We start from the raw sequence: 57,671 nt of genomic DNA on the forward strand, positions 1-57,671 counted from the left end.
ACTTGAGACGGTAAAATTAAATGTGCCGAGCTCGAAATCGGCAAAAACTCGGTTAGGCCCTGAATAAGCGCTAACACAAAAGCTTCAAAGTGACTCATGAGATTCCTCAAAAACAACATCGACAGGCCATAATGCCTGCTCAGTTCCAAATTCATTCCACAACTGTGCCACGGTGCGATCCTCCCCTGGTATGATCAACTCAGGGGCAATCTCAGCCATTGGCCATAGAACAAAAGCAAATTTATAGATATCTGCACGGGGCAGCATCGGTGACGTATTTTGCTGCACATCGCCATAGAGCAAAATATCTAAATCTAACGTTCGGCTCTGATTCTTTTTCGCATCAGGTGCACGACCATAGTCCAGCTCAAGCTGCTTTAGTGTTTGCTGCAATACCGACAACGATAACGAAGTCTCTAACGCCACCACACAATTATAAAAATTTGGCCCACTAAACCCAACTGGTTCAGCTTCAAAAATACGGGACACTTCAAAGTGTACGCCTAACTTTTTCAGCTCAGTCATCGCCACCTGAATATGGTATTCACGCTCGATATTGGAACCTAGGCTGATAAAGGTGCGTATCACTTTTCGCCTCGCTCAATTTGTACACCCACGCCGCCAGCATTGGCTACCGCAGTTGGTTTGGTCACACGAACACGTAACCAAGGTACACCAAATTGTGTCATCAGCAGCGTAGCTACTTCTTCAGCCACACGCTCTACTAACAGAAAACGACCGTTCTGAATGTGGCTGGTAACGGCTTCGCTGACTGCCGCATAATTTAAGGCATAGGCGACATCATCACTATTGGCGGCAGGACGGTTATCGTGAGCCATCTCCAAATCCAACACCAATTTTTGTTTAATTTCCTGCTCCCAGTCATACACTCCAATAGTGGCGATAACTTCGAGTTGTTCGATAAATACTGAGTCCATGTTCAATCGCTAATTTTGTTAGAGGTCGGATACCTAATTTGAGCAAAAGCGCGTATTATCAGGTCGTAATCGTCAATTATTATGACTTTCACTCTCCACTTCGCGCATAGCAGGCAAAGTAAGCACTTGCCCAATACTTGCAATGGCGTGAGAGGTGAGGAACTATATCACAGGAATGAGTCACAAAAATGAAACTGAGTGATCATTATCATTCAACCGAAATGACAATCAACATGTTGTTGGCTAGCAGGATGTAACCATGACGCCATTGATACTTTTGATCATTATCGGAGCCTATTTATTAGGTTCAATTTCTAGTGCGGTATTAATTTGTCGACTCTTTGGCTTGCCCGATCCTCGCGAGTCAGGCTCTGGAAATCCAGGAGCCACCAATGTTTACCGTCTTGGTGGCCGTAAAGCTGCGGCGCTGGTACTGGTGTGCGACATTCTAAAAGGCATGATCCCGGTTTGGCTCAGCTACTTCCTCCACGTCAATCCTTTCTTATTGGGTGTAATCGGTATCGCAGCCTGCCTCGGCCATATTTATCCAATCTTCTTCCACTTCCGTGGGGGGAAAGGGGTTGCGACAGCCCTTGGTGGACTCGCCCCTATTGGCTGGGATCTCAGTGGCATGCTGATCAGTTGTTGGTTACTGGCTGTATTTGTAACGGGATATTCATCACTGGCATCACTCTTTACCGCATTGGCTGCACCACTGTTTACATGGTGGGTAAAACCTGAATACACCATGCCTGTTGCTATGCTGTCGTGCTTAATTGTTCTTCGCCACCACGATAACGTGAAGCGTTTGATTGATGGTAACGAGACCAAGATTTGGCAAAAAATTCGCCAAGGCAATAAAGCGAAAGCCGAACAAAAAAGTAAAGTGTTGGATGATTAAATCACATATAGAATGGCAATAAAAAAACGGGCTGATGAGCCCGTTTTTTGTATCTGTCATCGCTCTCTGTTGCGATTATTCAGCATCTGAACCAATCGGTTTTAACTGATCAATCGGCCAGCGCGGATACGCTTTTACCGCCAAATCCATGGTCTCTTGATTCTTCAAACGCTGCATACCCGCGTAAGCAATCATTGCACCATTATCAGTACAAAATTCGGTACGAGGATAGAAAACTTCACCTTTAAGGTTAGTCATCAGTACTTCAAGCTGCTCACGCAGATATTTATTCGCACTCACCCCACCCGCGATCACTAAGCGTTTATAGCCAGTTTGCTTCAGGGCACGCTTACATTTGATGGCCAGTGTATCAACAACCGCCTCTTGGAAAGCGAATGCAATATCAGCTCGCGTTTGATCATCGTCATCATTCGCTCGAACCGTATTGGCCGTGAACGTTTTTAGACCTGAAAAGCTGAAATCTAATCCTGGGCGATCTGTCATTGGGCGAGGGAATTTAAAGCGCCCTTGGGTGCCATTCTCCGCCAATTTAGCCAAACGTGGGCCACCTGGGTAATCAAGCCCCATCAGCTTCGCGGTTTTATCAAAGGCTTCACCAGCAGCATCATCTACCGATTCGCCCAAAATTTGATAATCACCAATGCCTTTCACGTCCACCATCATGGTATGGCCGCCCGACACCAGTAACGCCACAAACGGGAATGCTGGCGGCGTATCTTCTAGCATAGGAGCCAGTAAGTGGCCTTCCATATGATGCACCGCTACCGCTGGGATGTCCCAAGCGTAAGCCAGACTGCGACCAATCGTAGCACCAACAAGCAGCGCCCCTACAAGACCTGGGCCTGCGGTGTAAGCGATACCATCAAGATCATCAGGTGTCAGACCAGCACTGGCAAGGGTTGCCTTGATCAGCGGAATGGTTTTTTTAACATGATCGCGTGACGCTAATTCCGGTACAACACCGCCGTAATCTGCGTGTAATTTCACTTGGCTATACAGCTCGTGAGCCAGTAAGCCTTTTTCATCATCGAAAATTGCAATGCCTGTTTCATCACAGGAGGTTTCGATGCCCAGTATACGCATAACAACCTCTATACTAGTTAGTAACTGGTGGTAATTGAGGGCATGTTACCGCTGTTGACAAAAATTAACCAGTTCATGGTTGCAGAATGCTTTACAAATGCCCCTAGATCAGATTAGAATTTCGCACCATTTTTAATCAGCTGACTCTTTACGATTGTCAGCGTTAAACCGAATCACTCTGAGGTGAGTATTACATGCCAGTAATCAAAGTACGTGAAAACGAACCGTTCGACGTAGCACTACGTCGTTTTAAGCGCTCTTGCGAAAAAGCAGGCATCCTTTCTGAAGTACGTCGTCGTGAGCACTTCGAAAAGCCAACTACAGTACGTAAGCGCGCTAAAGCAGCGGCAGTTAAGCGTCACCTGAAGAAATTGGCTCGCGAAAACGCGCGTCGCGTTCGTCTGTACTAATCTAACGATTATCAGAAGGAACGTGCTATGACTCTGATTGATCGTCTTAAGGACGAACAAAAAGCGGCAATGAAGGCGAAAAATAAACCTCGCCTTGGTGCCATCCGCCTTGTAATGGCAGCAATCAAACAACGTGAAGTTGACGAAAAGATCACTCTTTCCGAAGACGACGTGATTACTGTTCTTACTAAGATGGTGAAGCAGCGCCGTGACTCTGTTGCTCAATATGAAGCAGCGGGCCGTCAAGACCTTGCTGATGTTGAACATGCTGAAATTGCTGTACTTGAGGAGTTTATGCCTCAGCCACTAAGCGACGACGAAGTTGCCGCTCTGCTGGATGAAGCTATCGCTGCTACAGGTGCTGCAGGCATGCAAGACATGGGTAAAGTTATGGGCGTATTAAAGCCGCAAATTCAGGGTCGTGCCGATATGGGAAAAGTTAGCCAATTAGTGAAAACTAAACTAGGTTAAAACTACCCCAGCTCTGCAACAAGCCGTGCTATCCTTTTTGGAATGCGCGGCTTGTTTGTATTCTAGCCTTGTAGAATTTAAGTAGAAAACACACACTCAATCACCATTTTCTGGTGGTATTTAACCCCGAGAAGTAGGTTTAACACGTTGTATGGCAGGAAAAATCCCTCGTTCGTTTATTGATGATCTCATCGCACGTCATGACATTGTCGACGTGATTGACGCACGAGTGAAACTTAAGAAAAAAGGCAAAAACTTTGGTGCCTGCTGCCCCTTTCACAACGAGAAAACCCCCTCTTTTTCCGTTAGCCAAGAAAAACAGTTTTATCACTGCTTCGGCTGTGGTGTACACGGGAACGTGCTCGACTTTGTCATGGAGTTTGATCGCCTTGATTTTGTCGATGCCATTGAAGAGCTTGCCTCTCAGCTAGGGTTAGAAGTACCACGAGAAAATGGTGGCACCCCATCAGGGCCTCGCACCGCTGAAAAACGTAACCTGTACGATTTAATGGGACAGATTTCCCAGTTCTATCAATCGCAGTTACGCACAGGTGATGGCAAAGTCGCGATCGATTATTTAAAAGATCGAGGCCTGTCTGGTGATGTGGTCAAAAAATACGGCATTGGCTTTATCCCCGATCAATGGGATATGGTTCGTAGCCGCTTTGGTCGCGACAACCATTCGCAAGAAGCCTTGGTGACCACCGGCATGCTGATCGAAAACGATAATGGCCGTCGCTATGACCGTTTCCGTGGCCGTGTCATGTTCCCGATCCACGACCGCCGTGGCCGTGTGATTGGCTTTGGTGGCCGTGTATTAGGCGATGGGACGCCGAAGTACCTCAACTCACCTGAAACCCCAATCTTCCATAAAGGTAGAGAGCTGTATGGCTTATACGAAGTCATGCAAGCCTACCGCGAGCCTGAGCGCCTGTTGGTTGTCGAAGGCTATATGGATGTAGTGGCACTGGCTCAATTTGGGGTCGACTATGCGGTGGCCTCGCTAGGCACAGCCACCACAGGCGAACACATGCAAACCTTGTTTCGTCAAACGGGTACGGTTGTCTGTTGTTACGATGGTGACCGTGCAGGTCGCGATGCAGCATGGCGCGCAATGGAACAAGCGCTGCCATTTCTGACCGATGGCCGCCAATTGAAGTTTATGTTTTTACCCGACGGTGAAGATCCAGACTCCTATATTCGCCAATACGGTAAAGAAGCGTTTGAGCAAAACGTGACCGATGCGATGACGCTATCGGACTTTATGTTCAACTCGCTGATCCAACAAGTCGACACCAGTACCCGAGAAGGTAAGGCTAAACTAAGAACCTTAGCAGCCCCTTTGATTGAAAAAGTCGCAGGCGAAACGTTACGTGAATACCTGATCAATACGCTAGGCTACAATTTAGGGTTACCACCCGATCAAATTCGTATTGAATTAAAACAAAGCGCGGCCGATAAACCGAGAAAGCCACAGCAAGACATCAAACGCACACCCATGCGAGAAGTCATAGCTTTGCTGGTACAAAATCCGCATTTTGTTAACACCCTCGCATTTGATACCACAACATTTGAAGGTATTGATGTAGCGGGACTAAATTTATTGTTGTCAATAGTTGATAAGTGCCGAGCGCGCCCCAATATAACAACAGGCCAGTTACTCGAAAGCTGGCGAGGCAGTAAAAGTGAACCTATGATGGCTCGATTAGCCGCATGGGAACTGCCGTTGTTGGATAATGAAGACAACACACACGATGTATTTTTAGACGCATTGGATAAAGTATTTGACCAGTGCGTTCGACAGCAAATAGAAAAGTTGCAGGCTAAATCAAATACTATCGGCTTATCAGTCGAAGAGAAGCGGGAATTGCAGTTGTTGTTGCTCAATCGTCCCGGCTAATATTTAGCCAACAGTTTAGAAGTTTGTTATAATTAACGGTTTGCATTTCTGCATTCTAATTCTCACTCAGACCCGAAGTTGGATATCGTCTATGGAGCAAAATCCGCAGTCTCAGCTAAAGTTACTTGTCGCGAAAGGCAAAGAACAAGGCTATCTGACCTACGCCGAAGTAAATGACCACCTACCGGAAGACATCGTAGATTCCGATCAGGTTGAAGACATTATTCAGATGATCAATGACATGGGTATTAAGGTAGTTGAAACTGCCCCTGATGCCGATGAATTAATGATGACTGAAGATAATGCAGATGAAGACGCCATCGAAGCTGCGGCGCAAGCATTATCTAGCGTAGAAAGCGAGATCGGCCGTACTACCGACCCAGTACGTATGTACATGCGTGAAATGGGTACAGTAGAGCTACTGACTCGTGAAGGTGAAATTGATATCGCCAAACGCATTGAAGATGGTATTAACCAAGTTCAGTGTTCTGTTGCCGAATACCCTTCTGCGATTGCTCACCTACTCGAGCAATTCGACAAAGTTGAAGCCGATGAGCTTCGTCTTACTGACATCATTTCTGGTTTTGTTGACCCGAACGATGACGGTACTACAGCACCAACTGCAACCCACATTGGTTCAGAGCTAAGCGAAACTGAGTTAGAAGACGAAGATAAAGATCTTGATAACTCTGACGAAGAAGACGAAGAAGAAGAAGAAGACACAGGTATTGACCCTGAGCTTGCTCGTGAAAAATTCATGGAGCTACGCACTTCTTACGAAAAAATGGCAACTGCAATTACGACTAACGGTCGTCACCACGCAGAAACTGAAACTGCCGTTGAAGAATTGTCTGAGGTTTTCAAACAATTCCGTCTGATTCCAAAACAGTTTGATAAGCTGGTTAGCTCGCTACGTGAATCTATGGATAAGGTACGCACGAATGAGCGTCTTATCATGCGTATGTGTGTTGATAACTCTAAAATGCCAAAGAAAACTTTCGTTAACCTCTTCGCGGGTAACGAATCTTCAGCAGAGTGGATTGATGAAGCACTTAACGCAGGTAAACCTTATTCTGAGCGTCTAAAAACGTACGAAGAAGACCTACGTCGTTCTGTTTCTAAACTCAACGCGCTTGAGCAAGAAACAGGCCTAACCATTGAGCGTATTAAAGACATCAGCCGTCGCATGTCTATCGGTGAAGCGAAAGCACGCCGTGCGAAGAAAGAGATGGTTGAAGCGAACTTACGTCTGGTTATTTCTATCGCGAAGAAATACACCAACCGTGGTCTACAGTTCTTGGATCTTATCCAAGAAGGTAACATCGGTCTGATGAAAGCGGTTGATAAGTTTGAATACCGCCGTGGTTACAAGTTCTCGACTTACGCAACGTGGTGGATCCGTCAGGCAATCACTCGTTCAATCGCTGACCAAGCGCGTACCATCCGTATTCCGGTTCACATGATCGAAACGATCAACAAACTGAACCGTATTTCACGTCAGATGCTACAAGAAATGGGCCGTGAACCGTTGCCGGAAGAATTGGCTGAACGCATGCAAATGCCGGAAGACAAAATCCGTAAAGTACTGAAGATTGCTAAAGAGCCAATCTCAATGGAAACCCCGATCGGTGATGATGAAGATTCACACCTAGGTGATTTCATTGAAGATACAACGCTTCAGCTACCTATGGATGCCGCAACAGCGACGAACCTGCGTGGCGCAACCAACGAAGTACTCGCGGGCCTAACGCCTCGTGAAGCAAAAGTTCTGCGTATGCGTTTTGGTATCGACATGAACACTGACCACACACTTGAAGAAGTCGGTAAGCAGTTTGATGTAACGCGTGAGCGTATTCGTCAGATCGAAGCGAAAGCACTGCGTAAACTACGTCACCCAAGTCGTTCAGATGTTCTACGTAGCTTCCTAGACGAATAAGAAACAACTTATTCAGTACCAGTAAGCGATTCAAAAAAGCGAGCCTCTCAGCTCGCTTTTTTATTGCCTTCAATAACCTACCTATTACCGCCTCTCATCTTAATTGTTGAAAAAGCACACAATTTAGCCAAGAAAAGCTATAGACAAGCGATCCTGCATCCCATATAATTTCCCGCACACTGGCCCCTTAGCTCAGTGGTTAGAGCAGGCGACTCATAATCGCTTGGTCCCCAGTTCAAGTCTGGGAGGGGCCACCAGATATAGAAAGGCCGAAGCAGTGAATAACCGCTTCGGCCTTTTGCATTTCTAGAATCTATAAACCGCTCACACTATTAACGTTCAGCGCCTTAAGTTATCAGGGACAACTGTTAGCGCTGATGCTATTGGTCTTAGATCTCTTTCATCGCTGAAACAACCGATGGGTCGTTAATTAAATTAAATAACAGACTCTTCGCTGATGAGCGTTGTGCGTCAGACAGTGCTTTGTTAGGGTTTTCGCGCGACTGGGTAAGAATGTTTTTTACAAATTTGCTGTTCGTCCCCGAAAGCTCATAGACAAATCTAAGCGTGTCTAACAGCTCCCCTTGCGGCAAGCTATATACCGCCATCTCACAGCTAAGGTTATCCATCGAAAGTAAGTTGTTCACTACCACCTTACGCTCAGCATTAAATTTCTCTTTCGCGATATAGGCATCAATCAACGTCTGTACACGCTCGGCAATGGCGACAGGTACTTCCATTGTTTTCGTTTCATGAGTCATTACTTATTCTCCTCCTCTTGCTGGGATTTCGTCATTGAGTCATACCAATACTGGTTGAAATGAGTGATCGACAGCCTTGGCAGTTTCAGGATAGTTATTCCTGACAACTTTAGATAATCACCTTCCACTTCTCAACCCCTTTCACTGACCTAAGTGCAGTTATTCACAGAACACAAAGCCCAAATACACATAATGCCAATCTGGATAAATCAGTCCTCAGATGATTATGCAGGGAAAAGTACTTCACATTGGATAACTTTGACAAAATCGCGTGCCGACTCCGTCACAAAGTTGTGCCGTAATAAACAAGCGCGTTTAAGGCTCAATGAAGATATGTTTGAAAAAAAGCACCACAATTGATAAATGACAAAACTTTTTTGTTGGGATTGGGCATAATCAGCCACCTTCTTGTGAAATGTTGATTAACGTCACAAGGTGTTAATAGAATGAAACCCTGCTATAATCCATCTCTTGTTTGAATGCAGGTTTTATGATTGGACTGACTGAAAGTTAACCGATTTTTAACGTGTTGCCACATGATGTGTTTCGTTACACAAGCAAGCCAAGTGCTTGTGTAACGCAATATTTTTGTAACAGTTTTGCATTACTACAGTTTTTGACGCGAGTAAGTTCTGTTTTTTTGAAGTCACTCTCGTTTTGTAGTCATTTTTCAACATATTTGATCACTGACTTTCATGTATAACACTGTGGTTTTTTTAAATTTCCCTTGGGTTTAAGTTTTTCCGGAGAGTATCCTCAATGAAAAAGACCAAAATCGTATGTACGATTGGACCAAAAACAGAATCAGTTGAAATGCTTACTAAACTAGCTAACGCTGGTATGAACGTAATGCGTCTTAACTTCTCACACGGTAATTTCGATGAGCACGGTCAGCGCATCCAAAACCTACGTGACGTTATGGCTGAGTCTGGCAAGCCGCTAGCGATTCTGCTTGATACTAAAGGTCCTGAGATTCGTACTATCAAACTAGAGAACGGTGAAGACTTCCCTCTAGTTGCTGGTCAAGAATTCACATTCACAACTGATACTTCAGTTGTGGGCAACCAAGATCGCGTTGCTGTGACTTACCCTGGTTTTGCGAAAGACCTTCAAAAAGGTAACACTATCTTGGTTGACGATGGTCTAATCGAGATGGAAGTACTTGCAACGACTGAAACTGAAGTTAAGTGTAAAGTACTTAACAACGGTGACTTAGGTGAGAACAAAGGTGTTAACCTACCTGGCGTTTCTGTAAACCTTCCAGCACTATCTGAAAAAGATAAAGCTGACCTTAAGTTTGGTTGTGAGCAAGGCGTTGATTTCGTTGCTGCATCTTTCATTCGTAAAGCGTCTGATGTAATCGAAATTCGTGAGCTTCTAACAGCTAACGGCGGCGAAAACATTCAAATTATCTCGAAAATCGAGAACCAAGAAGGTGTTGATAACTTTGACGCTATTCTTGAAGCTTCTGACGGCATCATGGTTGCTCGTGGCGACCTAGGTGTTGAAATCCCAGTTGAAGAAGTTATCTTCGCGCAGAAGATGATGATCGAGAAGTGTAACCGTGCACGTAAAGTGGTTATCACTGCAACTCAAATGCTTGATTCAATGATCAAGAACCCACGTCCAACACGCGCAGAAGCGGGTGACGTTGCTAACGCAATCATGGATGGTACAGATGCAGTAATGCTTTCTGGTGAATCAGCGAAGGGTAAATACCCTATCGAAGCTGTAACTATCATGGCGCAAATCTGTGCACGTACAGATTCAGCACTTAAAGCAGAACTAGGCTCACGCCTAGACAGCGCTCGTCTACGTATCACTGAAGCGGTATGTAAAGGTGCTGTTGATACTTCTGAGAAGCTAAACGCACCACTAATCGTTGTTGCAACTGAAGCGGGTAAATCTGCACGTTCAGTACGTAAGTACTTCCCAACGGCAAACATCCTAGCAGTAACAACAAACACTAAGACAGCGGCACAACTTGCACTGACTAAAGGTGTTACGCCAGTTGTTGTTGATTCAATCGACAGCACAGATGCGTTCTACGGCCGCGGTAAAGAGCTTGCGCTTGAAACTGGTCTAGGTGCTAAAGGCGATATCGTTGTTATGGTTTCTGGTGCGCTAGTACCATCAGGCACAACAAACACGGCATCTGTACACGTACTATAAGCCTAGCTTTTCGTACAATCAGATATAAATGGGAGCCTTATGGCTCCCGTTTTTTTATCTAACATCCTACGTATTACCATTGCTAATCCCTCGCTCTTCCTCACATTTCAAATGTTTGCTTATCGCTATGATTTCATATAAAACATATACTCTCGACCGCAAGAAAAATGCCTAAAAAACATAACTTGCTCAGAAACAGCCTCTTTTGCTGTACAGTGCGTATTTATAACAATATCCCTTCGCTTGCTAACTGCATGACATAGAGGGAATATAATAAAATCTAAGGGGAATTTTGTGTCTAGCCCAACTTTGACCAATCAAGTCATAGAGGTGATTCGACAAGATATCTTGCTCGGCGAACTTGCGCCAGGGCAAAAACTTGTTGTTGCCGATTTAAAGCAGCGCTACAACGTGGGCGCATCTCCGATCCGTGAAGCCTTAGTTCAACTGTCTTGGAAAAAATTTGTCCACTTTGCCCCTCAGAAAGGGTGCTGGGTTTCACCGATTTCTTTGGCTGAACTCGAAGATTTATTTGAAACCAACTTGGTGCTTTCTCGGGTGCTGATTGAGCGGGCGATTCAAAATGGTGATGAAGCGTGGGAGCTCAATATTTTAACGAGCTACCATAAGCTAAGCAGAGTTAATCCTGCAGAATCAGAAGTTGACTTTGTTGAGTGGGAGCAACGCCATAGCCAATTCCACTTAGCGCTATTAGCCGGTAGTAACTCCCCTGTCATGCTCAATTTATACCGTGAAGTCTACGATCAAATTGAGCGTTATCGCCATATTTGGGTATGTCGTTCTCGTGACTACCAAGAGCGTTACCACGATAACGGCGAGCATGAAGCGCTGATGAAAGCCGTGCTCGGCAAAGACACAGAACAAGCATTAACCTTACTCGATAATCACTCTCAACGAGCTATCGAGATGATCAAGGCCTACCTCTAGATCTTACACCCAGTGCTTGATGAAGCTCGATTATTCGATCGAGCTTTCACCAACGATTACCAGCCAAAAATATCTCTGTGATGGGTATTCAGTAGTAACACCACCAGCAGAAAATACATCGCACTGACATTAAAGCCTAGTAATAAAGCGGTTAGCGCCGTTAAGCGCACTAAAAACTTGTTGATCATAGTTACTACTCCGCCAACGAGCTTCCCTTCACTTTGATCATGCTGCATCCTAAAAATGAACCTATCTGCGTACTGCTATCTGTTAGCCCTACGACTTTAGTCGACAGCTTTAGTCGACAGCTTTAGTCGATAACAACACTGCCTCACTGCGTGAGATATTACCGATAGAAAAAGAAGCGCTAGTCTACGCTCTTTTTAGTGTTGTGCAAATTTCAACCTACCTACAACTTTAGTCTAATACAGCTTCACGAGAAGATTTTCCATTTCGGAGCGATCAAAAAAGCCACCATCAAAAGACAGTGGCTTAATAACTATTTGGGTAGCACGTTATATCGAAGGAGCTTAAGCTTTGAGTGCGCGCTCACCTCGTGCGACACCAACAACACCACTGCGGGCTACTTCAATAATTTCAGTTGCTTCACCCACAGCTGAAATAAAAGCATCGAGTTTATCGCTGGTACCTGCAAGCTGAATGGTATATATCTGCGAAGTTACATCCACAATCTGACCACGGAAAATATCAGCAGTACGTTTCACTTCGGCACGGGCAAATCCACTGGCTTTGACTTTCACCAACATCAGCTCTCGTTCCACATGCTCACCTTCAGTCACATTGCTGACTTTCAGAATGTCGATCAACTTATGGAGCTGTTTCTCTATTTGCTCCAGTGCTGCATCATCTTCCACATGGGTGGTGATATTTAAGCGTGATAAGGTTTTATCATCCGTCGGCGCTACCGTAAGCGATTCAATGTTATAGCCTCGCTGAGAGAAAAGGCCAACAACACGCGATAATGAACCTGATTCATTTTCTAATAAGACTGATACTATCCTGCGCATTATGTTCTCTCCGTTTTACTTAGCCACATTTCGCTCATTGAACCACCACGGATCAGCATAGGGTAAACATGCTCCGTCTCATCCACGCTGATATCAATAAATACCAGTTTATCTTTTAGTGCTAGGGCTTTTTCTAACTCCCCTTCCAGCGCTTTCGGGTCAGAAATCCTAACCCCAACATGGCCATAGGCTTCAGCAATCGCCGCAAAGTCAGGTACTGAATCCATATAAGAATGCGAATGACGACCTTGATAAATCATGTCCTGCCACTGTTTCACCATGCCTAAGAAACGGTTATTCAGGTTGATGATCTTCACTGGTATATCGTATTGCAGTGCCGTTGATAGCTCCTGAATATTCATTTGAATACTGCCATCTCCCGTCACACATACGACTTCAGCATAAGGCAAAGCAAACTTCACCCCCATCGCTGCAGGTAAACCAAACCCCATGGTGCCTAGTCCCCCAGAGTTGATCCAACGGCGAGGCTTATCAAATGGGTAATACAAGGCGGCAAACATCTGATGCTGCCCCACATCAGAAGCAACATACGCATCGCCATTGGTCAGGCGATAAAGCACATCAATCACTTGCTGCGGCTTAATACGCTCACCAGAGGCATCATAGTTTAGGCATTTTCGGTGGCGCCAGGTGTCGATATCAGCCCACCAGCTAGCCGCTGCGTCTTGATCGTGTTTCGCGCCTTGATCCGCCAACAGTTTCAACATGCAATTTAAGATAGTGTCTGCCGAGCCTACAATCGGAATATCAACCGCAATGGTTTTTGATATTGATGATGGATCAATATCAATATGCATGATGGTCGCATTCGGGCAGTACTTTTCAACATTGTTGGTCGTGCGATCATCAAAACGTACCCCAACCCCGAAAATCAGATCGGCATTATGCATCGCCATATTGGCTTCATAGGTGCCATGCATTCCTAACATGCCTAAGCAGTTTTTATGGGTACCTGGGAATGCGCCTAAACCCATTAAGGTATTCACAACAGGAATATTTAATGATTCCGCTAAGCTCAGTAGTTGCTCGCTACACCCCGACATAATGGCGCCACCACCGACATACAACACCGGCTTTTTCGCGGCAAGTAACGCTTTAATGCCGCGCTTAATTTGCCCTTTGTGACCTTGGGTGGTTGGGTTATAAGAACGTAGCGAAATATCTTCAGGGTACTGGTACGGATAAGTTTCCGCTGGGTTTAACATATCTTTGGGAATATCAATCACCACAGGGCCAGGACGACCGCTGGCGGCGATATAAAAGGCTTTTTTGATGATAGCGGGAATATCTTCGGGGTTCTTCACTAAAAAGCTGTGTTTTACGACAGGACGAGAAATACCCACCATGTCACACTCTTGGAAGGCATCGTTACCAATCAGGTTACTCATCACCTGACCAGAAAAGACTACCATGGGAATGGAATCCATATACGCCGTTGCAATACCAGTAATGGCATTCGTCGCACCTGGGCCGGATGTCACCAGGACAACACCGACGTCTCCTGTTGCACGCGCATAACCATCAGCCATGTGCACTGCGGCTTGCTCATGACGCACGAGGACATGCTCAATATCGCTCTTTTCATGCAGAGCATCGTAGATATCGAGTACCGAGCCACCAGGGTATCCAAAGATGTGTTTTACGCCTTGATCGATCATCGATCGAACAATCATATCGGCGCCGGACAACATTTCCATATTTTTTGCCTCCAGGTCAGTGTGACCAGCCTATATAGCTAATTCTTCCAACAAAGCCGCGGTTGTCACCACTGTGAGGTATCACAGTGGTGATCGCGATAGCTTGCTGTGGATTATCCTGCTATCGATTGCCAAATCCATTCATTGCAATACAAATAACGGGTGCCAAATAAACAATTAGCTATATGGGCTGATACAACATAGTTAGGGCTTACTTTTAGCCTAAAGTGAATTTTTCTCGCTATGTTTCCGCTTAATCTGATAACAGATAACGGACAACCGCAATAACTGTAACGTTTTATTAGCATTTAAGTCTATGGACAAAAGGCACTATGCGTTATTGCTCTACCATTAGTTAAAATCCACAGAATTCATGTGGAAGCAGTCGTTTCGATTGGTATTTATCGCTGACATGCAATCAATATACAGAGCATCGTAATGGCGCATTCCTCGGATAGTGGCCGCATCATGGCAGATTAAATAGACAGAATCGCTAGATAGGAAGGGGGGAGCGTAGAAAGAGGGAGCGCGCTTATTTGAGCGCCCGACAAGAGGCAATAAAAAAGGAGCCAGAGGCTCCTTTCATATCAAACATTAGATTTATTTTGCTTTCTTATGGCTTTCTTCGTACATACGTTCAATCTCTTGATGGTAACGATCATGAATGACTTTACGACGCAGTTTCTGCGTAGGTGTTAACTCACCTTTATCCATTGAAAATGCTTTAGGCAGCAAAGTAAACTTTTTCACTTGCTCAAAACGCGCTAAGTCTTTTTGTAACTCGGCAATACGCTGATCAAGTAACTCTTTAATTTCTGTTTTCTTCAACAGGTCGATACGGTCTTTGTACTTAATATTCAGTTCGTGTGCGTGCTCTTCCAGCGATTCAAAACAAGGAACAATCAACGCCGAAACAAACTTACGGGTATCAGCGATAACAGCAATTTGTTCAATAAAGTGATCTTTACCAATTTTGCCTTCAATCACTTGTGGTGCGATGTACTTACCGCCCGAGGTTTTCATCAACTCTTTAATACGGTCGGTAATGAACAAGTTGCCATCTGCATCAAATTCACCCGCATCACCGGTTTTTAAGAAGCCGTCTTCAGTAAAGTTGTTCGCCGTTTCTTCTGGCATTTTGTAATAGCCACGCATTACCATAGGACCACGAACTAGAATTTCGTTGTCAGCCCCGATTTTCACTTCCGCGCCAGGCATGGTCATGCCGATGGAGTCAGGGTTAAAGCAGCGGTCATCCCAGCAAGATACGGTTGCTGTGGTTTCTGTCATGCCATAGCCCAACTTAACGTTAATACCAATAGCATGGAAGAAACGACCTATGGTTGGATCTAACTTCGCGCCACCACACGGCATAAACTTAATTTGACCACCCAGCACATCACGTAACTTCGACAACACCATTTTATCGGCAAGTTTATGCGCACGCTTTAATGCCATTGATGGTTGACGGCATTCCTGGTGACACGCAGCCATACGCGCGCCCATGTTCACTGCCCAAGTGAAGATCAGCTTACGGTGGAAAGGCGCTTTAGCGACTTTTTCATAAACCGACGAGTAAATTTTTTCATATACGCGTGGTACTGCCGCCATTACATTGGGTTTTACCTCAGTCAGTGCTTCACGCACTTTATTAGTGTCGCTGAGGTAACAGTTTACACCGCCACGGTGAAGCACATAGAAAGTCCACGCACGTTCAAAGACGTGAGAGAGAGGAAGGAAGCATAGCGAGCTATCGCCTTCTTCTAGCGCTAAGTTGGTATCATGGCTCTCTAATTGCGAGGCAATATTGGTGTAATCCAGCATGACGCCTTTCGGTGTACCTGTCGTACCCGAGGTGTAGATCAGTGTCAGTAGATCGTCCATCGCAATGTTATCAAGACGCTCAGTTAACACTTGCTCTGCTTCAGAAGAAGATGCAGTAGCAAAGTCACTCAACCGACAGACTAATGGATGATCGGCTAAGACAACCTCATCACACATCACCACAATATGTTCAAGTTCAGGGCACTGTTCTGCAATTTGCACGGCTGCATCATGCTGCGCTTGCTCACCAACAAATAGAATGCGTACATCAGCATTATTAAGGATGTAAGCGGCCTGATCAGGCGTACTTGTTGGGTAAATCGGCACGGTTACTGCGCGACAGTACAAGGTTGCCATATCAGCAACTGTCCAGCTCGGCATATTATTAGAGAAAATACCGACCTTATCTTGCACATTCAGGCCTTTGGCCAACATTGAAATAGCAAGTTCTTGGATCTGAGCACCAAACTCAGACCACGTGATATCTTGCCATTCATCGGCAACCTGATGACGTAAAGCAGCACGGTCACCCAGACGAGCAATCTGCGTGCGGATACGATTTACTAAATGAAAGTCACGTTTAGCCATAACAACCCTGATCTTTTAGCTTACACATGTAAGCTTAACTGAGGTGCGAAGTTTACCTTTGATGGCAAAAAAGGCAACCACTCCCCTCGAAAATTTACTGGATTTGTTGCGTCTATCTCACTCCAAGCCCCTACTACTACAGGGCTGACACGAGTTTTTAATACATTTGATACAAATGTAAGAGAGTAATACAAACGCACAACTTGGCACCGCCATTGCTGCTTTTGTTCCATATAAAACAAAAGCCAGCAATGCTGGCTTTATTCATTGGTAAGCTGAGTTAACGCTTACGCGTGGTTACCACAGATGCTCATCAATTGATCACGCATCCAGATGTGGCCTTTATCTTTTTGTGAAGACTCATGCCAGCTCAAGTAACCGCTAATGCTTGCCGATTCAAATGGCAAATCCAACACTTTTAATTTTAGGTTATCAGCCACTGATTCCGCCAACCAACGTGGTGCGACAGCAATAAGATCCGATTGACCAACAACATACATAATGTTGCTTAAGCTCGCACCTTGGTAGGCCTCTTGGTAAGAGTTGTGCTTGTTATAAATATGGTCAGCAAACATCTTCACACCCGGCATCGCTTTTAGTAGAGCGTGCTTTTCAGATGCAAACTGCGATTCAGATACAGTGTCGCTCAGACGTGGGTGGTTTTGCGCGGCAATGACAACAAGCTCATCACTGAATAATTCTGTGCTGCAAAAGCCAGGTTCATCAAAACGTACGTAATCGATCACAAAGTCGATTTCTTGGTAGCGCATCTTTTGCGTTAACTTCGCATCGAATTCCGCTTCAAGTTGCATGCGTAAGTTAGGGGCTTGCTCTGTCACTGAACGCAGAATGTGCGGTGCAAAACGCATGTCCGATGGGCTGCATAAAGCCAGCTTAAAAGTACGGGTTGAAGTTTCTGGAGAGAAAATTGATGATGGCAGCTCGTTTTTCACCAATTGTAAAGCTTGGCGCATCGGGCCAAATAATTGCTTTGCTCGCTGTGTTGGCTGAATACCACGACCATGTCGAATAAACAATTCATCGTTAAACATGACTTTTAAACGCGCAACGGCATTACTTACTGCTGGTTGAGACATACCTAAATTGTGTGCTGCTCGTGTAATGTTCTGTTCTTGCATTACGGCATCAAACACTGTGAGCAAATTAAGGTCTACACTGCGTAGGTTTGACTCCATTTTATAACCATCAATAGAGTGAATAGCTGAGCTTTTGCGTGTCATTTTTTAGCCTCTTGTTTAAATTAATATGGGCGTTATTTCGAGATGGTCATCAATACGACAGTACAACCACACTATAAAAATAATTGAATCCCTGTTGCTGGGATGCGCTCAGTATCATCCAAATAGATTGATGAAACCAATAGGCTGACAACGCGGTTTATCGCAATTAACCACACAAAACATAAAATCAGAATATAAATCATTTAAAATCAAACGAATAACCCACATCTAAAAAAAACAAAAATATCTTTTATTAAAATAAAGGATTAATTATAAGCAAGTTAATCGATTGCTTTATTGCGTACCCGCTCTAATAAAACACCGTACCACCAGCTAAAAAGAGGGATTGATAGCCCCCATTTATTAAATTCGACAAGAAAAAAAGAGGCGATATAGCTTGGAAATCAAGCAATATCTCAGGGGCGAAGTCAGGGCGTTTGACCAATGGTCAAAGCGGTTCACTCGATTCATCAAACGAATGATTCTCTCGCCCTCTCTTATCTTCCAACAAACCAAGCGGCGTCATACAAAATAACCTTTACAACAGGTTTTACGACCAACCAAAGTCAGGGCTTTGACGGTTTATCGCCTAGCAGAAGAACGCGGATTTAAGCTGTTTCGAGAGTAACGGGCTAATGGTATGCAGAGCCGAAGTGGCGCAAAATCACAACAAGAAGAGGAGATAATGACAAAGCAGACCGCGGCCTAGTTTGTCATTTAATATGCCAGCACACTGATAGCTGAATCCGTGTGCTGGCACATGAAAGGCCTTTACGCCGCTATGGGTTCATGCTTTTTCACTAAACCAAAATCAGCCAAAATTGCATAGGCCGCGGGGATCATGAATAGCACCAGTAAGGTCGAGGTGAAAATACCAAATACAATAGAAATCACCAATGGCTGAATAACTTGCGCTTGTAGGCTGGTTTCTAATAGTAACGGTAATAAACCTGCAGCCGTCGTGAGGGACGTTAAGAATACGGCACGGAAACGCTCGCGGCTGGCTTTCACCACGGCATCGTGCACGCTATCACCCTCATCGACATGGTGACGGATATACTGCACCAACAAGATCGAATCATTCACCACCACCCCAGCTAACGACACAAAACCCATGATGCTCGGCATACTCAGCGCATGTCCCAATAGCCAATGCCCCCAAAACACCCCAATTAAGGCCAGTGGAATAGCAAGCAATACCACAAAAGGTTCTAAGTAACTGCGGAACTGGAAACTGAGGATAACAAACACTCCAAACACCCCAAGTGCAAAACCAATCGCCATCGATTGTCCGGTTTCTGCGGTATCTTTGGCTTCCCCTTCAAAGTTAAAGCGTAGCCCTGGGTATTTAGCGATTAACTGCGGGATCTCTTGCTGACGGAATAACGTTAAGATCTCGGTTGAGCTAATTTTACTGTGCTCTAAATCTGCATACACACTGAGAGTACGCAAGCCATCGATTCGCTGGATACGGACATAATTTCGCTGATAGCTAAGCTCTGTAATCGACGCTAACGGTACTTGACTGCCATCACTCAGTATAATCGGGAAGCTAGCCAGCGTTTGTAAATTGCCCGCTTCTACCTTGTCAAAGCGGACTTCAACTTCAATATTTTCTGGGCCAAGCTGGATATCATCGGCCTTTTGACCAAAGTATGCCGCTCGTAATTGCGAAGCTATCATCTGGCCATCCACACCAAAACTTTCCGCCCCAGGGCGCAAGGTCACCAGCACTTCTTGCTTACCCATCCGCATGTCATCCAACACACCATATACGCCGTCAAACTCATTCAAGAAAGCTTGCACTTCCAATGACGCCGCTTTTAACGCAGTGAGTTCATCGTGTTGCATCCGAATCTCAACCGCTCGCCCCCCCGGCCCCATGATCGGCTGCTTAAATACTAAGGATATTGGATCGGCTAATGTACCGACTTCCTCTCGCCAAGCCGCAACAAACTCATCAATCACTGTATTGCGTGACTCAGCGCCACGTAAATCGAGTCGTACCGTTGCCACGTGCGGACCTTTTTCATCGGCATCCGCATTGGTGTTGTATTGCTCGGTGATGTGCTCAATCAGGCTATGGCCACCTTCAACATCTCGGCTCCATTCCACATTCAATCGCTCAGCCGCCTCAACAATGTGCGCGACCACTTTTTCGGTCTGAGACAGTGATGCCCCTGGCGCTAAGATAATTCGCGCTTCGGCGATGTCGCCATCTAAATCGGGGAAACCGACAAACTTAAGCGCACCGCCCGCTAACAGTGCCGCGGAAGCAAACAGCATGGCCACCACGCCACCTAAAAATAAGTAACGCCAGCGCACCACGGCATCCACCGCAGTCAATAGTTGATGTTGGCGAAAGTGCTCAAATTTAGCTAAGAACACCCGCTTAAATTTAAGATCAGGCTTTTCTTCTTTATGCCGCTGCTTTTGTAATGAATGGCTAAGGTGGTGCGGCAAAATCAAGAAAGCTTCAATCAAGCTGATGGTCAACACCAAGATCAGCACTTGTGGCACGACCCTCAGCACCGCGCCCATTTCACCATCAAGAAACAGCAAGCTACCGAAAATACAGACAGTGGTGAGATACGAAGACAGTACCCCAGGAAAGACTTTCTTCACCCCGTTAAAGACGGCATCTGGTACTGATTGACCACGCTCTAAATGGGCCGCTATGGATTCCGCAATCACGATGGCATCATCCATCATGATACCAATCGCCATCAATAAGGCGACCAGCGACATAATATTGATCGACAACCCCAACCCCGCCATGAGGAACAGGCTCCCCATAAAGGCAACAGGTAAACCTGCCGCGACCCAAAACGAATAACGGAAGGTAAAGAATAACCACATGGTGAAAAACACCAACACCACGCCTTGCAAACCGTTATCCACCATCATGGTCAAACGATCCCACAGTACCGATGAAATATCATTGGTGAGGCTAAGTGTTACGCCTGTTGGTGCAATTTGGCTTTCATCTTCGACAAACTGCTGTACCCGCTCTTTGATCCGTAAAGCATCATCCGCTTTATTTTTGCTGATCTTCAATACTGCCGATGGCTTACCATCAAACAGGATTTTTTGTTCATCCAGTTCAAAACGATCGGTGATCGTGGCAATGTCGCCAAGCCGCAACACCGCCCCTTCAGCATCAGCCCCTATGATGGTTTGTGCTAAGGTCTCTGGCGTGACTTTTTGTTCATCAAAACGGATCAATAAATTCTTGTCAGCGAGCTCAATATTACCACTCGGCAGTTTGATATTTTGCCGTGACAGGCGCTCGGCCACATCACCGACACTCATGCCGAGCTGGCGTAAGGCGGTTTCTTTTAGCTCTACCCGCAGTTGGTGATCGGAAAAACCACTCACCGCCACCAGTGACACCCCATAATCAATTTTAAGCTTACGTTTTAACTCTTCAGCATAGGCTTTAAGGTGAGGCCAGTTAGTGTCAGCGCTGATCGCGACATCCACCACAGGTTCATTCCAATCGAGCTCGCGAACAATCGGGGATTCAATCTCTGCAGGGAAATCATTGATCCCATTGATCTGGGTTTGTACATCCACCAACATACGCGAAACCACAGCACTGTTGGTCAGCTTTAAAATCAGCGATGCCGACCCTTCCACCGCTTCACAGCGCGTTTCTTCTATATTGGCAAGGCCATCTACCGCATCTTCCATCCGCATACAGATGCTTTGTTCTACTTCTTGTGGCGATGCCCCAGGGTAAACCACAGAGGCAATGATATAAGGCGGTGAGAACTCAGGAAACGTTTCCCGTTTAATTTGCGGTAACGACACAAAACCCAATAGCAGCAAAGTAAACATCATTAAATTTGCAGCGGTGGGATGGCGAGAGAAAAAACGGATCATGATTACGATGCTCCTTGCTCTTTCGCAGGCGCCACTACCGCGTTGCCATCTTTACTGACCACGCGCAATGCCATGCCTTCCACTGCGGGCAGCAAGTCATTAACCACTAGTTGTTGCGCAGCAATAAAATCCCCCTGTACCGCCACTAACCCCTCGCGACGAAATAGCACAGTCACAGGCTTAATATTTAAGGTGTTGTCATCACTTATCAAATAGACTTTATCACCGTGTAAAGCGCGTTCCGGGATCACCCAGTGTGGGTTAGCTTGTCCTTCCAAAGTGGCTTGAACAAACATACCATTAACGAGTGGTGGCGCAGTTTCAGGTGAGAGTTGGCTGTAATCTTGCGCCACTTCAAGAATCACCCCGACGGTGGCCTGATTGGCACTAACGGTGTCGCTGATCCTGGCCACTTTAGCTGGCCACTGCTGAACAAATTGACCACTGGATAATTGAATGCTGGCTTGCAATGCCAGCTGATCGGCACGTGGGCGGCCATCGGCATGGGCGGTGTATTGAGTCAGGCTAGAGGCTAATGCTTGCATGTCATGTAACGCGACTTGCGCGTCCACTTCAATCTCGGCAATACCGTGGGCAATCAGCATGGTTTGCTGCACATTCACCACCTGATTTTGTTCGATATCAACACTCGAAATACGCGCATCAATCGGCAATATAATTTCTGTTTTTTCCAGCGAACGCTTTGCTTCTGCTACTTTTGATTGATTCACTTGCAGTTGCGCTTCGCTGACACGGCGCTCTTTGGGTAAGACTTGGAGCTGGCTTTCTAGGTCTTGCACCACTTTTTGGCTGGCTAGATAAGACTGCTTTTCCAGATCCAATGCCGATTGTGACGTTAGCCCTTTACGACGCAGCTCTTCTTTGCGGGTTACTTCTTTTTTACTGATCGCCAGGCGATTTTTTTCTATCTTTAGTGTGCTTTGGAGGTTTTTTTCTTCCAAATCCAGCTTGGCTATTTGCGCTTCACTTGAGCTAATATCCGCTTCCGCTTTCGCTAACGTTAATTGATAGTCCAGCGGATCAATTTTCAGGATCACAGTGCCAGCATCTAACACTCGGCCTTTTTCAAGCTCAGGGTGACGGAAAATCACCTTCCCGCTCACTTCTGAAATCGCCTTCCATTCCACTTTGGGTTTTACTCGGCCAAAACCGGTGACTTGCGGTGCTAAAGGTTGTTGTTGCAAGGTAATCACATCAACCGCTCGGCTGCGCTCCAAGGCGGGCTTACTGCTCGGGGAAGGGCGTAATTTAACGGCGAGTACTAATATTAAAATGCCAGCCATCAACGCAGGAATGAAGAGTAGTTTCCGGTTACGGGCAATCATTCTGCTTCCCCTTTTTGATTAAAGATCCCTTGAGTCAGCACTTTAACGTTGTGCTCTGCCAATTCAAATAAGTAGGATTCGGACATTTCGATCCCATGAATTTCAAGCATTGCTGGTGGGATCAAGAAGGGAAAAACCATCATACTTACGAACGTCATCCGTGCTTTTTCAGGATCCATTCCAGGGTTAAGCTGACCATTTTGCTGTAGCTTGGTAAACATCATGTCGGTTGCAGGACGTGACGTCTCTTTCATCATTTTTTCCATCATCTGACGCTGAGGATCATCTGGCGCGAGCATCATGGCCCGTGACATCAACTTTGGCATGTCTGGATTGGGGGCCATAATTCGATAGTAAGTTCGCATGAATTCGCCAATCGAGTCAAAATCACCTTTCTCCATCACCACCTTCATCTGGGCTCGGATAGGATCCATGGTTTCTTGCATCATGGTTTGGTATAAGCCGGCTTTGTTCTCAAAATAGTAGCGAATCAGTGCGACATTAACATCAGCCCTTGCCGCTATCATTCTGGTCGATACCTTGCTGTAAGGTAGAACGACAAATAATTTACGCGCTTCTATAATTAGACGCTCACGCGCATCGGAATCACCAACTGGACGACCTGCTTTTCCTGCCATTAACTCACATCTCTACCAAATTAATCATACGATTAATAATTGTACTAACAGAACAGTTAAAAGGTTTACTCTATTATTCATCTTAATTTAACCAATTGATTAATTAATACTGTGAACCAAGTAAACAACCAGTGATAAAGCTTAAATACAGCAGATTATTCGACAAAATAGACCTTTCACTTATTTACGCACTGTAACAACAAAGTGAATGATCACTTGTGTTCCCACCATTGGCATCAATAGATCCCCACCTTGTCCTGTAGATACCCAACAACAAACAAACACTTAATTATCATTACGATACAAACACCAGCAAAAGAAAGCACCAATTAATGGTTGACCTTTAACCTGTCTATTTGGTATTCATTTGTTATCAACTTTGTGGAAGACATGTAAAAATGACTAAACGTTTCTTTATCCTCCTAAGCCTCCTCCTTATCGTGAATAATTCGCGCGGGTAGCTTATGAGTCGGAAACACCACTAAGCATTTAACAAACCCGCGCAGATAGCGCGGGTTTTTTATATCAGAGCCAGCGCAAGCGGATGCAGACTACGCCTAATAGCAATGAACACATGATTAGGCAGGCCAATAAAAGGAAGTAGCAATGAAAGATCAAGTCATTATTTTCGATACCACGCTTCGCGACGGTGAACAGGCACTATCAGCAAGCCTAACGGTAAAAGAAAAGCTACAAATCGCTTATGCGCTGGAACGCTTAGGGGTTGATGTAATAGAAGCGGGCTTTCCTGTTTCTTCACCTGGCGATTTTGAGTCGGTACAAACCATTGCGAAACATATTAAAAACAGCCGCGTATGTGCCCTTTCACGTGCTGTTGCGAAAGACATTGATGTTGCTGCTGAATCGCTAAAAGTTGCTGACGCTTTCCGAATTCATACTTTCATTTCCACTTCAACCGTTCACGTACAAGATAAACTACGTCGTAGCTATGATGATGTTATCGAGATGGGGGTTGCTGCGGTTAAACGCGCACGTAATTACACTGATGATGTGGAATTTTCCTGTGAAGATGCTGGTCGCACCCCCATCGATAACCTATGTCGCATGGTGGAAGCGGCGATCAATGCCGGTGCGAACACCATCAATATTCCTGACACCGTGGGTTACACCCTACCCAACGAGTTTGGCGGTATCGTGGCGCAACTGTTTGACCGCGTGCCTAACATCGACAAAGCGATTATCTCGGTGCATTGCCACGACGATCTAGGCATGTCGGTGGCTAACTCCATGGCGGCAGTCCAAGCGGGGGCACGCCAAGTTGAGGCGACGATTAATGGCCTGGGTGAACGCGCTGGTAACTGCTCACTAGAAGAGATCGCGATGATCATCAAAACCCGCGCTGACTTCTTGGGTGTTCACACCAATATCAAACACGATGAGATTCACCGCACCAGTAAAATGGTGAGCCAACTGTGTAACTCGCCGATTCAAGCGAATAAAGCCATTGTCGGTGCTAATGCCTTTAGCCACTCATCGGGTATCCACCAAGATGGGATGCTAAAGAACAAAAATACCTACGAGATCATGACCCCTGAGTCTATCGGGCTTAAAAACCAAGCGCTGAACCTAACCAGTCGCTCTGGCCGTGCCGCCGTTAAAAGTCACATGGATACCCTTGGCTACACCGAAAATGAATACAGCCTAGATGCGCTATACGCTGATTTTCTAAAACTGGCCGATCGTAAAGGCCAAGTGTTCGACTACGACCTAGAAGCCCTAATGCACTTCGCTAACCTACGCGAAGAAGATGACTTCTTTAAGCTAAATTACCTCAGTGTACAGTCAGGTAGCATCATGGCGACCACCAGTATCAAACTGCAATGTGGTGATGAAGAGAAATGCGAAGCCGCGGTCGGTAATGGCCCTGTTGATGCGCTATACCAGTGTATCTACCGCCTAACAGGCTACGAAATTGTACTGGATAAATTCGACCTAACCGCCAAAGGGGAAGGGGAAGACGGTTTGGGCCAAGCTGACATCATTGCCAACTACAAAGGCCGTAAATACCACGGTACGGGACTTGCGACTGATATTGTTGAAGCCTCTGGCCAAGCGCTATTGCATGTAATCAACAGCATCCACCGCGCCGATCAAATTGCTGAAATTAAAGAGCGTACCGCGACGGTATAACACCGCGCCTCAATCTAATCTTAGGCGTAGCCAGTGATAGCAAGATGACACACGCTACGCCAGCCCAATTTATGACGATTAACAACAAATTACGGAGACAACTAACCATGGCAGGTACATATAAAATTGCGGTTCTACCGGGTGACGGTATTGGTCCAGAAGTGATGCAGCAAGCCCATAAAGTGCTAGATGCCGTTGAAGCTAAGTTCGGCTTTACCCTAGAGCGTGCCGAATTTGATGTGGGTGGTATTGCGATTGATAACCATGGCTGTCCCCTACCCGATGCAACCCTAAAAGGTTGTGAAAATTCTGATGCCGTATTGTTTGGCTCGGTGGGTGGCCCTAAATGGGAACACCTAGCGCCGAATGATCAACCTGAGCGTGGTGCACTACTGCCACTGCGCAAGCATTTTCAGCTATTCTGTAACTTGCGTCCTGCCCAAATTCATAGCGGGCTAGAGACGTTCTCACCACTGCGCGCAGATATTTCTGAACGAGGTTTCGATATTGTCGTGGTTCGCGAACTAACGGGTGGGATCTACTTCGGCCAACCTAAAGGCCGTGAGGGTGAAGGCCCACAAGAAAAAGCCTACGACACCGAGATTTACCATCGCTACGAGATAGAGCGCATTGCCCGTATTGCGTTTGAATCAGCGATGCTACGCAACAAAAACGTCTACTCGATTGACAAAGCTAATGTGCTACAAAGCTCAATCCTATGGCGTGAAGTGGTCGAAGAAATCGCGAAAGATTACCCTGAAGTCACGCTTAATCACATGTACATTGATAACGCGACCATGCAGCTGATCAAAGACCCGTCTCAGTTTGATGTCATGCTGTGCTCAAACATTTTCGGCGACATTATTTCCGATGAATGCGCAATGATCACAGGCTCAATGGGGATGCTACCGTCGGCAAGCTTGAACCAAGAAAAGTTCGGCATGTACGAGCCAGCAGGTGGTTCCGCTCCTGATATCGCGGGCAAAAACATTGCCAACCCTGTCGCCCAAATTCTGTCGGCAGCATTGATGCTGCGCTATAGCTTAGGTGAAGAAGAGGCTGCCCGCGCCATTGAACTAGCGGTGTCGCAAGCACTTGAAGCCGGTGAACTAACCGCAGATTTAGCGGGTAAAGGCCAAGCCCTGACCACCAGCGAAATGGGCGATAAGATCGCTACCTATATTCGCCAAGCATAAGCAATACCGGCAAGGAGCACTTAGCAATGTCAGCACAATATACAGAAAATAAAGCGCCTAAAACGCTATACGAAAAAGTTTACGATGCCCATGTTGCGGTTGCCGCACAAGGCGAGAATCCAATTTTATATATCGACCGTCACTTGGTACACGAAGTGACATCACCGCAAGCTTTTGATGGTTTACGTGAAAAAGGGCGCCCCGTTCGCCAAGTCGGTAAAACATTTGCCACCATGGATCATAATGTCTCGACCCAAACCAAAGACATTAATGCCTCTGGTGAAATGGCGCGTATCCAAATGGAAACGCTGGCCAAAAACTGTGAAGAGTTTGGCGTCACCCTTTACGATCTAAACCATAAATACCAAGGTATTGTGCATGTGATGGGCCCCGAGCTGGGCATTACCCTACCTGGCATGACGATTGTTTGTGGTGATTCACACACGGCAACACACGGTGCGTTTGGCTCATTAGCCTTTGGGATTGGCACCTCAGAAGTTGAACACGTATTAGCGACTCAAACGCTCAAACAAGCGCGCGCCAAAACCATGAAAATCGAAGTCAAAGGCAAAGTTGCTGAAGGCATTACGGCTAAAGATATCGTGCTAGCCATCATAGGCAAAACGACAGCCGCGGGCGGTACTGGCTATGTGGTTGAATTTTGTGGTGAAGCGATAACAGATTTGTCAATGGAAGGGCGGATGACGGTGTGTAACATGGCGATCGAATTAGGTGCAAAAGCGGGCTTGATTGCCCCCGATCAAACCACCTACGACTACATTAAAAACCGTAAATTCTCACCAACAGATAGTCACTTCGATGCCGCAGTTGAATACTGGAATACCCTAAAAACCGATGAGGGTGCCGTCTTCGATGCGACAGTAACGTTAGAAGCCGCCGAGATTAAACCACAAGTAACTTGGGGCACAAACCCCGGCCAAGTTATCGCAATTGATACGCCGATTCCAAGCCCAGCTGACTTTGCTGACCCCGTTGAAAAAGCATCAGCGGAAAAAGCTTTGGCCTATATGGGGCTAGAAGCGGGGAAAACACTGTCTGACTTTTCAATTGATAAAGTCTTTATTGGTTCTTGTACCAACTCACGGATAGAAGATATGCGCGCCGCTGCCGCCATCGCAAAAGGCCGCAAAGTTGCCGCCAATGTGCAAGCGCTGGTTGTGCCAGGATCTGAGCAAGTCAAAGCCCAAGCAGAGCAAGAAGGCTTGGATAAAATATTCATCGATGCAGGCTTTGAATGGCGTCTACCAGGTTGCTCTATGTGTCTCGCGATGAACAACGACCGCCTAGGGCCAAAAGAGCGCTGCGCCTCCACCAGCAATCGTAACTTTGAAGGTCGCCAAGGCCGTGATGGCCGCACCCACCTTGTTAGTCCTGCAATGGCAGCCGCTGCAGCATGTGCTGGCCATTTTGTAGATATTCGCGACTTAGACAGCGCAACGGCATAATCGAGAGGAAGATAACAATGGCAGGTTTTAAACAACATACAGGCTTGGTTGTGCCGCTAGATATCGCCAACATCGATACCGACGCAATCATCCCTAAGCAATTTCTACAAAAAGTGACACGTACAGGCTTTGGAAAACATTTGTTCCACGACTGGCGTTTTCTTGATGATGCAGGCGAACAAGCAAACCCTGAGTTTGTAATGAATGCGCCGCGCTACCAAGGAGCAAGCATTTTGCTGGCACGTGAGAACTTCGGTTGCGGCTCTTCACGTGAACATGCGCCGTGGGCGCTAGCAGATTACGGCATCCAAGTGATGATCGCACCGAGTTTTGCCGACATTTTTTATGGCAACTCGATCAACAACCAGATGGTGCCAGTACGCTTGAGCGAACAAGAAGTCGATGAGATTTTCCAGTTTGTCGAAAACACAGCTGGCGCTGAAATCACTGTCGATCTTGAAACCATGTTAGTCACGGCTAACGGCAAGCAATACCACTTTGAGATTGATGAATTCCGCCGTCATTGCTTATTGAATGGGCTGGATAACATCGGCCTGACGCTGCAACATGAAGATAAAATTGCCGCTTACGAAGATAATATCCCTGAATTTTTAAGGTAAACATCGTCTTTGTTAGCGCTCACTTACACGATAAGAGACTAACCACAGCACCCTGCGAGGCAGGGTGTTATTTTTTGCGGCTTGAAACTTACCGCTTATATCACTCGTTCACGTCCCCTATGCAACAAAGAACTCACCGACAGGGTCGTAGGCTAACCCACTATAAAATGAGATCACAGAGTATGCCCAACATTGCAGCTAGAATCATAAGAGCAATGCACTCCTATGATTCTAACTCACTCGCCAACGCAAAATGACGAATAACCAACTTAACGAGTACGCTTGCGAATTTCGGCGTATTTTTTTAATCCAGCCTTCGCGGCTTTTTCAGCAACAGCATGATAAGCCCACTCAACGACTTCGTCGTGAGTCGACATCGGCGGGTATGGCTGCAAAGTTCGACGTTTGACTCTGTTTAAACATTTTTGAATCATCTTATCTTGCAGTTCATTGTGAGTACATACGACCGAACCGTCAAAATGCTGGACGTGCATCCCATGAGCTATCATTACACGACTTAACACAATAAACCGATGGCATTCAATAGGATCGGCTTTGGCTGCCATCAAAACGCCTCCCGTTCCGATGGCTTTCAATGCTTTTACCCCTTCTTGATAGCGTTCTCTTGCCAGTACCTCTTGATATTGCACATTACCGCGATTCAACGGCGCTTTCTCATCATGGTTTCTTGGGCCAAGTAATTGCCCAAGGTACATATATTGCCATCCATGCTTTTCTAGGACGCTTTTTAATCTGAGTTGCTGATATTGTGGAAACATTCGGCTACCTGGGAAACTGCGAATATCCACCAGAACCTTAGCTTCACCACATTGCTCAAGCCGATAAAGAAAGTCTTCTATTGAATAATTGGAATGCCCAATCGTGTACCACATAATTAACTTCTCTGAGGAGCTGAAAAATCTGGCATGTCGAACTTACGGAACACAAGCCAATGACAAAACGGGACCACAAGATACGCAGCAACCATACCAACAGGGATACCTACCGCAACGGCTTTTAACAAAATAACCATGTCGAAACCCATTCTCGGGATCAAAGCAAAAGGCACCATAATCAAACTCATGACCACAGACATTAAGAAGCTAAATACCGCCCCTTTTTTATGCTTAGAAAGATCTGGCGCATATTTGCTGATAAAAAAGCCAACCCCAATGCCAACGAAGGCACCCGCAGGAATAGTCAAAGGAAGTTGCATAAGCCAATTTAGCAGATCAAAAGGTTGGTTATAAGAGGTTAAAAAGATCAGATTCATTGCAAGGGAAAAAGTAACAGATACAAGCAAGCCAAACTTGCGACGATTGCGGTTGTTTACAGACATAAAAAAGCCTCTCATTTGGATTGAGAGGCGATAATATATAAACATTTTTGAAAATATCAGTCTAGTAATTTTGTTAAAAATTCCTATAAGGCAAGTTAAACAACCATCTAACAACTGTAAAACCTGTAATAAAAAGCCTTTCACCTCGGTCTAAAGTTATTAGGTTATTACTGATTAAAAAGGTTGATTATGCCGTCTCGTCTTTTACTTCCCTTGCACCTTGTTTTGGTAGCATTCATCTTGCTCGTCAGTAGCACTGTGTTCGCAGCCCCAAAAGCGGATTTATGGCCATACTGGCAAAGCAGTGATGAAACTAACTCCATGCCAATCAACCACCAGTTGTGGCAACAGACGCTTAATCACTACATAGTGCAGCAAGGGGAGCAAACGCTATTTAGCTATCACCAAGTCGATCAAGAGGGAAAATGGCAGCTTGATCGCTACATTCGAGAAATGAGTAAACTCAACCCGTTGGCATACCGCAAAGCGGAACAATTTGCCTACTGGATCAATCTGTATAACGCACTGACCGTCAAACTCATTGTTGATAATTACCCCGTCAAATCGATCACAAAACTCGGCGGCTTGTTTAGTTTTGGCCCCTGGGATGATGAAGTGGTCACCATCAACGGCAAAAAGCTCACCCTCAATGATATCGAGCACCGTATCTTGCGTCCGATTTGGCAAGACAAACGTATTCACTATGCAGTGAACTGTGCGAGTCTAGGTTGCCCTAACCTACAACCCCATGCCTTCACGGCCAGCAATAGTAACCACTTACTCGATCTAGCCGCCAAACAATTCATCAACAGTAAAAAAGGCGTTCTTAGCACGAATAACAAGACCCAGCTGTCGTCCATCTACGATTGGTATCAAGCAGACTTCGGCAACACAACGCAGCTCCAGCAACACTTAAATCAGTACCGCACCACACCTGTGGTACTCAAAACAATTGATTATGATTACGACTGGGCATTGAACGAGGCAAAATAATGCCAATCATTGTCTTCATGCCCTAGCAACACCACGCTTGCACTATTACAATGACGACGTTCTCATTGGGGAGCTAAATAGAAGGTTGACACTTTCTTTCGGCTGAGATTGCACACGCAGAACCCACAGAACCTGAACCAGCTAATACTGGCGTAGGAATTGAGAAGTCGCTAAGCATCGCCTATATCGCTAGGTATGCCCTTCAGCCGCCCTTTTCTCAACCCTCGCTCATTTGATTTATTGCCAGCAGGATGCAACGGCATCAGGAGCGCTTTGTGAAAAAACTACTACCTTTACTTACCTTAACACTCGCGAGCAGCAGTGTATTTGCCGCCGAACAAGACCCAAAAGCAACACTAACGGTTTACACCTATAGCTCATTTGCCTCAGATTGGGGCCCTGGCCCAGCCATTAAAACTGCATTCGAAGCAGAATGCGATTGTAACTTAAACTTAGTGGCACTCGATGATGGCGTGTCTATTCTTAACCGCGTGCGCTTGGAAGGTAACAACAGCAAAGCAGATATCTTATTAGGGCTTGATAACAACCTTATCGAAGAAGCTAAAAAAACCGGCCTGCTCGCGCAACATAAGGTCGATACCAGCAAAGTTACGCTACCAAATGGCTGGAATGACACCACCTTTGTGCCTTACGATTATGGTTACTTTGCCTTTGTTTACGACAGCACCAAGCTAAAGACCCCACCAAAGAGCTTAAAAGAATTAGTCGAGCGTGATGATCTGTCGATCCTTTACCAAGATCCTCGTACTTCAACCCCAGGCCAAGGCTTGATGCTGTGGATGAAATCGGTTTATGGCGATCAAGCAGCCAATGCCTGGCAGCAACTGGCCAAGAAAACAGTCACCGTCACCAAAGGTTGGTCCGAAGCCTATAGCATGTTCCTCAAAGGGGAAGCAGATATGGTGTTGTCATACACCACTTCTCCGGCTTACCACATCATCGCAGAACAAAAGAACCAATATATCGCAGCTGATTTCAGCGAAGGGCATTACATGCAAGTGGAAGTGGCCGCCAAACTTAAAAATAGCCCACACCCTAAGTTAGCCGATCAATTTATGGACTTCATTGTTAGTGATGGCTTCCAATCCAATATGGCCACAGGTAACTGGATGTACCCAGTAACAAATCAACAACTGCCTGACGGTTTTAACCAGCTGACCGTCCCAGCCAAAGCACTGGAATTTGATGCAACAGATGTTGCCAAGCAGCGCCGCAGCTGGATTCGCGAATGGCAACACGCCCTCACGCAATAAAGGCATTTCGTTTGAACACTCGCTTTACCTCGTTATTACCCGGCATCATGGCTGCTGGGTGCATCACCGCGCTAATGGTATTTGCCATTAGCGCCTTGTTTGGACACGCCGATGAACTATCCCCATTAACACTATGGCACGACCCCTATTTACGCCATGTTACTGGGTTTAGTTTCTACCAAGCATTCCTCTCAACCCTATTGAGTGTGGTGCCTGCGATCCCCGTCGCCTATGCACTTTCTCGCCGTCAATTTATTGGACGCGCCTTGTTGTTGCGGATCTTTGCCATGACACTGGTACTGCCCGTTTTGGTTGCCGTGTTTGGCTTACTGTCAATATACGGTAAAAGCGGCCTAATCAATCAATGGCTTGCCGTTATTGGTGTGGATATCCAGCTCAATATTTATGGTTTAAGCGGGATCTTACTGGCCCATATTTTTTTAAATCTGCCCCTCGCGGTACGTTTATTACTGCAAAGTTTAGAAGGGATCCCTCACGAGCAGCATCAGCTTGCTGCACATTTAGGAATGACCGGGTGGGACAAATTTCGTTTAGTCGCTTGGCCTCGGTTGCAACAACAACTACCGCACGTGATCGGCTTGATCTTTATGCTGTGTTTCACCAGTTTCGCGGTGATCATGTCACTGGGTGGCGGGCCTAAAGCCACTACCATTGAACTGGCGATTTACCAAGCCCTGCGTTACGACTTTGATCTGGCCGCAGGTGCTTTGCTGGCATTGTGGCAAATGCTACTGTGCAGCTCGTTAGTGTTAGTTTCACAACGTTTTGCTAAACCGTTAGCTACGCTGAGCGGCACGGTCAATCAAGCCCCTCATCACTACCAAGATACATGGCAGAGTAAACTCTGGGACGGTTTATGGATTAGCGGTGTGATCTTACTGGTTGCGCCTCCGCTCTTGTCTGTGATCACCGCAGGGCTTAATCAACAGCTGATTGCTCAATTAAGCTCAGCCAAGCTCTGGCAAGCTATCAGCCATTCATTACAGATCGCAGCCATGTCTTGTGTGATAGCCGTTGTCAGCGGTATTGCTATTTTACTGACCAGCCGTCAATGGCGATTACAACGCAAAAAGTGGGCCGCCGATGGCATTGAATTAATCGGCGCCATCATTCTGGTCACCCCAGGGTTAGTGCTCAGTACTGGGCTATTTTTGTTACTGCGCCAATATACCGATGCCTTTGCGATGGCCTTCTGGGTGGTAGTCACCGTCAATGCGCTAATGGCACTGCCTTATGTGATCAAAACACTCAGTCAGCCCATGCTCCATATTGCCCAACAATTTAACCCACTTTGCGCCAGTTTGGGGATGACAGGCTTGTCTCGGCTACGATTATTGGAATGGCGAGCATTACGCAAGCCGCTCTCGCAAGCCTTCGCTATCGGCTTTGTCTTATCGCTGGGCGATTTAAGTGCGATTGCCTTATTTGGCAGCCAAGACTTTAAAACCTTACCGCTGTATTTATTTGAATTATTAGGTAGCTATCAAATGGATGCTGCCGCCGTCGCCGCACTCTTGTTGCTCCTACTCAGCCTAGGCTTATTTACCCTGGTTGAAACTGCGCTGCTTAGGAAGAAATGATATGTTGAAGTTAGATCAGCTTACCCATAGCTACCAGCCCCATGCTGCTCATGGACAAGCCATGCATTTGTCCTTTTCACTCGAGGCGCAGCAAGGTGATATTGTGGCGTTAATTGGCCCAAGTGGCGCAGGGAAAAGTACCTTACTGGCATTGATTGCAGGCTTTCTTAAGCCGAATAGCGGCCAGCTCACCATCGCCAATCAGGTTATTGATCAACAAGCCCCCGCAGAGCGACCTTTGTCGATGCTGTTTCAAGAGCATAATTTATTTCCGCATCTCACCGTGTCTGAAAATATTGGGCTGGGAATGCACCCAGGGTTAAAACTGAGCCAAGCTGATAAAGAAGCTATCGTGGTTGCAGCAGCGCGAGTTGGCATTCAGCAATACTTAGATCGCCTCCCCGAGCAACTCTCTGGCGGCCAAAAACAACGCGTGGCGCTCGCGCGTTGTTTAGTGCGCCATCGCCCCTTGTTGCTACTTGATGAACCCTTTTCGGCTCTGGATCCCGCCCTGCGCAAAGAAATGTTAGAGCTAGTAAGAAGTCTCGCCCGCGAGCATAAGATCACGGTTCTCATGGTTACCCATAGCCCTGACGACGCCCTCAAGATTGCCAATAAGTGCGCGTTTATCACTAACGGCAGCATCACAGTATTTGGTGACACGCAGCCGATGCTGACACAACCACAGAATGCAGCGCTCAAGCACTACCTTGGCCATTAAAGGTAAACAATGTAGTAGAAAAAAGAGAAAGGGAGAACCCAAATGGTGTTCTCCCTTTTTGATATTCAGACTTTTAATTTAGGATAAAATTAGAGATTTTCTTCAGCAAATTCAGCCAAACGGCTACGTACAACGCCATTAAGATAAATATTGGCGCTTCCTTCGAAGTTTTTAAAGCGCTCAACGATATAAGTAAGCCCTGACGTTACAGGCGATAGGTAATTAGAATCAATCTGCGCAAGGTTACCCGAACAGACTAGCTTAGTGCCTTCACCACAGCGGGTGATGATGGTTTTGATTTGCGATGCGGTTAAGTTTTGGCACTCATCCAGCAATACAAACGCATTTTGGATGGAACGACCGCGCATGAAGTTTATCGATTTGAATTGAATATTGGCTTTATCGAAGATGTACTTCATCGAGCCATCCGTACATACATCATTTTTGTGAAGCGCTTCCATGGTATCGGTCACCGCCGCCAACCATGGCATCATTTTCTCTTCTTCCGTACCGGGTAAGAAACCAATCGACTCGGCAATTTCTGGCGTATTACGCGTGACAATAATTTTATCGTACATGCCCTTCTCAATGACTTGCTCTAATGCTGATGCCATTGCCAAAATGGTTTTACCACAGCCCGCAGGCCCCGTTAAAATCACTAAGTCGATATCAGGATCGAGCATGGCATCAAGCGCCATTCCTTGGTAGACATTTTTAGGGTGAATGCCCCATGCCTGACGATGCATTAATCGATCATGGCCTATGTCTTTCAATACCACACTTTCACCATCAATTTGCTTGATACGCGCAGCAAACTCGTGCTCTTCATCGATCAGATATTGATTAACGAACGGCTTATCAAACAAAGCAATAGGCAGTGTATGTAAGGTGGCACGGCCTCGACTTTCTGATTGGCACTCTCCCACTTGATCCCAGAAGCGACCAGGGTACTCAATAAAACCTTTGGTGAGTAAGCTAACATCATCGATCAACTGATCTGAACGATAATCATCAACGAAATACACCCCCGCACCTTTAGCGCGTAAACGCATATTGATGTCTTTGGTGATCAAGACTACATCACGTGGCGCATAGTGCTGCTGTAAGTGGAGTACAGCATTCAATATACGGTTGTCACCCGCTTTATCAGTAAATGCATGCACAGTTTCAGTGATCTCGTAATCCGCAAAGATAGCAATAGTGCCATTGTGTGCGGTTTGTTTTGAGAAAGGGATCCCCGCCGAGATCTGCTCGGGAGTCGCATCGTGGAAAATATCTTCTAACGCTCGAATCGCGACTCGGGCATCGCGAGCAACATCACGCTTGCTATCCTTGATGCGATCAAGTTCTTCGAGGACGGTCATCGGTATGACGACATCATGTTCTTGGAAGGAATAAATCGCGAGAGGCTCGTGTAGCAAGATATTAGTATCGAGAACAAAGACTTTCCGATCTGAATCGCCCATAGGCACCTCCTTGGTAACATTCAGGCAGTATTACATCTACCACCACTCTTTAAGCGTATGACAGTTATTGGCATTTGTTGCTTTTTCACAAAACTATCGCTCCTGTGACTCTATTAAAGACCGGATATTTTTAAATAAATGTGACAAAACTACTTTGTCGCATTCAGAACACTTTCACCGTGACCTCTTTCACATCATGCAGTAACATGACTCCCCTTTTTTCTGGTACGAATTCTGGCTTACACTTATAGCTACGTATTTTTGAGCGACATATGACACCTTGCGTGTTTCATGCTTCGCCAAAGCGCGAATACCAGATAACGCATTTTCAATTTTCAAAGAATTTAGAAGGTTTTAGCCACTATGCCATTTGCTTTGGGTCAACGTTGGATCAGTGATACTGAAAGTGATTTAGGATTAGGTACCGTTGTCGCCTGTGATGCACGTACTGTCAGCCTAATGTTCTCCGCGAGTGAAGAGAGCCGCCTGTATTCCCGAAACGAAGCCCCTGTAACCCGCGTGATGTTCAACGTGGGCGATGTGGTTGAAAGCCATGAAGGTTGGTCTTTAAACGTTGAACGCGTCGATGAAGACGGTGGTGTATTCACTTACGTGGGTACACGCACCGATACGGGTGAAGAAGACGTTAAGTTACGTGAGATTTTCCTTAATCACCAAATCCGCTTCAACAAGCCACAAGACAAACTCTTTGCAGGTCAAATCGATCGTATGGATCGCTTTGCACTGCGCTACCGTGCGCTAAAAAACCAATACGAACAACATAAGAGCCCACTGCGTGGATTATGTGGCATGCGCGCCGGTTTAATTCCTCATCAGCTGTTCATCGCCCATGAAGTCGGGCGCCGTTATGCACCGCGTGTATTGCTGGCCGATGAAGTAGGTTTAGGTAAAACCATTGAAGCTGGCATGATCATCCACCAGCAAGTGTTGTCAGGCCGTGCTGAACGTATTTTGATCTTGGTACCAGAAACCCTACAGCACCAATGGCTAGTTGAGATGATGCGTCGCTTTAACCTGCACTTCTCTATTTTTGATGAAGAACGTTGCGTTGAAGCTTATGCCGATTCAGCCAACCCATTCGATACCGCGCAATACGTCCTATGTTCATTAGACTTCCTGCGTAAGAGTCGTCGCCGTTTTGAACAAGCGCTGGATGCCGATTGGGATCTTTTAGTTGTCGATGAAGCCCACCACCTTGAGTGGAGTGAAGACAAACCAAGCCGCCAATACCAAGTGGTAGAAGCGATTGCTGAAAAAACACCAGCGGTATTACTGCTAACGGCAACGCCTGAGCAACTTGGCCACGAAAGTCACTTCGCCCGTTTACGCCTACTGGATCCTGATCGTTTCTACGATTACCAAGCGTTTGTTGAAGAAGAGCGCCAGTACGCGCCCGTTGCCGATGCGGTATCACGCCTATTATCGGGTGAGAAGCTTGATAACGACGCGAAAAACACATTGGCTGAACTGCTGTCCGAGCAAGATATCGAGCCAATGCTACGCATTATCGAATCAAGCAGTGCTGATGATGAGCAAAGCCAAACCGTACGTCATGAGCTGATCGATAACTTAATGGATCGCCATGGTACAGGGCGTGTGCTATTCCGTAATACCCGCTCTGCAATTAAAGGCTTTCCAACCCGTCATCTAAACCTTTACCCACTGGCGATGCCAACCCAGTACACCACTGCGATGCGTGTTGCGAACATGATGATGGGCAAAGTCAGCGATGAAGAAAAAGTGCTGAAACTGCTTTACCCTGAAGACATCTTCCAAGAATTTGAAGGGGAATCAGCCACATGGTGGAACTTCGATCCACGTGTAAACTGGTTACTTGATACGCTCAAAGCCAACCGCAATGAAAAAGTGTTAGTGATTTGTTCTCGCGCCCAAACGGCATTAACACTAGAACAGGCACTGCGCGAGCGTGAAGGTATTCGCTCTACCGTGTTCCACGAAGGCATGTCAATCATCGAGCGCGATAAAGCCGCAGCGTACTTCGCCCAAGAAGAAGACGGCGCACAAGTGCTGCTGTGTTCTGAAATCGGCTCTGAAGGGCGTAACTTCCAGTTCGCGAATCAGTTGGTGATGTTTGATCTACCAAACAACCCCGATCTGCTTGAGCAACGCATCGGCCGCTTAGACCGTATTGGTCAGAAACGTGATATCGAAATTCATGTTCCTTTCCTTGAAGGTACCTCGCAAGCCCTACTAGCACGCTGGTTTAACGAAGGCCTTAATGCCTTTGAAGAGACTTGCCCAACAGGTCGTGCGGTATACGATCACGTTCGTAGTGACCTGATTGCTTTACTGACCAGCAATGAACATAGCAGTGAAGCACTCGATGCCTTGATTGAGCAAAGTGCCACCATGCACAACGAGCTGAAATCGAAACTAGAGCAAGGCCGTGACCGTCTATTGGAAATTCACTCAAACGGTGGTGATGCAGCAAACGAGCTCGTCGACCGTATTTCAGCCAAAGATGGCGATACCAACTTGGTGACTTTCGCCCTAGGTCTGTTTGATACCATCGGCTTAAACCAAGATGACAAAGGCGAAAATGCCATTGTCGTTTCGCCGTCAGAACACATGATGGTCGCCAGCTACCCTGGCTTACCTTATGACGGTTGTACTATCACTTTTGATCGTGATACCGCACTTTCGCGAGAAGATCTTCACTTCCTGAGCTGGGAGCACCCGATGATCCAAGGCGGTATTGATTTACTGCTCTCTGAAGGGGTCGGCACCACTGCGGTTTCCTTGTTGAAGAACAAGGCGCTGCCAGCGGGTACACTGCTGCTTGAATTGGTCTACGTGGTTGACGCCCAAGCACCAAAACAATCGGGGATTGGTCGCTTCTTGCCGCAAACACCGATTCGTATTTTGCTGGATGCCAAAGGTAACAACCTATCGGCACAAGTGGAATTTGAAGGCTTTAACCGCCAGCTCAGCCCTGTTAATCGCCACCTTGGTAGCAAGTTGGTAAACTCGGTACAAAAAGAAGTACACGTACTGATTGAACACGCAGAGCAAGTGATCGCCAAAGAAGCGGTGACCATTCGTGAAAATGCACAAGCTGAGATGGAAAGCACCTTACGTGCCGAGCTTGATCGTCTGCAAGCATTGAAAGCAGTGAACCCAAATATTCGTGATGATGAGCTAGAGCTAATTGAATCACAGATCCAAGACCTGACTACATACATCAGTAAGGCGCAGGTACAGTTAGACTCACTACGCTTAATCGCAGTCAGTCATAACTAAAACGGCTCTGGGTTTCACAACCATTGAACGGATAAGCCAAGACCGTATCGTGCTAGCATGATGCGGTCTTTCCTTATCACAAACACATTAAACCACGTCCAATCTGGATAATCAGATCGAGCATGCTATGAACCCATTACCAGTACTGGATTACCATCCCCCTCTCGACCCTTGGCTTGATATTTTGTATCAAGACGATGACTTTATTGCCTTAAATAAACCCGCAGGGTTACTGTCGAACCCAGGACGACTGCCAGAGCACAACGACAGTATTTACAGCCGAGTACGCCGTGATCACCCGGATTCACATATTGTGCACCGTTTAGATATGGGCACCTCAGGCTTAATTATTATGGCGCTGAACAAGGCGGCAGAACGCGACTTACACGCACAATTTCGCGAGCGCTTAACTCATAAGGTTTATTACGCGCTGGTTTGGGGGCATATCGAGCAAGATGAAGGTTCGGTGGATTTACCCTTGATTTGTGACTGGCATAACCGCCCTCGTCAAAAAATCTGCCACACAGACGGTAAACCCTCACTCACCCATTACAATGTCGTGCGGCGTAACCCTGATAATACGACCTTAGTACGACTATTGCCGATCACTGGCCGCTCTCATCAGTTACGCTTACACATGATGGCGTTAGGTCACCCAATCATAGGTGATGAGTTTTATGCCAATGATGAAGCAAAAGCAATGTCACCTCGGTTGAACTTGCATGCAACAGAGCTATGCCTGTACCACCCAGCGACTAATCAGCCGACCCACCTTTTTGCACCTTGTGATTTTTACCCTGATGCGCCAACACAAACGCTGCCACTCAATACGCCGCGGCCTGAAGAACCTGAACGCCAATCACGCCGTGCTAAACGTGCTGAAAAGCGTAAAATTCACGAAGCATTAGTCGCTCGTGCATTATTAGCCCGAGAACAATCAGGATCGAACTAATCAATAACAATATTGAGAACATAAAAAACGGGCGCCCCATGTTAGGGCGCCCGTTTTACATTCCATTCGATATATTACTTATCGTGCTTTTCTTTTCGGATCAGATCATAAGCGGCTTGAAGTTCTTGCGTTTTTTGCTTCGCCAGTTCCATCATCTCTGGTGGTAACCCTTTTGCCGCCAGCTTATCAGGGTGATGTTCATTCATCTGCTTACGATAAGCACGTTTAAGCTCTTGTGCCGACGCAGTTGGGCTCACCCCTAATACATCATAAGCTGCCGCCAACTGATCTTTACTTGGTGGTGCTTTAAAGCCCCCGGCACCTTGCTGTTGCTGATGGAAGCCCCCCTGCTGGAAACGAAACGCCGCTTCTTGCATATGAAGACGCTGCTCTAATTGACGCTCAGAGAAGCCAAGGTAGCGAGCGATAACATGCAATAGTTGACGTTCATTAGGGTGAAGCGAGCCATCCGCAAACGCAGCTTGGATTTGTAACTCTAGGAAAAATTGCAGTAAATCTGCACGCCCAGCACAGTTTTGACGTACACGCTGCAAGGTTTCTTCTAACGGAAAATCATCATTTTTACCGTCACGAAACGCATTTTGCGCCTGACGGCGAGATTCGCCCTGTAACCCCATACGCTCCATGATTGCGGTGGCGACACGGATTTCTTCTTGCGTCACGCGCCCTTTCGCTTTGGCCACATGCCCCATCACGGCAAAGCCAGCATGGAAAAAATCGGCCTGACGTTCCGCTTGGCTTGCTTGACTGCCGCCAAACCCACCAAATCCGCCACCATAAACATTTCGTCGTGCTTTATCGAACTTATGGCCTAAAAATAGGCCTAAGAACAAACCAAAAGGGCCACCAAGAAGGAAACCAAAAAATGCACCAAGTATTTTGCCCCACACCTGCATTCGATACTCTCTGGTAATTTGCTAAATTTAAAATATATTTAGCTCGACAACATCGTCGAAAACGTGCTGTCGAGTAGAATTTGCATTATGATAGCTGTCATTTATCGGGAATGCTTGTAAAAAGCGCCACCAATTCGCGACGCAACAAAAATTCAATACAGGAATGTGAAATTAAATGTCATTAACCTCCCGCAGCATACTTGCAACCATGATTAGCCTTGCCCTTTATGGACCGGCGATGGCAGATGACAATCCACAAGCCACAAACAAGACCAATAACGATACAACAAAAGCAGCCTCATCAGCCGCTCAGCAACCTGAGCCAGAGACGCTTGATGTATCGCTATCCGAACTTGAAATGGTCAAAGGCACCTGTATCGCACCACAAAATCGTACGGCTGAACCTGACGAACAACCCGTTCACATTTCAGCCGATCAGGCGACGGCGGAAAGTGCCATTGCAATCACCTATTCAGGTGATGTGGTCGTGAAACAAGGCCACCGCACTGTAGCCGCAGATACTGCTACCTATCACCAACCTGATAATAGTGTCACCGCAGAAGGTAACGTCTACTTCCATGATGGTGGCATGGAAGTCTATTCCGACCGCTTAGAAAGTGATTTAGACACTGAAGACTCCGAAATGGAGAATGCCGTCTACAACATGACCTGTGAGCCAGGCCGTGGTGAAGCTGAAAAAGTAATCAAAGATGGTTTGGAATATTACCGCCTAAAAAATGGTACCTACACCACCTGCCCAGCCGATGATCAAAGTTGGCGTTTTTCAGCAACCAGTATCGAACGCGAAACCGATTCACCCTTCGCTAACTTATACAACGCCCGCTTTGAAGTCGCAGACGTGCCAATTTTTTACTTACCGTACCTGCGCGTGCCTGTCGGGAGCGAACGTTTAACCGGCTTTTTGTACCCGAATATTAAACTAAACTCGCGTGATGGTTTCACCGTACAAACGCCATTTTATTGGAATATCGCGCCTAACTACGATATGACAATTACCCCTAAGTACATGACAAGTCGTGGTTTACAGCTCAACACTGAATTCCGTTATTTGACAGTCTTTGGTTCAGGTAGCCTAAAAAGCGAGTACCTAGGCAGTGACCAAAAGTTCCCAGATAAGGGCAGTCGCTGGGCATTCAACGTTAGCCATCGAGGTGTTTATCAAAGCCACTGGCTATTTGAAGTTGATTACAGCAAAGTTAGCGATGTTACTTACTTTAACGATCTCGACTCTAACGTTGGTAAGCGTGAAGACAACAACCTGTTGCAAACAGCGGAAGCGTCCTATCGGGCGCAAAATTGGGATGCGACGTTACGGGTGCGTGACTTCCAACCACTGACATCCGGTACGTCATCAAACTACCGCTTAATGCCACAAGTGGAAGCGAACTATTATCGTCCTGATCTGCCTTATGGTTTCGATTTTTCAATGAACAGCCATATCAGCCGCTTTGAAAATGATGACCCAAATAAACCATCAGCCGATCGTTTGCATCTAGAGCCAACATTAACACTGCCGTACTCGACGCCTTGGTGGTCTATCACCTCTGAAGCTAAGCTCATGTATAGCTATTACAATCAGAGTTTTGATAAAAATGTCAGTGCGAACCAAGATTTAGAAGAGAGCGTCTCTCGCCTGATCCCCAGCGCACGGATCCACTCAGGTTTATACCTTGAGCGCAATACCAGTATTTGGGGCGATGCCTACACCCAAAGCTTAGAACCGCAGGTTCAGTATCTGTACGTGCAAAACGTTGATCAAAGAAGCATTTATGATGCATACGACACCACACTGCTGCAAACCGACTATTACGGTCTGTTCCGTGATAAACGTTATTCCAGTGTCGATCGCATTGCCGCAGCCAACCAGTTTACGGTAGGTGCATCGACCCGGTACTTTGATAATCAATATGTGGAGCGCTTTAATCTCTCGATTGGGCAGATTTTCTATTTGAACCCGGGCGCAGCTGACATTGATAGTAGCAGTAACACAACAGCACCAAGCTACTCAGCAACGGCGTTAGAGTCTGACTTTAACTATGATGATTGGCTATTTTTCCATGGCGGCTTACAGTATGACGCAGGTAGTAATGCCATCCAATTTGCCAATTCTACCTTGGAATATCGCGAGTCAAGTTTCTTTACCCAAATGAACTACCGTTATGTATCGAAAGAGTATATCAAGAGCAGTTTGGAAGATAATGACCAAATAGATAACTATACAAAGGATGGTATCTCACAAGCAGGGATTGTCACTGGTTTCCCCATTTATGGCGGCCTAAGTGTACGTGGTGATTATTATCGCGACCTCACTGAAAACCAGATGATTGAGAGCCAAATATCCATGAGCTACCGAACCTCTTGTTGGCTAATCACCTTGGGTTATAACAAATACTTAGTTGCCCGAGGCAATGTAAACTCCGATCCCGCAACGTATGAAAGTAACGTCAGCGTGTCCTTTGCTTTACTGGGGCTTGCTGGTGTTAATAGTTTTGGCGCATCAACGGCGAAAGGTAATGCGATCGGTTACGGTCAACCATTTAACCTAAACAACTAATTACATATTCTGGTGTCTAACGCGTAGCGTTCTATACATCACGATAAATTTACGCGCACTGCGCAACATGGAAATCAGTATGAAGAAGTGGAAGTCCTCACTACTAGGCTTAATGATATGGGGCGCAGCGGCAAGTAGCTTCGCTGCACCAACGGAAATGGATAAAGTTGTCACCATTGTCAATGACAGCGTCATTTTGCAAAGTGATATTGATGCAATGCTAAAGACCGTCCGTCTTAATGCGGCCGATCAAAACCAAGCATTGCCAGCAACGGACGTGCTGACCGAGCAGGTCAAAGAAAAGCTGATCATTGAAGCGCTGCAAATTCAGCAGGCTGAGCAATTTGGGATTCGTATCGACGATAACAAACTGGATCAATCGATCCAACAGATGCTCAAGCAACAACAAATGACGCTGCCTCAGCTCCAGAAAAAACTGGCAGCAAGTGGGATCAGCTATGCGATGTTCCGCGAGCAAATGCGTCGTGATATTACCGCCAGTGAAGCCCGTACGATCCAAGTACGTCGCCGCATTAACATTCTACCGCAAGAAGTCGACACCCTTGCCGATCAGCTTAACGCTCAGAACTTACAAGGCGTGCAATACAACGTCAGCCATATCCAAATTCGGGTAGAAGATGATGCTGATAAAGCAGAGCGTGGCGATGCTGAACAACAAGCAAAAACCTTGGTTAAAGAGCTCAATAACGGCGCTGACTTTGCCAACCTAGCCTATAGCTACTCGAAAGGGCCAAAAGCGCTTCAAGGTGGTGAATGGGGCTGGATGCGCCAAGAAGAAATGCCAACTATCTTTGCCGATGAAATTAAATCTCACGGTAAAGGCGCAATCATTGGTCCATTTCGCAGTGGCATTGGCTACCACATCATCAAAATTAATGATGTAAAAGGGCTAGAAACCGTTTCTGTGACAGAAGTAAAAGCCCGTCATATCTTGGTGAAAACTTCGGTGATCCAAAGCGATGAAGCAGCGAAACGTCAACTAGAACAAGCCCGTCAAGCAATTCTTTCTGGCGATCAAACCTTTGCAGCAGCGGCTGAAGCACTTAGTGCCGATCCTGGCTCAGCGGCCAATGGTGGTGAGCTAGGCTGGCATACACCGGATATTTACGTACCAGAATTTAAAGATAAAGTTGAAACGATCAGCGAAGGTGTTATCAGCGAACCTTTTAAAACGGTTCATGGTTGGCACATCGTTGAAGTCATGGATCGTCGTAATGTCGACCGTACTGACGCAGCCGTGAAAAACCGTGCCTACCAAATTCTGTTTAGCCGTAAATTCAACGAAGAAGCACAAGCATGGCTGCAAGAGTTGCGTGCCGGTGCATATATTGAGCAGTTAGATAATAACGAGGGCGGTGATGATGAGCGAAGTTAAGCGCCTTGCGATTACTCCAGGCGAACCTGCGGGGATCGGCCCAGATTTAGTACTCGCCATGGCTCAACATGATTGGCCGCATGAGCTTGTTATTTGTGCTAACGCCCAGCTTATGGTAGAACGTGCAGCCCAACTAGGTTTGGATATTACGCTGAAAGAGTACAACGCGTCACAACCTGCCCAACCACACCAAGCTGGTACATTGGTGGTGGCGAACTGTGAGCTCGCGGCGGTAGTAACACCAGGTACGCTCAATGAGAAAAATGGCCACTATGTACTGCAAACGCTAGCGCGCGCAGCACAAGGGTGTATGAGTGGTGAATTTTCTGCTGTCGTGACAGGGCCAGTACACAAAGGTGTCATTAACCGTGCGGGTGTTTCGTTCAGTGGCCATACCGAATTTTTTGCCCAGCAGTCAGACACGGCTCAAGTCGTTATGATGCTGGCAACAGAAGGATTACGTGTTGCACTCGTTACAACACATATTCCTTTAGCATACGTATCAAAAGCAATTACTGAAGAACGTTTAAAAGATGTCATTCGAATTTTGCACAGTGATTTAGTCACCAAATTTGGTATTGAGCAACCTAACATTTATGTCTGTGGTTTAAACCCACATGCAGGGGAAGATGGCTGTTTAGGCATGGAAGAGATCGAGGTGATCACCCCTACGCTTGAGCAACTTCGCCAGCAAGAAAATATGAATCTGATTGGCCCATTGCCCGCAGATACAATTTTCCAAGAAAAATATTTAGCTGATGCCGATGCGGTATTGGCGATGTATCACGATCAAGGGCTACCGGTGCTGAAATATAAAGGCTTCGGTAATTCGGTCAACATTACGTTAGGCCTGCCCTTTATCAGAACTTCAGTAGATCATGGTACCGCACTGGAACTCGCAGGTACTGGACAGGCGGACACGGGTAGCCTTTGGACAGCGCTATCACACGCCCTCGAATTGGTAGAAAAACAAGCATGAGCAGCGATCAAGTCCACCTAGGTCACCGCGCGCGTAAGCGCTTTGGCCAGAACTTTTTGAACGACCCTTTTATCATTGATGGCATCGTATCTGCGATCAACCCTCTTCCAGGTCAAAACTTGGTAGAAATCGGCCCAGGCCTTGGTGCTATTACCGAGCCTGTTGGCAAACTTGTCGATAAATTTACGGTTATCGAACTTGATAGAGACTTAGCCGAGCGCCTACGTAACCACCCTGATCTAGCAGATAAGCTAACGATCAATGAAGGTGATGCGATGCGTTTTGACTTTACTCAACTGATTAAAGAAAACAACAAACTGCGTATTTTCGGTAACCTACCGTACAACATCTCTACGCCGCTAATGTTCCACCTATTCTCGTTCCATGAGCACGTGCAAGACATGCACTTCATGCTACAAAAAGAAGTGGTTAACCGCCTAGCCGCGGGCCCAGGCAGCAAAGCGTATGGCCGTTTAACGGTGATGGCACAATACTACTCTAAGGTAACCCCTGTACTGGAAGTGCCGCCAGAGTCGTTTACACCGGCACCAAAAGTTGACTCAGCCGTTGTGCGTTTAACGCCGTATGAAACACTACCGCATCCATGTACTAACCTTAAGTGGCTAGACCGTGTTTGTCGTGAAGGCTTCAACCAACGCCGTAAAACAATTCGTAACTGTTACAAAGCCCTACTGACTGTAGAGCAACTGGAAGCACTAGGTATCAACCCTGGTCACCGTCCAGAAAATATCACGTTAGAGCAATTTGTTGCTATGGCTAACTGGCTGGATGCCAACCACGCTAAATAACGGATTCGACAGCCTCTCATGAGGCTGTCAGCTTACCCTCTTGGTATTCGTGTATTTTGTCTGTCGCAGGGGAAATACAAAGAGAAAGGAAGCAAGCCAATGAAAACGCTCAATCCAACAATCAAATGCCACGTCACTACCCACTACCTTGCTGAACAGTCCGAACCAGACAACCAACGTTTCGTTTTTTCCTACACCATTACCATCGCCAATCTTGGTCAAGGCAACGCCCAACTGCTCAATCGCTACTGGTTAATCACAGACGCTAATGGCAAGCAACTCGTCATTGAAGGTGAAGGTGTTGTCGGTGAACAACCACTGATCACGGCTAACGATGAGTATACCTATACCAGTGGTACTATCATTGAAACCCCAGTCGCAGTGATGCAAGGCCGCTATACCATGCAAACAGATGATGGTGAAACCTTCAGCGCTGATGTTGCACCTTTTCGACTCGCTATTCCCAATATTTTACATTAAGGAGCCTTATGGCCACCTACCTCGTGGGCGACATTCAAGGTTGCCTCGATGATTTGCTATCGTTATTAGATCAAGCGCAATTCAACCCAGAGATCGATGAACTTTGGCTCGCGGGCGATCTCGTCGCCCGTGGCCCTCAATCGCTAGAAACACTGCGCTTTGTTAAAAGCCTCGGCAACAGTGCCACCACAGTACTCGGTAACCATGATCTCCACCTTTTAGCCGTTGCGGAAGGCATCGCTCGATGTAAAGCAAAAGATAAAACCCAAGCCATACTCGATGCCGATGACAGTCAAGAGCTGCTTGAGTGGCTTCGTCAGCAACCTTTACTCGCCGAGCATCCCAACTATTCATTTGTTATGGCGCACGCTGGTATCCCCGTACAGTGGGATTTAGCGCAAGCACACCAACAAGCTCGCGATGTTGAGTCCGTCCTCCAATCGGAACGTTACTTATGGCTACTGCAGAACATGTACGGTAACGGCCCTGATCTATGGTCTGATTCTCTCAATGAATTGGAACAACTGCGCTTTACTATCAATGCATTGACTCGAATGCGCTTTTGCTACCCAGATGGCAGGCTCGACATGGAGTGCAAGCTTTCACCTGGAGAAGAAGGCATTGGTGAATTAATTCCATGGTTTCAACTGCCACGCGTCACACCGCTCAATAAGAAAATCATTTTTGGTCATTGGGCTGCGCTGATGGGGCATGAAGATGAACAAGTGATTGGGCTCGATACAGGCTGTGTCTGGGGAAATAGCATGACACTACTACGCTGGGATGATGGCCAACGATTTGTCAAAGAATGCCCGCTGTATGCCTAATGAAAAATAGGACCAGTAACTATCGTTAAGTGATAGATAGCAAAAGGGTGAGTATGCACTCACCCTTTTTAATCATCTAAAATATCTCACCTTGATGAGAAAACATGCCGTAGTTTATACGCGTTCAAGTACTACAAATCGCATGTCATAGGCATTTTTATCATCGGCTTGGTAACGCTCTTCTTGGCTAACAGACCAATCTTGTCCCCAATCAGGAAAGCAAGTATCCCCCTCAATATCGGCATCAATAAAGGTCAAATACAAGGCGTTAGCCATAGGTAAACATGCTTGGTAAATACTACCACCACCAATGATCATCACTTCATCGACATCACCCGCAGCAACCACAGCAGCATCAATATCAGCAACCACAGTGATCCCTTCAGCTTGGTACTCTGCATTGCGGCTAATAACGATGTTATGACGACCGGGTAATGGGCGGCCAATTGATTCAAACGTTTTACGCCCCATCACAATCGGCTTACCAAGTGTTGCACGCTTAAACCAAGCAAAATCAGCAGGCAAATGCCATGGCATCGCATTATCTTTACCTATGATTCGATTGTTAGCCATAGCGGCAATCATACTGATTTTCATCTTTTCCCCTCAAAGCTTGGTTACGAGCAAGTTGCGTTGTCTCTGTTATAAACAAGAGTTACACGATTGATATTACACAACTGGTCGACGACGATAAAACAATAACCCAGGCATGGCTAGCCCTATTGCCAGTGCCGCTACGATAAAGACAGCTTTCACACCATTTTCCATCAAGGCGGCCAATAGCTGCGGGTTATAGCCTTTATGGTTAATTTCAACAATGGCAATCATAGCTTTAAACGCAAATACACCTGGTACCATAGGGATCATGGCTGCCACGGTAAACACTTTAGGGTGAGCCAGAAAACGGTGAGACCAATGCACCCCAATCATCCCAACAAAAGTTGCAGCGCATAAGGTTGCCCATTCAATCGGCAAACCGTAATGCATAAGCAGAAAGCGGCAGCCATGGCCCAACGCCCCACCAATCGCACAATACTTTAAGGCTTTCTGCGGCACATTAAATACTAATGCAAAACCAACGGCGGGAATCGATGCAAAAAACATATCATTCAGCAAGGCGAATAATAACGATGAAATATCCATTATAACCACCCCCATACACCAAGCACGTTCATCGCCACCACAATCCCTAAACTGGTCGACAAGGTCAGTAAACTGGCCATAGTCCAGCGAGCTATCCCCATATTAGAATACCCCTTCACCATGTCCGACACCGCATTAATCAATGGAAAACCAGGCACAAACATTAATACCGACGATGCCATCGCAAGAAACGGGGTTTCTCCGATGTGGTACACCTGACCAAATCCAGCTATCAAGGTAGTCACAAACGCAGAAACGCCAAAATTAACCAAAGGGTTAAAGTGAGCATGAGCGATTTCTTGGCGCACAAACATACCGACGGCAGAGGCAACAAAGGTTAAAGCGAATACAGGCCAATCTCCGCCCGCTAAACGACTAAAAGAAGCGCAAGATAGGCCGATCATCACAATCACTAAAAAACGGTTATAACGCATCGGCTGCACTTCCTCGAGCCGATCGTGCACCGATTCAAGATCCAGTAAGCCGCGCTCGGCCATGATACAAATACGTTGGATATCAGTGACCACCTGCATGTTGATCCCGCGATCTTGGCAACGTCGTGTCGTCGTAATGCAGCGCCCCCGATGTAAGGTGGTAATCACCATCGAACTGGCGGATAACGAAACTTCGACACTATCAACCCCTAGCGCTAATCCTAAGCGCCGTGTCACTTCCATCACAAGCGTACTTTCAGCGCCATGCTGTAAAAGCTTTTGACCTGCCCCCACGGCGAGGCGTGAGATCTCACGCTGCTGAGGCTCTGTTAACGATATTTCTGGTGATGGCATCCTTTTCCCTCAATCTAATTGCATCCGCAAATTATCATACAAAGCACTAGATCGAGTGTTGACTAGGCACAAAAAAAAACCGCTCATCTCTGAGCGGCTTTCATTTATTATTTTATCGACAAGATAAAAGATTAAGGTTTGTAGATGATTTCAACATCGTAATCATCTTCGTTCCAGTCATCCCAATCATCATCGTCGTCATCGCTTTCTTCAGCTTCTTTCATTTTCTGGGTATGGTAATCATCCCACTTGAAGTCTGCTTTATCTTCAACGGCTTCTTCAACAAGCTCTTCAGCTGGCATGGTTTCAATCAGCTCCATCAAGTCGTAACACAGTTGCTGAAGACCCGTACGGTTAATCGCTGAAATGTTGTAGTGCTTATCTTCCCACGCTAATGCCTCTAAGATCTCATTGATCTTGGTTTGTGCATCTTCGTCAGAAAGCAGATCAACCTTATTGAAAATCAACCAACGCGGCTTATTCGACAGCTTATCGCTGTACTGTTCAAGCTCGTTAATGATCGTAAATGCATTCTCAATTGGATCTGAACCATCAGCAGGTAGAAGGTCAATCATGTGCAATAACACACGGCAACGCTCTAGGTGTTTCAGGAAGCGAATACCTAAGCCAGCGCCATCCGCTGCACCTTCGATAAGACCAGGGATATCTGCAACCACAAAGCTGCGATCATCACCCACACGAACAACACCTAAGCTTGGTACTAAGGTAGTAAATGGGTAGTCTGCAACTTTAGGCTTAGCCGCTGATACCGAACGAATGAAGGTTGATTTACCCGCATTAGGTAGGCCCAGCATACCAACGTCAGCAAGCAGTAGTAGCTCTAAACGTAGGTGACGGATTTCACCTTTTGTACCCATGGTCTTTTGACGTGGAGCACGGTTAACAGATGATTTAAAACGCGTATTACCTAAACCGTGGAAGCCACCTTTCGCCACCATGATTTTCATACCATGTTCGGTAAGATCGGCAATAACTTCACCCGTTTCTTCATCAACCGCGCGTGTACCAACTGGCACAGAAAGCACACGGTCTTCACCGCGCTTACCCGTACAGTTACCACCACGACCATTCTCACCACGAACAGCAGCATGAAAGCGCTCGAAGCGGAAATCGATCAAAGTATTTAGGTTCTCATCTGCCAATAGGTAGACATCGCCGCCATCGCCGCCGTCACCACCGTCTGGACCACCTCGTGGTACATATTTTTCCGTACGGAAACTAACGGTACCGTTACCGCCATCACCCGCATCAACGCGGATTACCGCTTCATCTACAAACTTCATTTTACTCTCCGCGCTGTGGCGTTTAACTACAAAGTAATGATGGCCTATCGCGATCACTACCTGTATTAATGATTGTATCTAGCCTTTACACATTGCGTTGTCGGATGAATTTATGCCCAATAGCACAAAACATTGCACCACTCACAACAACCAAAGCGCCTAAGTACCCAAGAATATTCAAAGGTGCAGCCACAAAAAATTGCGGCCATACAAGGCTAGCTAAATCAACAAAGATTATCGTAAACAAGGGTGCTAGTGTTATCACAGCACTCACTTGTGATGCCTGCCAGCGTGCCATTGCTTCTGCAAATGCACCGTAACCAACAAGCGTATTTATACAGCAAAACATCAACATGCCTAGCTGTCTCGAATCCATTAGTAACAGTTGTTCTGGTTCCGCCATCGGCGTCAACATAACAGCACAAATAACATAGATCATAAATAAGATCTGAGCTGAACTGTAGTGTTTTAACAACTGCTTTTGGGCAAGCCCATACACCACCCAAACTAAGGCGGCTAATACTGCTAATGATACGCCAACTGTATAGCCAGTAAAACTAGTGAACAGTTCTAACAAACGCTCATTAAAAAACAATAGCAAACCAAGAAGTAAACACCCTACCCCTATGATCTGATGAACTCCGAGTTTTTCTTTAAACACCCACGCACTGGAGATCAATAAGATCACGGGTGCCAATTGAATGATCACTTGAACAACGGGAGGATGTAAATATTCTAGCGCACTATTGAAAAGAACAAAGTTCCCCGCCAGGCCAATGCTCGCTAATAAAAGAATAACGACACTGTTTTTGCCACCGACTAACCGCGTAGGTAACTGTTTCCGAACGCCTAATAGTAATCCAAGCCCAATAGAGGCAGTAAGAAAACGATACCAAACGATGGTAAAAGGTGACATCACCTCGACAGCCTGCTTCATCGCAATGGGTAGCGCTCCCCAAAATACTGCGGTGGTTAGCGCCAAAGCGATGCCTATTGTCGTGTTTCTACTCGACATACAGACCTCTCAATGTGATTTATATCACGCATTCATAGTAAGCAGAGTGAAACCTATCCACCACAATAAATGCTGACATAATAAAAAGCCCCGCCAATTGGCAGGGCTTTGATATTCATTACGAGGCTAAATTATTCAGCTTCGATAGAAATGAATTTACGGTTCTTAGGACCTTTAACTTCGAATTTCACTTTACCGTCAGATAGAGCGAATAGAGTGTGGTCTTTACCGCAACCTACGTTAGTACCAGCGTGGAATTTAGTACCACGTTGACGTACGATGATGTTACCTGCAAGTACAGATTCGCCACCGAAACGCTTAACACCTAGGCGTTTGCTTTCTGAATCACGGCCGTTATTAGTAGAACCGCCAGCTTTTTTATGTGCCATTTTTTATTCTCCTGTAATTAAGCGCTGATGCCAGTAATTTTGACTTCAGTGAACCACTGACGGTGGCCCATTTGCTTACGAGAATGCTTACGGCGACGGAACTTAACGATTTTAACTTTATCGCCACGACCGTGTGTAACAACTTCAGCTGTTACTTTACCGCCAGCTACGAAAGGTGCACCAACGGTAACTTCTTCACCGTTAGCTACTAGAAGAACACTGTCAAACTCAACGTTTGCGCCAGTTTCTGCGTCTAGTTTTTCCAAGCGTAAGGTTTGGCCTTCGCTCACTCGGTGTTGTTTACCACCACTTTGGAAAACAGCGTACATGTCTTACTCCGCTTTTCCGCATAGGCCATTTGCCACGGTTAATTTTTGGGCAATGGGTATGCGCTTAATCTTGTCATCAATAGGGCGCGAATGTTACGTGAAATCGCATCTTCTGGCAAGCGATTAAACAAAAAAATTGGCGAAAAGCTATTCACAAACGAAAGTCACGTGATTCACCCCCTTAGAGGTTAGGAAGATACCACATTTTTGTGTAAGATTCGGACATCAATTAAAAATAACTTTCCGCCTTTGCGGGGTCTCTTTTAGCTGGATGTATTAATGGATTTTAAAGCTATCCAAGCGCTTACCGCCTTAGATATGGCGGAAGTTGACGCGAAGATACAAGCACAACTTAATTCCGACGTAGCGCTCATTAACCAACTGGGTTTTTACATTGTTAGCGGTGGTGGTAAACGCCTTCGCCCAATGCTGTCTGTATTAGCCGCTCGAGCTCTTGGCTACGAGGGTGAAAAACATACAACTGCAGCGGCTTTTGTCGAATTTATCCATACCGCAACATTGCTTCATGATGACGTGGTTGACGAGTCCGATATGCGCCGTGGAAAAGAAACGGCAAACGCTGCATTTGGCAATGCGGCAAGCGTATTAGTTGGCGATTATATCTACACTCGCTCTTTCCAAATGATGACCAGTTTACGTTCACTGCGTATTCTCGACATCATGAGTGAAGCCACCAATGTGATTGCCGAAGGTGAGGTTCAGCAGTTAATGAACTGCAATGATCCTAATACGACCGAAGACAGCTACATGCAGGTTATTTACTCGAAAACGGCACGTCTGTTTGAAGCTGCAACCCAAATTGCCGCTATCATCGCAGATGCACCTGCTGAGATTGAGCTAGCACTGCAGGACTACGGCCGCTACTTAGGTACCGCTTTTCAACTTATCGATGATGTTCTCGATTACATTGCTGATGGTAAAGAAATGGGTAAAAACGTTGGTGACGACCTTGCTGAAGGTAAACCAACCTTACCATTACTCCATGCGATGCATAATGGTAACGATGAACAAGCCGCTATGATCCGTGAAGCAATAGAAAAAGCCAACGGTATGGAGAAGCTAGAGGCTATCTTAGCTTGTATGCACCAGGCTGGCTCACTGGAATATACTCAGCAACGTGCTGAAGAAGAAGCGGACAAAGCGATTGCAGCTCTTGCACCTCTTCCTGAATCCTCTTACAAAGAAGCTTTAGTCGCACTCGCTCATTTAGCAGTGAAGCGAAATAAATAACCACCAGCCCTTTTCAGCTAAAAAGCCTGCTTAACCGCAGGCTTTTTTATTTCTTAACCAAGCTTCGTCACTTTCACCACCATCTCTTCCCCCCCCAGCAAGGATCCTTATGATCTAAACTACACTCAGATCGTATAATCTGTACCACAGTTATTTTTTCAACACTAGTTTGGAGGGATACAATGCAAGCAAGTGATTTAAAGCAAGGTATGTGGGTCGAGCACCAGCATGAGATCGCCGAAGTCATCGCTGTAGATCACAGCAACAACACCGCGATCATTGAAAACCAAAATGATCATCAACGATCCAGCATCTCTTGTGAAGAGATCACCGATCAACCACAGCTTCATGCAGGCTGTGATCGTTACTATTGATACCAATAACTGACACCATCAATCACAGACACAAAAAAAGCGGCATAATCGCCGCTTTTTCTTAATCGAATAACAGACACTGCGCTGAAGTATTACTTCGCCGCAAACTCTTCGCCTTTGGCGATATCACCTTGAAGCGTGTCTAGCATGCTATCTAGTGCTTGTTGTTCAAATGCACTCAAGCTGCCGTAATCCATCACTTCTTCAACACCTTCTTTGCCAAGTAGTACTGGCTGGGCGAAGAAGCGAGCATGCTTACCATCACCTTCGACGTAAGCGCACTCAACGACGCTTTCTTCACCTTGTAGCGCACGAACAAGAGCAAGCCCGAAACGACATGCCGCCTGGCCCATAGACAGTGTTGCAGAACCACCACCCGCTTTTGCTTCAACAACCTCAGTTCCCGCATTTTGGATACGTGGCGTTAATGCTTTCACTTCTTCTTCGGTGAACTCGACACCTTCTACCTGAGATAGAAGAGGAAGGATCGTAACGCCTGAGTGACCACCAATAACTGGGACACGTACGTTACATGGCTCCGTACCTTTTAGCTCTGCGACAAAAGTTTCCGAGCGGATAACGTCCAGTGTTGTTACACCAAACAGTTTGCGTTTGTCGTAGACACCCGCTTTTTTCAATACATCAGCCGCAATCGCCACTGTGGTATTCACTGGGTTGGTGATAATACCGACACAAGCTTTTGGACATACCACTGCAATTTTTTCAGCCAGTGATTTCACAATGCCCGCATTCACATTGAATAGGTCCGCACGATCCATACCTGGTTTACGTGCCACACCGGCTGAAATCAAAACAACATCAGCACCTTCTAACGCAGGAGTCGGATCCTCACCGCAGTAACCTTTAATCGATACTGGCGTCGGGATATGGCTAAGATCAACCGCAACACCAGGTGTAACAGGGGCAATGTCATAAAGAGCAAGATCAGAACCTGCAGGTAGGCGGTTTTTCAGTAGCAAAGCCAACGCTTGCCCGATACCACCTGCAGCACCAATAACAGCAACTTTCATATTCGTTCTCCTTTACGATAGAAGTATATTTTTCAGACCAAAATCAATCACATTAACTAATTGTCTCACGACTCTTCTTAACGATCCTTTCTGATCAATTAGTTAATCTGGCTAAAACGTTATAGCAAGCCCAAAAGAAATACAATCAAACACCACTTGGTTTGCGAAGTCACGCATAAGGTGTAAATAATGTGCTAGATGAATAACCCTTTGTCTTATTCGTAATGAGATTCAGGTCTCTCTTTCAACACAAATACGGCTTGAATATGTCCGAATGCTATTAATAATTTTTCGTAATAGTGATTAGAACATCAGTTTGCATGAACACTGTTTGCTACAACTGGCATGCTTATGCAAAAATACGCTACCTCGTCCCTGTTCATACTAAAAATTATGCGCAATTCAGATAAGCAAGAACGTCTAATCAAAGCCTTTAAATCAATCTTGAAAGAAGAGAAATTCAGCTCTCAGGGTGAAATTGTTGATGCTCTGAAAGCTCAAGGGTTCGAAAACATTAACCAATCGAAAGTATCCCGAATGCTAACCAAGTTCGGTGCGGTACGAACCCGTAATGCAAAAATGGAAATGGTGTACTGCCTTCCTGTTGAGCTAGGTGTACCAACAACCTCTAGCCCACTGAAAGAGTTAGTAATGGAAGTTGGCTACAACAGTGCTTTAGTGGTTATCCACACGGGCCCTGGTGCGGCACAAGTAATTGCCCGTTTACTTGATTCTTTAGGAAAAGCAGAAGGTATTCTTGGTGTGGTTGCCGGTGATGATACGATTTTCATTACGCCCACTCATACCATTACGACCGAAGATCTGTACAACTCTGTTTGCGATCTGTTTGATTACAGTAAGTAAATACTATAACTGGGTAGCCTGCTACCCAGTTATAAAGTGAGACCCGCTTCACATTCAAACAAAATCTCCTTCATCCCAGCCTCTTAATTCAACATATTGATTTTTAACACCAATCAAACATATCCCTTTGTTTCATCTTGTTATAAACCCTTAACCAAACAGTAATTTCGTTAACATAGTTTTAAACTTATGGTGTAGTTTTGCTATTATCATCGTGATTTGCATCTCGCAATGATGCCGTTTCCAACGATGGAAAGCATTTCCACATGCAAGATAACAACAATTAGGAAGGGATAAACATGGCATTGAAACAACTATTAAAAGTTAGTG

General features: G+C 46.1%; 52 protein-coding genes, 1 tRNA gene and 1 riboswitch (2 of these 54 cut by a window edge). Of the genes, 28 read left to right on the forward strand and 25 right to left on the reverse strand.

The features are described 5' to 3' along the window. The 3 genes in view from L4C35_RS17750 to folB are tightly spaced (each overlapping or abutting the next) and all read right to left on the reverse strand, a layout consistent with a single transcriptional unit that may run on beyond the window. Window positions 1–98, reverse strand: the beginning of a protein-coding gene (locus tag L4C35_RS17750; RefSeq protein ID WP_428464147.1) for an undecaprenyl-diphosphate phosphatase. It extends 706 nt beyond the left edge of the window; the window shows 98 of its 804 coding nt (coding positions 1–98); its start codon is at window positions 96–98; its stop codon lies off the left edge, out of view. Beyond that, window positions 85–588 (reverse strand): 2-amino-4-hydroxy-6-hydroxymethyldihydropteridine diphosphokinase, encoded by a 504-nt coding sequence (folK, locus tag L4C35_RS17755; RefSeq protein WP_428464148.1) that lies wholly within the window; start codon window positions 586–588, stop codon window positions 85–87. Before folK ends, L4C35_RS17750 begins: the two co-directional genes overlap by 14 nt. Continuing rightward, window positions 585–938, reverse strand: a complete 354-nt coding sequence (folB, locus tag L4C35_RS17760) for a dihydroneopterin aldolase (protein WP_428464149.1) — start codon at window positions 936–938, stop codon at window positions 585–587. The genes folK and folB overlap by 4 nt, the downstream gene beginning before the upstream one ends. 259 nt (window positions 939–1,197) lie before the next feature. Here folB and plsY point away from each other — a divergent pair, with 259 nt between their 5' ends. Further along, window positions 1,198–1,839, forward strand: coding sequence for a glycerol-3-phosphate 1-O-acyltransferase PlsY (plsY, locus tag L4C35_RS17765; RefSeq protein WP_428464150.1), 642 nt, complete (start codon window positions 1,198–1,200; stop codon window positions 1,837–1,839). A gap of 75 nt (window positions 1,840–1,914) precedes the next feature. On the opposite strand, the gene tsaD is transcribed toward plsY, so the two are convergent. Next, window positions 1,915–2,943 carry a tRNA (adenosine(37)-N6)-threonylcarbamoyltransferase complex transferase subunit TsaD gene (gene tsaD / locus L4C35_RS17770; RefSeq protein ID WP_428464151.1) on the reverse strand — a complete coding sequence of 343 codons (1,029 nt, stop codon included), beginning with the start codon at window positions 2,941–2,943 and terminating at the stop codon, window positions 1,915–1,917. A gap of 194 nt (window positions 2,944–3,137) precedes the next feature. Between tsaD and rpsU the strand changes: the two genes are divergently transcribed. The 5 genes from rpsU (at window position 3,138) to L4C35_RS17795 (ending at window position 7,917) form a co-directional block, all read left to right on the forward strand. Then, a complete protein-coding gene (rpsU, locus tag L4C35_RS17775) occupies window positions 3,138–3,353 on the forward strand; it encodes a 30S ribosomal protein S21 (protein WP_005301411.1) in 216 nt (71 codons plus the stop codon). Window positions 3,354–3,380: 27 nt separating this feature from the next. Continuing rightward, window positions 3,381–3,824 carry a GatB/YqeY domain-containing protein gene (locus L4C35_RS17780; RefSeq protein ID WP_428464152.1) on the forward strand — a complete coding sequence of 148 codons (444 nt, stop codon included), beginning with the start codon at window positions 3,381–3,383 and terminating at the stop codon, window positions 3,822–3,824. Window positions 3,825–3,975: 151 nt separating this feature from the next. Beyond that, entirely contained in the window at window positions 3,976–5,724 is a 1,749-nt protein-coding gene (gene dnaG / locus L4C35_RS17785) for a DNA primase (RefSeq protein ID WP_428464153.1), read from the forward strand. A 91-nt stretch (window positions 5,725–5,815) separates the two neighbouring features. Next, window positions 5,816–7,660, forward strand: a complete 1,845-nt coding sequence (rpoD, locus tag L4C35_RS17790) for an RNA polymerase sigma factor RpoD (protein ID WP_428464154.1) — start codon at window positions 5,816–5,818, stop codon at window positions 7,658–7,660. Window positions 7,661–7,841: 181 nt separating this feature from the next. Continuing rightward, window positions 7,842–7,917: transfer RNA gene (locus tag L4C35_RS17795), tRNA-Ile, on the forward strand. A 132-nt stretch (window positions 7,918–8,049) separates the two neighbouring features. On the opposite strand, the gene L4C35_RS17800 is transcribed toward L4C35_RS17795, so the two are convergent. Then, complete coding sequence (locus L4C35_RS17800; RefSeq protein ID WP_428464155.1) at window positions 8,050–8,421, reverse strand: hypothetical protein; 372 nt, start codon at window positions 8,419–8,421, stop codon at window positions 8,050–8,052. Between the two features lie 759 nt (window positions 8,422–9,180). On the opposite strand from L4C35_RS17800, the gene pykF reads away from it, so the two are divergent. Then, window positions 9,181–10,593: a pyruvate kinase PykF gene (pykF, locus tag L4C35_RS17805; protein WP_428464156.1), complete on the forward strand. Its 1,413-nt coding sequence runs from the start codon at window positions 9,181–9,183 to the stop codon at window positions 10,591–10,593. Window positions 10,594–10,887: 294 nt separating this feature from the next. Further along, complete coding sequence (locus L4C35_RS17810; protein ID WP_428464157.1) at window positions 10,888–11,541, forward strand: GntR family transcriptional regulator; 654 nt, start codon at window positions 10,888–10,890, stop codon at window positions 11,539–11,541. Between the two features lie 56 nt (window positions 11,542–11,597). Here L4C35_RS17810 and L4C35_RS17815 read toward each other — a convergent pair whose 3' ends face one another. From L4C35_RS17815 to L4C35_RS17850, 8 genes are all read right to left on the reverse strand, one after another. Further along, window positions 11,598–11,729 (reverse strand): hypothetical protein, encoded by a 132-nt coding sequence (locus L4C35_RS17815; RefSeq protein ID WP_428464158.1) that lies wholly within the window; start codon window positions 11,727–11,729, stop codon window positions 11,598–11,600. 342 nt (window positions 11,730–12,071) lie between these two features. After that, complete coding sequence (gene ilvN / locus L4C35_RS17820; protein ID WP_428464159.1) at window positions 12,072–12,569, reverse strand: acetolactate synthase small subunit; 498 nt, start codon at window positions 12,567–12,569, stop codon at window positions 12,072–12,074. Continuing rightward, entirely contained in the window at window positions 12,569–14,287 is a 1,719-nt protein-coding gene (locus L4C35_RS17825; protein ID WP_428464160.1) for an acetolactate synthase 3 large subunit, read from the reverse strand. The genes ilvN and L4C35_RS17825 overlap by 1 nt, the downstream gene beginning before the upstream one ends. Before the next feature lie 600 nt (window positions 14,288–14,887). Beyond that, entirely contained in the window at window positions 14,888–16,699 is a 1,812-nt protein-coding gene (locus tag L4C35_RS17830; protein WP_428464161.1) for an AMP-dependent synthetase/ligase, read from the reverse strand. Between the two features lie 287 nt (window positions 16,700–16,986). Then, window positions 16,987–17,940, reverse strand: coding sequence for a transcriptional regulator LeuO (gene leuO, locus L4C35_RS17835; RefSeq protein ID WP_428464162.1), 954 nt, complete (start codon window positions 17,938–17,940; stop codon window positions 16,987–16,989). A gap of 771 nt (window positions 17,941–18,711) precedes the next feature. Next, a complete protein-coding gene (locus tag L4C35_RS17840; RefSeq protein WP_428464163.1) occupies window positions 18,712–21,825 on the reverse strand; it encodes an efflux RND transporter permease subunit in 3,114 nt (1,037 codons plus the stop codon). Window positions 21,826–21,827: 2 nt separating this feature from the next. Further along, window positions 21,828–23,168, reverse strand: a complete 1,341-nt coding sequence (locus tag L4C35_RS17845) for an efflux RND transporter periplasmic adaptor subunit (RefSeq protein WP_428464211.1) — start codon at window positions 23,166–23,168, stop codon at window positions 21,828–21,830. Further along, a complete protein-coding gene (locus L4C35_RS17850; protein WP_428464164.1) occupies window positions 23,168–23,809 on the reverse strand; it encodes a TetR/AcrR family transcriptional regulator in 642 nt (213 codons plus the stop codon). The genes L4C35_RS17845 and L4C35_RS17850 overlap by 1 nt, the downstream gene beginning before the upstream one ends. 606 nt (window positions 23,810–24,415) lie before the next feature. Between L4C35_RS17850 and leuA the strand changes: the two genes are divergently transcribed. The 4 genes from leuA (at window position 24,416) to leuD (ending at window position 29,242) form a co-directional block, all read left to right on the forward strand. Continuing rightward, on the forward strand, window positions 24,416–25,960 hold the full coding sequence (leuA, locus tag L4C35_RS17855) for a 2-isopropylmalate synthase (RefSeq protein ID WP_428464165.1): 1,545 nt from the start codon (window positions 24,416–24,418) through the stop codon (window positions 25,958–25,960). Window positions 25,961–26,067: 107 nt separating this feature from the next. Next, complete coding sequence (gene leuB, locus L4C35_RS17860; RefSeq protein ID WP_428464166.1) at window positions 26,068–27,156, forward strand: 3-isopropylmalate dehydrogenase; 1,089 nt, start codon at window positions 26,068–26,070, stop codon at window positions 27,154–27,156. A gap of 26 nt (window positions 27,157–27,182) precedes the next feature. Then, complete coding sequence (gene leuC, locus L4C35_RS17865; protein ID WP_428464167.1) at window positions 27,183–28,622, forward strand: 3-isopropylmalate dehydratase large subunit; 1,440 nt, start codon at window positions 27,183–27,185, stop codon at window positions 28,620–28,622. A gap of 17 nt (window positions 28,623–28,639) precedes the next feature. Beyond that, the gene (gene leuD / locus L4C35_RS17870) at window positions 28,640–29,242 is read left to right on the forward strand and encodes a 3-isopropylmalate dehydratase small subunit (RefSeq protein WP_428464168.1); all 603 of its coding nucleotides are present in this window, start codon (window positions 28,640–28,642) and stop codon (window positions 29,240–29,242) included. 269 nt (window positions 29,243–29,511) lie between these two features. Here the strand turns inward: leuD and L4C35_RS17875 are convergent, their stop codons facing one another. After that, entirely contained in the window at window positions 29,512–30,135 is a 624-nt protein-coding gene (locus tag L4C35_RS17875) for a DUF488 domain-containing protein (RefSeq protein ID WP_428464169.1), read from the reverse strand. Window positions 30,136–30,137: 2 nt separating this feature from the next. After that, on the reverse strand, window positions 30,138–30,581 hold the full coding sequence (locus tag L4C35_RS17880) for a DUF2798 domain-containing protein (protein ID WP_428464170.1): 444 nt from the start codon (window positions 30,579–30,581) through the stop codon (window positions 30,138–30,140). Window positions 30,582–30,794: 213 nt separating this feature from the next. On the opposite strand from L4C35_RS17880, the gene L4C35_RS17885 reads away from it, so the two are divergent. The 4 genes from L4C35_RS17885 to thiQ all read left to right on the forward strand — a co-directional run bounded on the left by L4C35_RS17885 (window position 30,795) and on the right by thiQ (window position 35,170). Further along, a complete protein-coding gene (locus tag L4C35_RS17885; RefSeq protein ID WP_428464212.1) occupies window positions 30,795–31,574 on the forward strand; it encodes a DUF547 domain-containing protein in 780 nt (259 codons plus the stop codon). A gap of 56 nt (window positions 31,575–31,630) precedes the next feature. Further along, window positions 31,631–31,750: riboswitch (TPP riboswitch) on the forward strand. Window positions 31,751–31,825: 75 nt separating this feature from the next. Continuing rightward, window positions 31,826–32,848, forward strand: a complete 1,023-nt coding sequence (gene thiB / locus L4C35_RS17890) for a thiamine ABC transporter substrate binding subunit (protein ID WP_428464171.1) — start codon at window positions 31,826–31,828, stop codon at window positions 32,846–32,848. Next, entirely contained in the window at window positions 32,824–34,449 is a 1,626-nt protein-coding gene (thiP, locus tag L4C35_RS17895) for a thiamine/thiamine pyrophosphate ABC transporter permease ThiP (protein WP_428464172.1), read from the forward strand. Before thiB ends, thiP begins: the two co-directional genes overlap by 25 nt. A 1-nt stretch (window position 34,450) precedes the next feature. Beyond that, window positions 34,451–35,170, forward strand: a complete 720-nt coding sequence (gene thiQ / locus L4C35_RS17900) for a thiamine ABC transporter ATP-binding protein (protein WP_428464173.1) — start codon at window positions 34,451–34,453, stop codon at window positions 35,168–35,170. A gap of 89 nt (window positions 35,171–35,259) precedes the next feature. Here thiQ and L4C35_RS17905 read toward each other — a convergent pair whose 3' ends face one another. Further along, on the reverse strand, window positions 35,260–36,636 hold the full coding sequence (locus L4C35_RS17905) for a PhoH family protein (RefSeq protein ID WP_428464174.1): 1,377 nt from the start codon (window positions 36,634–36,636) through the stop codon (window positions 35,260–35,262). 363 nt (window positions 36,637–36,999) lie between these two features. On the opposite strand from L4C35_RS17905, the gene rapA reads away from it, so the two are divergent. Next, entirely contained in the window at window positions 37,000–39,918 is a 2,919-nt protein-coding gene (rapA, locus tag L4C35_RS17910; RefSeq protein WP_428464175.1) for an RNA polymerase-associated protein RapA, read from the forward strand. Window positions 39,919–40,045: 127 nt separating this feature from the next. Beyond that, window positions 40,046–40,870: a bifunctional tRNA pseudouridine(32) synthase/23S rRNA pseudouridine(746) synthase RluA gene (rluA, locus tag L4C35_RS17915; protein ID WP_428464176.1), complete on the forward strand. Its 825-nt coding sequence runs from the start codon at window positions 40,046–40,048 to the stop codon at window positions 40,868–40,870. A 74-nt stretch (window positions 40,871–40,944) separates the two neighbouring features. On the opposite strand, the gene djlA is transcribed toward rluA, so the two are convergent. Next, window positions 40,945–41,787 (reverse strand): co-chaperone DjlA, encoded by an 843-nt coding sequence (djlA, locus tag L4C35_RS17920; protein WP_428464177.1) that lies wholly within the window; start codon window positions 41,785–41,787, stop codon window positions 40,945–40,947. A 175-nt stretch (window positions 41,788–41,962) separates the two neighbouring features. Here djlA and lptD point away from each other — a divergent pair, with 175 nt between their 5' ends. The 6 genes from lptD to L4C35_RS17950 all read left to right on the forward strand — a co-directional run bounded on the left by lptD (window position 41,963) and on the right by L4C35_RS17950 (window position 48,853). Continuing rightward, window positions 41,963–44,362: an LPS assembly protein LptD gene (gene lptD / locus L4C35_RS17925; protein ID WP_428464178.1), complete on the forward strand. Its 2,400-nt coding sequence runs from the start codon at window positions 41,963–41,965 to the stop codon at window positions 44,360–44,362. Window positions 44,363–44,441: 79 nt separating this feature from the next. Then, window positions 44,442–45,758: a peptidylprolyl isomerase SurA gene (gene surA / locus L4C35_RS17930; RefSeq protein ID WP_428464179.1), complete on the forward strand. Its 1,317-nt coding sequence runs from the start codon at window positions 44,442–44,444 to the stop codon at window positions 45,756–45,758. After that, window positions 45,745–46,737 (forward strand): 4-hydroxythreonine-4-phosphate dehydrogenase PdxA, encoded by a 993-nt coding sequence (pdxA, locus tag L4C35_RS17935; protein WP_428464180.1) that lies wholly within the window; start codon window positions 45,745–45,747, stop codon window positions 46,735–46,737. The genes surA and pdxA overlap by 14 nt, the downstream gene beginning before the upstream one ends. Then, on the forward strand, window positions 46,734–47,546 hold the full coding sequence (rsmA, locus tag L4C35_RS17940; protein ID WP_048899431.1) for a 16S rRNA (adenine(1518)-N(6)/adenine(1519)-N(6))-dimethyltransferase RsmA: 813 nt from the start codon (window positions 46,734–46,736) through the stop codon (window positions 47,544–47,546). The genes pdxA and rsmA overlap by 4 nt, the downstream gene beginning before the upstream one ends. Window positions 47,547–47,645: 99 nt before the next feature. Further along, the gene (gene apaG, locus L4C35_RS17945; protein WP_428464181.1) at window positions 47,646–48,026 is read left to right on the forward strand and encodes a Co2+/Mg2+ efflux protein ApaG; all 381 of its coding nucleotides are present in this window, start codon (window positions 47,646–47,648) and stop codon (window positions 48,024–48,026) included. Between the two features lie 8 nt (window positions 48,027–48,034). Beyond that, window positions 48,035–48,853, forward strand: coding sequence for a symmetrical bis(5'-nucleosyl)-tetraphosphatase (locus L4C35_RS17950; RefSeq protein ID WP_428464182.1), 819 nt, complete (start codon window positions 48,035–48,037; stop codon window positions 48,851–48,853). A gap of 114 nt (window positions 48,854–48,967) precedes the next feature. On the opposite strand, the gene folA is transcribed toward L4C35_RS17950, so the two are convergent. From folA to rplU, 7 genes are all read right to left on the reverse strand, one after another. Continuing rightward, window positions 48,968–49,450 (reverse strand): type 3 dihydrofolate reductase, encoded by a 483-nt coding sequence (gene folA, locus L4C35_RS17955; RefSeq protein ID WP_428464183.1) that lies wholly within the window; start codon window positions 49,448–49,450, stop codon window positions 48,968–48,970. A 72-nt stretch (window positions 49,451–49,522) separates the two neighbouring features. Continuing rightward, a complete protein-coding gene (locus L4C35_RS17960) occupies window positions 49,523–49,996 on the reverse strand; it encodes a threonine/serine exporter family protein (protein WP_428464184.1) in 474 nt (157 codons plus the stop codon). After that, complete coding sequence (locus tag L4C35_RS17965; RefSeq protein WP_428464185.1) at window positions 49,996–50,784, reverse strand: threonine/serine exporter family protein; 789 nt, start codon at window positions 50,782–50,784, stop codon at window positions 49,996–49,998. Before L4C35_RS17965 ends, L4C35_RS17960 begins: the two co-directional genes overlap by 1 nt. A 131-nt stretch (window positions 50,785–50,915) precedes the next feature. Further along, window positions 50,916–52,088 (reverse strand): Obg family GTPase CgtA, encoded by a 1,173-nt coding sequence (gene cgtA, locus L4C35_RS17970; protein WP_428464186.1) that lies wholly within the window; start codon window positions 52,086–52,088, stop codon window positions 50,916–50,918. Between the two features lie 85 nt (window positions 52,089–52,173). Continuing rightward, the gene (locus tag L4C35_RS17975) at window positions 52,174–53,103 is read right to left on the reverse strand and encodes a DMT family transporter (RefSeq protein ID WP_428464187.1); all 930 of its coding nucleotides are present in this window, start codon (window positions 53,101–53,103) and stop codon (window positions 52,174–52,176) included. 131 nt (window positions 53,104–53,234) lie between these two features. After that, entirely contained in the window at window positions 53,235–53,492 is a 258-nt protein-coding gene (gene rpmA / locus L4C35_RS17980; RefSeq protein ID WP_048899424.1) for a 50S ribosomal protein L27, read from the reverse strand. A 17-nt stretch (window positions 53,493–53,509) separates the two neighbouring features. Next, window positions 53,510–53,821, reverse strand: coding sequence for a 50S ribosomal protein L21 (gene rplU / locus L4C35_RS17985; protein ID WP_048899423.1), 312 nt, complete (start codon window positions 53,819–53,821; stop codon window positions 53,510–53,512). Window positions 53,822–54,100: 279 nt separating this feature from the next. On the opposite strand from rplU, the gene ispB reads away from it, so the two are divergent. Both ispB and L4C35_RS17995 read left to right on the forward strand, forming a co-directional pair. Continuing rightward, the gene (ispB, locus tag L4C35_RS17990) at window positions 54,101–55,072 is read left to right on the forward strand and encodes an octaprenyl diphosphate synthase (RefSeq protein ID WP_428464188.1); all 972 of its coding nucleotides are present in this window, start codon (window positions 54,101–54,103) and stop codon (window positions 55,070–55,072) included. Window positions 55,073–55,254: 182 nt separating this feature from the next. Continuing rightward, window positions 55,255–55,446, forward strand: a complete 192-nt coding sequence (locus L4C35_RS17995; RefSeq protein WP_428464189.1) for a hypothetical protein — start codon at window positions 55,255–55,257, stop codon at window positions 55,444–55,446. 92 nt (window positions 55,447–55,538) lie between these two features. On the opposite strand, the gene mdh is transcribed toward L4C35_RS17995, so the two are convergent. Next, a complete protein-coding gene (gene mdh / locus L4C35_RS18000) occupies window positions 55,539–56,477 on the reverse strand; it encodes a malate dehydrogenase (protein WP_428464190.1) in 939 nt (312 codons plus the stop codon). A gap of 393 nt (window positions 56,478–56,870) precedes the next feature. Between mdh and argR the strand changes: the two genes are divergently transcribed. Together argR and L4C35_RS18010 are read left to right on the forward strand one after the other, a co-directional pair. Beyond that, a complete protein-coding gene (argR, locus tag L4C35_RS18005) occupies window positions 56,871–57,341 on the forward strand; it encodes a transcriptional regulator ArgR (RefSeq protein WP_048899492.1) in 471 nt (156 codons plus the stop codon). A gap of 299 nt (window positions 57,342–57,640) precedes the next feature. Next, on the forward strand, window positions 57,641–57,671 hold the start of the coding sequence (locus L4C35_RS18010; protein ID WP_428464191.1) for a TAXI family TRAP transporter solute-binding subunit. The gene runs 941 nt beyond the window's last position; the window shows 31 of its 972 coding nt (coding positions 1–31); the start codon lies at window positions 57,641–57,643; its stop codon lies off the right edge, out of view.

Source organism: Photobacterium kagoshimensis (genome assembly GCF_050337045.1).
Taxonomy (GTDB): Bacteria; Pseudomonadota; Gammaproteobacteria; order Enterobacterales; family Vibrionaceae; genus Photobacterium; species Photobacterium kagoshimensis.

Coding starts and splice junctions, on each gene's coding strand:
- surA (WP_428464179.1), top strand. CDS start 44,442: ATGAAGAAGTGGAAGTCCTCACTACTAGGCTTAATGATATGGGGCGCA.
- L4C35_RS17950 (WP_428464182.1), top strand. CDS start 48,035: ATGGCCACCTACCTCGTGGGCGACATTCAAGGTTGCCTCGATGATTTG.
- rapA (WP_428464175.1), top strand. CDS start 37,000: ATGCCATTTGCTTTGGGTCAACGTTGGATCAGTGATACTGAAAGTGAT.
- thiB (WP_428464171.1), top strand. CDS start 31,826: ATGCAACGGCATCAGGAGCGCTTTGTGAAAAAACTACTACCTTTACTT.
- folB (WP_428464149.1), bottom strand. CDS start 938: ATGGACTCAGTATTTATCGAACAACTCGAAGTTATCGCCACTATTGGA.
- rplU (WP_048899423.1), bottom strand. CDS start 53,821: ATGTACGCTGTTTTCCAAAGTGGTGGTAAACAACACCGAGTGAGCGAA.
- rpsU (WP_005301411.1), top strand. CDS start 3,138: ATGCCAGTAATCAAAGTACGTGAAAACGAACCGTTCGACGTAGCACTA.
- pdxA (WP_428464180.1), top strand. CDS start 45,745: ATGAGCGAAGTTAAGCGCCTTGCGATTACTCCAGGCGAACCTGCGGGG.
- L4C35_RS17840 (WP_428464163.1), bottom strand. CDS start 21,825: ATGATCCGTTTTTTCTCTCGCCATCCCACCGCTGCAAATTTAATGATG.
- L4C35_RS17800 (WP_428464155.1), bottom strand. CDS start 8,421: ATGACTCATGAAACGAAAACAATGGAAGTACCTGTCGCCATTGCCGAG.
- cgtA (WP_428464186.1), bottom strand. CDS start 52,088: ATGAAGTTTGTAGATGAAGCGGTAATCCGCGTTGATGCGGGTGATGGC.
- apaG (WP_428464181.1), top strand. CDS start 47,646: ATGAAAACGCTCAATCCAACAATCAAATGCCACGTCACTACCCACTAC.
- L4C35_RS17880 (WP_428464170.1), bottom strand. CDS start 30,581: ATGTCTGTAAACAACCGCAATCGTCGCAAGTTTGGCTTGCTTGTATCT.
- L4C35_RS17995 (WP_428464189.1), top strand. CDS start 55,255: ATGCAAGCAAGTGATTTAAAGCAAGGTATGTGGGTCGAGCACCAGCAT.
- L4C35_RS17875 (WP_428464169.1), bottom strand. CDS start 30,135: ATGTGGTACACGATTGGGCATTCCAATTATTCAATAGAAGACTTTCTT.
- ilvN (WP_428464159.1), bottom strand. CDS start 12,569: ATGCGCAGGATAGTATCAGTCTTATTAGAAAATGAATCAGGTTCATTA.
- leuO (WP_428464162.1), bottom strand. CDS start 17,940: ATGACACGCAAAAGCTCAGCTATTCACTCTATTGATGGTTATAAAATG.
- rluA (WP_428464176.1), top strand. CDS start 40,046: ATGAACCCATTACCAGTACTGGATTACCATCCCCCTCTCGACCCTTGG.
- L4C35_RS17975 (WP_428464187.1), bottom strand. CDS start 53,103: ATGTCGAGTAGAAACACGACAATAGGCATCGCTTTGGCGCTAACCACC.
- ispB (WP_428464188.1), top strand. CDS start 54,101: ATGGATTTTAAAGCTATCCAAGCGCTTACCGCCTTAGATATGGCGGAA.
- tsaD (WP_428464151.1), bottom strand. CDS start 2,943: ATGCGTATACTGGGCATCGAAACCTCCTGTGATGAAACAGGCATTGCA.
- L4C35_RS17905 (WP_428464174.1), bottom strand. CDS start 36,636: ATGGGCGATTCAGATCGGAAAGTCTTTGTTCTCGATACTAATATCTTG.
- mdh (WP_428464190.1), bottom strand. CDS start 56,477: ATGAAAGTTGCTGTTATTGGTGCTGCAGGTGGTATCGGGCAAGCGTTG.
- L4C35_RS17850 (WP_428464164.1), bottom strand. CDS start 23,809: ATGGCAGGAAAAGCAGGTCGTCCAGTTGGTGATTCCGATGCGCGTGAG.
- L4C35_RS17815 (WP_428464158.1), bottom strand. CDS start 11,729: ATGATCAACAAGTTTTTAGTGCGCTTAACGGCGCTAACCGCTTTATTA.
- L4C35_RS17960 (WP_428464184.1), bottom strand. CDS start 49,996: ATGGATATTTCATCGTTATTATTCGCCTTGCTGAATGATATGTTTTTT.
- leuB (WP_428464166.1), top strand. CDS start 26,068: ATGGCAGGTACATATAAAATTGCGGTTCTACCGGGTGACGGTATTGGT.
- rpoD (WP_428464154.1), top strand. CDS start 5,816: ATGGAGCAAAATCCGCAGTCTCAGCTAAAGTTACTTGTCGCGAAAGGC.
- L4C35_RS17830 (WP_428464161.1), bottom strand. CDS start 16,699: ATGGCTAAACGTGACTTTCATTTAGTAAATCGTATCCGCACGCAGATT.
- thiP (WP_428464172.1), top strand. CDS start 32,824: ATGGCAACACGCCCTCACGCAATAAAGGCATTTCGTTTGAACACTCGC.
- L4C35_RS17825 (WP_428464160.1), bottom strand. CDS start 14,287: ATGGAAATGTTGTCCGGCGCCGATATGATTGTTCGATCGATGATCGAT.
- rpmA (WP_048899424.1), bottom strand. CDS start 53,492: ATGGCACATAAAAAAGCTGGCGGTTCTACTAATAACGGCCGTGATTCA.
- L4C35_RS17780 (WP_428464152.1), top strand. CDS start 3,381: ATGACTCTGATTGATCGTCTTAAGGACGAACAAAAAGCGGCAATGAAG.
- plsY (WP_428464150.1), top strand. CDS start 1,198: ATGACGCCATTGATACTTTTGATCATTATCGGAGCCTATTTATTAGGT.
- leuD (WP_428464168.1), top strand. CDS start 28,640: ATGGCAGGTTTTAAACAACATACAGGCTTGGTTGTGCCGCTAGATATC.
- leuC (WP_428464167.1), top strand. CDS start 27,183: ATGTCAGCACAATATACAGAAAATAAAGCGCCTAAAACGCTATACGAA.
- pykF (WP_428464156.1), top strand. CDS start 9,181: ATGAAAAAGACCAAAATCGTATGTACGATTGGACCAAAAACAGAATCA.
- rsmA (WP_048899431.1), top strand. CDS start 46,734: ATGAGCAGCGATCAAGTCCACCTAGGTCACCGCGCGCGTAAGCGCTTT.
- leuA (WP_428464165.1), top strand. CDS start 24,416: ATGAAAGATCAAGTCATTATTTTCGATACCACGCTTCGCGACGGTGAA.
- argR (WP_048899492.1), top strand. CDS start 56,871: ATGCGCAATTCAGATAAGCAAGAACGTCTAATCAAAGCCTTTAAATCA.
- djlA (WP_428464177.1), bottom strand. CDS start 41,787: ATGCAGGTGTGGGGCAAAATACTTGGTGCATTTTTTGGTTTCCTTCTT.
- folA (WP_428464183.1), bottom strand. CDS start 49,450: ATGAAAATCAGTATGATTGCCGCTATGGCTAACAATCGAATCATAGGT.
- dnaG (WP_428464153.1), top strand. CDS start 3,976: ATGGCAGGAAAAATCCCTCGTTCGTTTATTGATGATCTCATCGCACGT.
- L4C35_RS17965 (WP_428464185.1), bottom strand. CDS start 50,784: ATGCCATCACCAGAAATATCGTTAACAGAGCCTCAGCAGCGTGAGATC.
- thiQ (WP_428464173.1), top strand. CDS start 34,451: ATGTTGAAGTTAGATCAGCTTACCCATAGCTACCAGCCCCATGCTGCT.
- lptD (WP_428464178.1), top strand. CDS start 41,963: ATGTCATTAACCTCCCGCAGCATACTTGCAACCATGATTAGCCTTGCC.